Annotated in this window: 54 protein-coding genes and 1 tRNA gene (2 of these 55 only partly in view); 26 read left to right on the top strand and 29 right to left on the bottom strand. The window is 68.3% G+C overall.

The features are described 5' to 3' along the window. Nucleotides 1-740, top strand: the end of a protein-coding gene (locus AC1DCJ_RS12790) for a S8 family serine peptidase (protein WP_478071116.1). 2119 nt of this gene lie to the left of the window's left edge; the window shows 740 of its 2859 coding nt (coding positions 2120-2859); the start codon falls outside the window, past its left edge; it ends in the stop codon at nt 738-740. 94 nt (nt 741-834) lie between these two features. Here AC1DCJ_RS12790 and AC1DCJ_RS12785 read toward each other — a convergent pair whose 3' ends face one another. Beyond that, nucleotides 835-1932: a Glu/Leu/Phe/Val dehydrogenase dimerization domain-containing protein gene (locus AC1DCJ_RS12785; protein WP_137191566.1), complete on the bottom strand. Its 1098-nt coding sequence runs from the start codon at nt 1930-1932 to the stop codon at nt 835-837. 321 nt (nt 1933-2253) lie between these two features. Between AC1DCJ_RS12785 and AC1DCJ_RS12780 the strand changes: the two genes are divergently transcribed. Then, a complete protein-coding gene (locus tag AC1DCJ_RS12780; protein WP_478071115.1) occupies nt 2254-3357 on the top strand; it encodes an HDOD domain-containing protein in 1104 nt (367 codons plus the stop codon). A gap of 105 nt (nt 3358-3462) precedes the next feature. On the opposite strand, the gene AC1DCJ_RS12775 is transcribed toward AC1DCJ_RS12780, so the two are convergent. The 3 genes from AC1DCJ_RS12775 to AC1DCJ_RS12765 all read right to left on the bottom strand — a co-directional run bounded on the left by AC1DCJ_RS12775 (nt 3463) and on the right by AC1DCJ_RS12765 (nt 7195). Further along, on the bottom strand, nt 3463-5040 hold the full coding sequence (locus tag AC1DCJ_RS12775; protein ID WP_137191564.1) for a phospholipase D family protein: 1578 nt from the start codon (nt 5038-5040) through the stop codon (nt 3463-3465). 57 nt (nt 5041-5097) lie between these two features. Then, nucleotides 5098-5808, bottom strand: a complete 711-nt coding sequence (locus AC1DCJ_RS12770; RefSeq protein WP_137191563.1) for an rRNA pseudouridine synthase — start codon at nt 5806-5808, stop codon at nt 5098-5100. A gap of 889 nt (nt 5809-6697) precedes the next feature. Further along, on the bottom strand, nt 6698-7195 hold the full coding sequence (locus AC1DCJ_RS12765; protein ID WP_038687037.1) for a M48 family metallopeptidase: 498 nt from the start codon (nt 7193-7195) through the stop codon (nt 6698-6700). 73 nt (nt 7196-7268) lie between these two features. Here AC1DCJ_RS12765 and AC1DCJ_RS12760 point away from each other — a divergent pair, with 73 nt between their 5' ends. The 3 genes from AC1DCJ_RS12760 to AC1DCJ_RS12750 all read left to right on the top strand — a co-directional run bounded on the left by AC1DCJ_RS12760 (nt 7269) and on the right by AC1DCJ_RS12750 (nt 8772). Continuing rightward, on the top strand, nt 7269-7820 hold the full coding sequence (locus AC1DCJ_RS12760; protein WP_478071114.1) for a DUF2058 domain-containing protein: 552 nt from the start codon (nt 7269-7271) through the stop codon (nt 7818-7820). Nucleotides 7821-7929: 109 nt separating this feature from the next. Then, entirely contained in the window at nt 7930-8196 is a 267-nt protein-coding gene (locus tag AC1DCJ_RS12755; RefSeq protein WP_313246676.1) for a DksA/TraR family C4-type zinc finger protein, read from the top strand. Between the two features lie 147 nt (nt 8197-8343). Then, nucleotides 8344-8772 (top strand): hypothetical protein, encoded by a 429-nt coding sequence (locus AC1DCJ_RS12750; RefSeq protein WP_478071113.1) that lies wholly within the window; start codon nt 8344-8346, stop codon nt 8770-8772. Nucleotides 8773-8872: 100 nt separating this feature from the next. Here AC1DCJ_RS12750 and AC1DCJ_RS12745 read toward each other — a convergent pair whose 3' ends face one another. Both AC1DCJ_RS12745 and AC1DCJ_RS12740 read right to left on the bottom strand, forming a co-directional pair. Then, entirely contained in the window at nt 8873-9454 is a 582-nt protein-coding gene (locus tag AC1DCJ_RS12745; protein ID WP_038687045.1) for a mechanosensitive ion channel family protein, read from the bottom strand. A gap of 80 nt (nt 9455-9534) precedes the next feature. Then, nucleotides 9535-9717, bottom strand: a complete 183-nt coding sequence (locus tag AC1DCJ_RS12740; RefSeq protein WP_038687047.1) for a hypothetical protein — start codon at nt 9715-9717, stop codon at nt 9535-9537. Between the two features lie 135 nt (nt 9718-9852). Between AC1DCJ_RS12740 and AC1DCJ_RS12735 the strand changes: the two genes are divergently transcribed. The 3 genes from AC1DCJ_RS12735 to AC1DCJ_RS12725 are packed head-to-tail and all read left to right on the top strand — an operon-like array spanning nt 9853 to nt 11859. Continuing rightward, the gene (locus tag AC1DCJ_RS12735) at nt 9853-10437 is read left to right on the top strand and encodes an RNA polymerase sigma factor (protein WP_137191557.1); all 585 of its coding nucleotides are present in this window, start codon (nt 9853-9855) and stop codon (nt 10435-10437) included. Then, nucleotides 10434-10961: a hypothetical protein gene (locus AC1DCJ_RS12730; RefSeq protein ID WP_478071112.1), complete on the top strand. Its 528-nt coding sequence runs from the start codon at nt 10434-10436 to the stop codon at nt 10959-10961. Before AC1DCJ_RS12735 ends, AC1DCJ_RS12730 begins: the two co-directional genes overlap by 4 nt. A 13-nt stretch (nt 10962-10974) precedes the next feature. Next, nucleotides 10975-11859 (top strand): DUF4097 family beta strand repeat-containing protein, encoded by an 885-nt coding sequence (locus tag AC1DCJ_RS12725; RefSeq protein ID WP_137191555.1) that lies wholly within the window; start codon nt 10975-10977, stop codon nt 11857-11859. Nucleotides 11860-11904: 45 nt separating this feature from the next. On the opposite strand, the gene AC1DCJ_RS12720 is transcribed toward AC1DCJ_RS12725, so the two are convergent. The 3 genes from AC1DCJ_RS12720 to AC1DCJ_RS12710 all read right to left on the bottom strand — a co-directional run bounded on the left by AC1DCJ_RS12720 (nt 11905) and on the right by AC1DCJ_RS12710 (nt 14866). Then, entirely contained in the window at nt 11905-12084 is a 180-nt protein-coding gene (locus AC1DCJ_RS12720; RefSeq protein ID WP_038687055.1) for a hypothetical protein, read from the bottom strand. A gap of 11 nt (nt 12085-12095) precedes the next feature. Beyond that, nucleotides 12096-12395, bottom strand: coding sequence for a YkgJ family cysteine cluster protein (locus tag AC1DCJ_RS12715; protein WP_081797314.1), 300 nt, complete (start codon nt 12393-12395; stop codon nt 12096-12098). Nucleotides 12396-13510: 1115 nt separating this feature from the next. Next, nucleotides 13511-14866, bottom strand: a complete 1356-nt coding sequence (locus AC1DCJ_RS12710; protein WP_141058985.1) for an Hsp70 family protein — start codon at nt 14864-14866, stop codon at nt 13511-13513. 115 nt (nt 14867-14981) lie between these two features. On the opposite strand from AC1DCJ_RS12710, the gene AC1DCJ_RS12705 reads away from it, so the two are divergent. Next, nucleotides 14982-15317 (top strand): zinc ribbon domain-containing protein YjdM, encoded by a 336-nt coding sequence (locus tag AC1DCJ_RS12705; protein ID WP_128095696.1) that lies wholly within the window; start codon nt 14982-14984, stop codon nt 15315-15317. 7 nt (nt 15318-15324) lie between these two features. Here the strand turns inward: AC1DCJ_RS12705 and AC1DCJ_RS12700 are convergent, their stop codons facing one another. Then, nucleotides 15325-16464 carry a tetratricopeptide repeat protein gene (locus AC1DCJ_RS12700; protein WP_478071111.1) on the bottom strand — a complete coding sequence of 380 codons (1140 nt, stop codon included), beginning with the start codon at nt 16462-16464 and terminating at the stop codon, nt 15325-15327. A gap of 232 nt (nt 16465-16696) precedes the next feature. Here AC1DCJ_RS12700 and AC1DCJ_RS12695 point away from each other — a divergent pair, with 232 nt between their 5' ends. The 4 genes from AC1DCJ_RS12695 to AC1DCJ_RS12680 all read left to right on the top strand — a co-directional run bounded on the left by AC1DCJ_RS12695 (nt 16697) and on the right by AC1DCJ_RS12680 (nt 19626). Next, nucleotides 16697-17296 (top strand): HD domain-containing protein, encoded by a 600-nt coding sequence (locus AC1DCJ_RS12695; RefSeq protein WP_141058983.1) that lies wholly within the window; start codon nt 16697-16699, stop codon nt 17294-17296. 57 nt (nt 17297-17353) lie between these two features. Further along, nucleotides 17354-17539, top strand: coding sequence for an oxidoreductase-like domain-containing protein (locus AC1DCJ_RS12690; RefSeq protein WP_478071110.1), 186 nt, complete (start codon nt 17354-17356; stop codon nt 17537-17539). Nucleotides 17540-17559: 20 nt separating this feature from the next. After that, entirely contained in the window at nt 17560-18195 is a 636-nt protein-coding gene (locus tag AC1DCJ_RS12685) for a DUF998 domain-containing protein (protein ID WP_478071109.1), read from the top strand. A gap of 87 nt (nt 18196-18282) precedes the next feature. Next, nucleotides 18283-19626, top strand: a complete 1344-nt coding sequence (locus AC1DCJ_RS12680) for a virulence factor family protein (protein ID WP_478071108.1) — start codon at nt 18283-18285, stop codon at nt 19624-19626. Between the two features lie 224 nt (nt 19627-19850). Here the strand turns inward: AC1DCJ_RS12680 and AC1DCJ_RS12675 are convergent, their stop codons facing one another. Both AC1DCJ_RS12675 and mprF read right to left on the bottom strand, forming a co-directional pair. Beyond that, entirely contained in the window at nt 19851-19976 is a 126-nt protein-coding gene (locus AC1DCJ_RS12675) for a hypothetical protein (RefSeq protein ID WP_478071107.1), read from the bottom strand. A 208-nt stretch (nt 19977-20184) separates the two neighbouring features. Next, nucleotides 20185-22743, bottom strand: a complete 2559-nt coding sequence (mprF, locus tag AC1DCJ_RS12670) for a bifunctional lysylphosphatidylglycerol flippase/synthetase MprF (RefSeq protein WP_314405297.1) — start codon at nt 22741-22743, stop codon at nt 20185-20187. Between the two features lie 193 nt (nt 22744-22936). On the opposite strand from mprF, the gene AC1DCJ_RS12665 reads away from it, so the two are divergent. After that, entirely contained in the window at nt 22937-23284 is a 348-nt protein-coding gene (locus tag AC1DCJ_RS12665; protein WP_137191547.1) for a RidA family protein, read from the top strand. A 206-nt stretch (nt 23285-23490) separates the two neighbouring features. Here the strand turns inward: AC1DCJ_RS12665 and rnfB are convergent, their stop codons facing one another. The 9 genes from rnfB to AC1DCJ_RS12620 form a co-directional block, all read right to left on the bottom strand. Continuing rightward, complete coding sequence (gene rnfB / locus AC1DCJ_RS12660; RefSeq protein ID WP_478071106.1) at nt 23491-23916, bottom strand: Rnf electron transport complex subunit RnfB; 426 nt, start codon at nt 23914-23916, stop codon at nt 23491-23493. Nucleotides 23917-23940: 24 nt separating this feature from the next. Next, on the bottom strand, nt 23941-24531 hold the full coding sequence (locus tag AC1DCJ_RS12655; RefSeq protein WP_137191545.1) for an HAD family hydrolase: 591 nt from the start codon (nt 24529-24531) through the stop codon (nt 23941-23943). Between the two features lie 63 nt (nt 24532-24594). After that, nucleotides 24595-26667, bottom strand: coding sequence for a methionine--tRNA ligase (gene metG, locus AC1DCJ_RS12650; protein ID WP_478071105.1), 2073 nt, complete (start codon nt 26665-26667; stop codon nt 24595-24597). A gap of 742 nt (nt 26668-27409) precedes the next feature. After that, nucleotides 27410-27853 carry a DUF2147 domain-containing protein gene (locus AC1DCJ_RS12645; protein ID WP_038687075.1) on the bottom strand — a complete coding sequence of 148 codons (444 nt, stop codon included), beginning with the start codon at nt 27851-27853 and terminating at the stop codon, nt 27410-27412. Nucleotides 27854-27941: 88 nt separating this feature from the next. After that, the gene (gene gloA2, locus AC1DCJ_RS12640) at nt 27942-28349 is read right to left on the bottom strand and encodes an SMU1112c/YaeR family gloxylase I-like metalloprotein (protein ID WP_137191783.1); all 408 of its coding nucleotides are present in this window, start codon (nt 28347-28349) and stop codon (nt 27942-27944) included. Further along, a complete protein-coding gene (locus AC1DCJ_RS12635; RefSeq protein ID WP_478071133.1) occupies nt 28346-29407 on the bottom strand; it encodes a serine hydrolase domain-containing protein in 1062 nt (353 codons plus the stop codon). The genes gloA2 and AC1DCJ_RS12635 overlap by 4 nt, the downstream gene beginning before the upstream one ends. Before the next feature lie 58 nt (nt 29408-29465). Beyond that, nucleotides 29466-31391, bottom strand: coding sequence for a DUF885 domain-containing protein (locus tag AC1DCJ_RS12630; protein WP_448136272.1), 1926 nt, complete (start codon nt 31389-31391; stop codon nt 29466-29468). Nucleotides 31392-31487: 96 nt separating this feature from the next. Continuing rightward, nucleotides 31488-32261 carry a queuosine precursor transporter gene (locus AC1DCJ_RS12625; RefSeq protein ID WP_141058975.1) on the bottom strand — a complete coding sequence of 258 codons (774 nt, stop codon included), beginning with the start codon at nt 32259-32261 and terminating at the stop codon, nt 31488-31490. Nucleotide 32262: 1 nt separating this feature from the next. Further along, complete coding sequence (locus tag AC1DCJ_RS12620; RefSeq protein ID WP_478071104.1) at nt 32263-32940, bottom strand: DUF502 domain-containing protein; 678 nt, start codon at nt 32938-32940, stop codon at nt 32263-32265. A gap of 74 nt (nt 32941-33014) precedes the next feature. On the opposite strand from AC1DCJ_RS12620, the gene AC1DCJ_RS12615 reads away from it, so the two are divergent. After that, on the top strand, nt 33015-34331 hold the full coding sequence (locus AC1DCJ_RS12615) for a hypothetical protein (protein WP_478071103.1): 1317 nt from the start codon (nt 33015-33017) through the stop codon (nt 34329-34331). 9 nt (nt 34332-34340) lie between these two features. Here the strand turns inward: AC1DCJ_RS12615 and AC1DCJ_RS12610 are convergent, their stop codons facing one another. The 5 genes from AC1DCJ_RS12610 to trxA all read right to left on the bottom strand — a co-directional run bounded on the left by AC1DCJ_RS12610 (nt 34341) and on the right by trxA (nt 39994). Beyond that, on the bottom strand, nt 34341-35057 hold the full coding sequence (locus AC1DCJ_RS12610) for a hypothetical protein (RefSeq protein WP_478071102.1): 717 nt from the start codon (nt 35055-35057) through the stop codon (nt 34341-34343). Nucleotides 35058-35108: 51 nt separating this feature from the next. Beyond that, entirely contained in the window at nt 35109-35582 is a 474-nt protein-coding gene (locus AC1DCJ_RS12605) for a DUF4442 domain-containing protein (protein WP_137191778.1), read from the bottom strand. Nucleotides 35583-35645: 63 nt separating this feature from the next. Then, nucleotides 35646-37271: a CHASE2 domain-containing protein gene (locus AC1DCJ_RS12600; RefSeq protein WP_478071101.1), complete on the bottom strand. Its 1626-nt coding sequence runs from the start codon at nt 37269-37271 to the stop codon at nt 35646-35648. Then, complete coding sequence (locus AC1DCJ_RS12595) at nt 37268-38932, bottom strand: FecR family protein (protein ID WP_478071100.1); 1665 nt, start codon at nt 38930-38932, stop codon at nt 37268-37270. Before AC1DCJ_RS12595 ends, AC1DCJ_RS12600 begins: the two co-directional genes overlap by 4 nt. Nucleotides 38933-39136: 204 nt before the next feature. Beyond that, the gene (gene trxA / locus AC1DCJ_RS12590; RefSeq protein WP_313426412.1) at nt 39137-39994 is read right to left on the bottom strand and encodes a thioredoxin; all 858 of its coding nucleotides are present in this window, start codon (nt 39992-39994) and stop codon (nt 39137-39139) included. A gap of 130 nt (nt 39995-40124) precedes the next feature. Between trxA and AC1DCJ_RS12585 the strand changes: the two genes are divergently transcribed. The 8 genes from AC1DCJ_RS12585 to AC1DCJ_RS12550 all read left to right on the top strand — a co-directional run bounded on the left by AC1DCJ_RS12585 (nt 40125) and on the right by AC1DCJ_RS12550 (nt 47229). Further along, nucleotides 40125-40730, top strand: coding sequence for a DUF998 domain-containing protein (locus tag AC1DCJ_RS12585; protein ID WP_137191774.1), 606 nt, complete (start codon nt 40125-40127; stop codon nt 40728-40730). Between the two features lie 138 nt (nt 40731-40868). After that, on the top strand, nt 40869-43508 hold the full coding sequence (leuS, locus tag AC1DCJ_RS12580; RefSeq protein ID WP_478071099.1) for a leucine--tRNA ligase: 2640 nt from the start codon (nt 40869-40871) through the stop codon (nt 43506-43508). Nucleotides 43509-43692: 184 nt separating this feature from the next. Continuing rightward, nucleotides 43693-44292 carry an LPS-assembly lipoprotein LptE gene (locus AC1DCJ_RS12575; protein WP_137191772.1) on the top strand — a complete coding sequence of 200 codons (600 nt, stop codon included), beginning with the start codon at nt 43693-43695 and terminating at the stop codon, nt 44290-44292. Between the two features lie 25 nt (nt 44293-44317). Next, nucleotides 44318-45355, top strand: coding sequence for a DNA polymerase III subunit delta (gene holA / locus AC1DCJ_RS12570; RefSeq protein WP_478071098.1), 1038 nt, complete (start codon nt 44318-44320; stop codon nt 45353-45355). Nucleotides 45356-45360: 5 nt separating this feature from the next. Then, nucleotides 45361-46026 carry a nicotinate-nucleotide adenylyltransferase gene (gene nadD, locus AC1DCJ_RS12565; protein ID WP_141058968.1) on the top strand — a complete coding sequence of 222 codons (666 nt, stop codon included), beginning with the start codon at nt 45361-45363 and terminating at the stop codon, nt 46024-46026. 97 nt (nt 46027-46123) lie between these two features. Beyond that, the gene (rsfS, locus tag AC1DCJ_RS12560; protein WP_478071132.1) at nt 46124-46528 is read left to right on the top strand and encodes a ribosome silencing factor; all 405 of its coding nucleotides are present in this window, start codon (nt 46124-46126) and stop codon (nt 46526-46528) included. A gap of 84 nt (nt 46529-46612) precedes the next feature. Continuing rightward, nucleotides 46613-47083 (top strand): 23S rRNA (pseudouridine(1915)-N(3))-methyltransferase RlmH, encoded by a 471-nt coding sequence (gene rlmH, locus AC1DCJ_RS12555; RefSeq protein ID WP_038687106.1) that lies wholly within the window; start codon nt 46613-46615, stop codon nt 47081-47083. Nucleotides 47084-47152: 69 nt separating this feature from the next. After that, nucleotides 47153-47229: transfer RNA gene (locus AC1DCJ_RS12550), tRNA-Asn, on the top strand. 384 nt (nt 47230-47613) lie between these two features. Here AC1DCJ_RS12550 and AC1DCJ_RS12545 read toward each other — a convergent pair. The 3 genes from AC1DCJ_RS12545 to AC1DCJ_RS12535 form a co-directional block, all read right to left on the bottom strand. Continuing rightward, nucleotides 47614-50403 (bottom strand): TonB-dependent receptor, encoded by a 2790-nt coding sequence (locus AC1DCJ_RS12545; RefSeq protein WP_478071097.1) that lies wholly within the window; start codon nt 50401-50403, stop codon nt 47614-47616. Nucleotides 50404-50597: 194 nt separating this feature from the next. Next, on the bottom strand, nt 50598-51257 hold the full coding sequence (locus AC1DCJ_RS12540; protein WP_478071096.1) for an energy transducer TonB: 660 nt from the start codon (nt 51255-51257) through the stop codon (nt 50598-50600). Nucleotides 51258-51477: 220 nt separating this feature from the next. After that, nucleotides 51478-52212 (bottom strand): SIMPL domain-containing protein, encoded by a 735-nt coding sequence (locus AC1DCJ_RS12535; protein WP_137191766.1) that lies wholly within the window; start codon nt 52210-52212, stop codon nt 51478-51480. A 131-nt stretch (nt 52213-52343) separates the two neighbouring features. Between AC1DCJ_RS12535 and AC1DCJ_RS12530 the strand changes: the two genes are divergently transcribed. The 3 genes in view from AC1DCJ_RS12530 to AC1DCJ_RS12520 are tightly spaced (at most 45 nt apart) and all read left to right on the top strand, a layout consistent with a single transcriptional unit that may run on beyond the window. Beyond that, on the top strand, nt 52344-52952 hold the full coding sequence (locus tag AC1DCJ_RS12530; RefSeq protein WP_137191765.1) for a Maf-like protein: 609 nt from the start codon (nt 52344-52346) through the stop codon (nt 52950-52952). Continuing rightward, nucleotides 52945-54432, top strand: coding sequence for a ribonuclease G (gene rng / locus AC1DCJ_RS12525; protein ID WP_478071095.1), 1488 nt, complete (start codon nt 52945-52947; stop codon nt 54430-54432). The genes AC1DCJ_RS12530 and rng overlap by 8 nt, the downstream gene beginning before the upstream one ends. A gap of 45 nt (nt 54433-54477) precedes the next feature. Continuing rightward, nucleotides 54478-55567, top strand: the 5' portion of a protein-coding gene (locus AC1DCJ_RS12520; RefSeq protein ID WP_478071094.1) for a YhdP family protein. The gene runs 2789 nt beyond the window's last position; the window shows 1090 of its 3879 coding nt (coding positions 1-1090); the start codon lies at nt 54478-54480; its stop codon lies off the right edge, out of view.

The raw sequence follows: 55567 nt of genomic DNA, 5'->3' as shown, positions 1-55567 counted from the left end.
CCGACACCCGTGGCTGGATGATGGGCCAGGACATGGCCGTCGGCAGCAACGGCGTGCTGGGCGTTGCCTTCGGCGAAACCCGCACGCACAACAGCCGCGACTGGGGCAGTGACCGTGGCCGCGACCGCCAGTCGCAGGCGCAGATGTATGCCGGCTGGGGCACGGGGCGGGCCTACGCGCTGGGCCAGCTGGGCGCCGGCCAGTTCACCCGGGAAATCGATCGCCAGCTGCTGCTCGGTGCCGGCCAGTACGGGGTCAACGCCCGCTACGGCGGTCAGTTCACGGCGGCCAGCGTGGAAACCGGCTACCGCCTTGGCGATGGCCGGGCCTCGTTGACCCCGTACCTGGGGGCCGACTACGCCCGCGTGGACAGCGACAGTTTCAGCGAACAGGGCGGGCTGGGCTTCGGCCTGCGCACCCAGGGCGGGGTGAGCACGCGCAGCCAGGCACTGGCCGGCGTGCGTGCCGAACGCCAGTGGGGCAGCTGGGCGCTGCGCGGCTATGCCGAATGGCAGCAGCTGCTGTCCAGTGATGGGCTGGTACAGGACGCCAGTTTCGTCGGCGTGGATGCCTGGGCGCCGATGGCGGGGCTGCAGCCGGCGCGATCGGGTGGGCTGTTCGGGCTGTCGGTGGAATCGTGGCTGACCCGCAACACGCGGGTGGCGTTCGGTTACGACCAGCGGTTCGGGCCGCGCGGCGACCTGAGCCAGGTTGCGCTGCGCTATTCGGCCGCGTTCTAGGCAGCCGGCCGGTCGAGGCCACCAACGTAACGGTCTGAAACGCAGAAGGGCGCGATGCAATCGCGCCCTTCTGCGTGTGGTGCGGCCGAGCGGCTCAGTTCCCGCGCAGCGTGCCCAGTCGCGGCGTGGCGCGGCCCAGCGGCATCTTCAGCTTGCCGATGGAATGGATGCGCGTTTCGGCGATCTGGTCGGCCGCCCGCTGGGGCGCGATGCCCTCGCTCTGGGACAGGGCGAAGATCCGGCCGAGGTTGTGGTAAATGCTGCGGATCAGGCGCATCGCGCGTTCGCGGTTGTAGCCGTCGATTTCCAGCGAGACGTTCATCACCCCGCCCGCGTTGACCGCGTAGTCCGGGGCGTACAGGATGCCGCGCGCATGCAGTTCATCGCCGACCTCCAGGCTGGAGAGCTGGTTGTTGGCGGTGCCGCAGACGATCTTGCACTTCAAGCGGGCCAGGGTCTGCGGGTTGATCGCCCCTTCCAGCGCGCACGGGGCGAACACATCGGCGTTGACGTCGTAGATGTCGTCCGGCTTCACGGCCTCGGCGCCGTATTCGGTGACCGCACGTTCGACCCGCGCGCTGTCCAGGTCGGTGACGAACAGCTTGGCGCCCCGGTCGCGCAGCAGCTTCACCAGCTCCATGCCGATATGGCCCAGGCCTTGTACCGCGATGCTGGTCTTGCCCACTTCTTCATGGCCCAGCTTGTGCTGCATCGAGGCCATCAGCGCCTGCAGCGCGCCATAGGCGGTGAACGGGGCCGGGTCGCCGGAGCCGCCATGGACCTGGTGCACGCCGGTGACGTACTCGCTTTCCAGGTAGATGTTCTCCATGTCGTTGACATCGGTGCCCACATCCTCGGCGGTGATGTAGCGCCCGCCCAGCGAGTCGACGTAGCGGCCGAACGCGCGGAACAGCACCTCGCTCTTGTCCTTGCGCGGGTCGCCGATGATCACCGCCTTGCCGCCACCCACGTTCAGCCCGGCCAGGGCGTTCTTGTAGGTCATGGTGCGGCTCAGGCGCAGCGCGTCGGCCAGGGCATCGTCGGTGCTGGCGTACGGGCGCATGCGCACGCCACCCAGGGCAGGGCCCAGGGTGGTGTTGTGGATGGCGATGATCGCCCTCAGGCCGGCATCGCGGTTGTGGCAGAACACCACTTGTTCGTGACCGGAAGTTTCGAGGGTTTCAAATAACATGGTGGCTCCGATGGGGCGAACGGCTGGCAACAGCGTCGAACGCACCAGCAAAAGGTGGGGTGTAAAACAAAAAAAGCGACTTCGTCGGATCGGGGGACGGGTCGCGCGGCGCCATTCTAGTGCATTCCGCCGGAGGGTGTTGTCAGGGTTTGCCCCGACCCCATGACAGGCCGTGGCCCCGGTTGCAGCCGCACGGGCCATTAAAGTTGCTGAAGATGGCGCCGATGCCGTGGCAACGGTGCGCAGTACCAGCAATGCCAGGACGGACGACGTGGGTGCAGTGACAACACAGATGCGGTGCCGCCCAAGGCGGCCGCGCTGATGGATATGAACGTGATCGTGGCGGCGGGGCTGGCGGGAGCGGTCGCGTTGGGGCTGGCGGTGACGCGGCGTCGCAGGGTGCGTGCCTCCGCGTCGGCGGGGCCCGCGCGTCCGCGTGCGCCCGTGACGGCACCGGCTGCGCAGGCTGGCAGTGCCGTCGATGCCGCCCACGCCGAGGCGCTGCAGACCGGCTTCCACGCCTTGGCCCTGGTGCGGCGCAGTGGCTGCGCGGCCGCCGACGACCCGCGTAGCGATGACACGCTGCACGCGGCGGTCGTGGCGGCGCTGGAGCAACGCGACTGGTCGGCCCGGCAGCTGCCCCGGCGCCCGCAACTGCTGCCGCAGTTGATCCAGACGGTCAACGACAGCGACGCCTCGGCCCGTGCGATGGCCGCCATCATCGGCCAGGACCCGGTGCTGACCGGCAACCTGCTGCGCATCGCCAACAGCCCGGTGTACCGCCTGCAGGCCAAGCCGGTGGACAGCCTGCAGCGGGCGGTGACACTGGTGGGTACCGAGGGCATCCGCCAGATCATCAGCGCGGTGCTGGTGCAGCCGGTGATGCAGGTGCACTGCGAGGCCTTCCCGCAGTTCGGCACGGTGATCTGGGAGCATGCGCTGCTGGCCTCGCGCGCGGCGGCCGATCATGCGCGGCTGGTCACGCACGAAGACGCGTTCGCTGCGCAGTGGCTGGGGCTGACCCAGGGCCTGGGCGCGGCGTTGGTGATGCGACAGCTGCTGGACGCCTGCGCCGCGCAGGACGGTGCGCTGCCATCGCGCGCGCTGGCCATGCAGCTGCTGGATGCCTGGACCTTGCCGGTGGCCGGGCGCATCGCGGCGGCCTGGGAATTGCCGGGTGCGGTGCACGACGCGCTGCTGCGCGATGCCGGCACGGCCCCGGGCGGATTGCCGGCCAGCCTGCGCTTCGCGCGGGCGGCCGCTGCCGCCAGCCTGTTGTGCCGGCACGGCCGGATCGGTCAGGCCCAGGCGCTGGCCATCCTGGAGCAGCAGCACGGCACGCCGCCGCACGCACTGCAATGGATCTGGCGGCGCCTGCATGGGCGTGGGGTGGAAACGCTGGACACCGACGAGGCGGAGGCCTGAGGGCAGGGTGCTTTGTAGACGGCGTCCGCCACGCAGGGCGTGCCAGCCCGGAACGCGGCTATCGAAGGTCGGGCCACGCCCTGCGTGGCTGCCTCCAGCGACCGGTTACAGCTGCGATTCCAGCGGCAGCCAGCTGATGGCGCGTGCGCTGGCCCGCAGCCAGAACGAGGTGTCCGGCTCCCGATCGAGCAGCACCGGCGGCTGGGCGGCCCGATCCAGCCAGCGCACCCGGTCCTGCGCATCCAGCGTCACCCAGTAGCTCTGCGCCGGATCGGCCAGGCGCAGGTACTCGGCACGCAGTTGCGCGCCCAGCACCGCATCGTCGAACAGCACGCCCATTTCGGTATTGAGGTACGCCGAGCGTGGGTCGAGGTTGAACGAGCCGACGAAACCGCGCCGGTCATCCAGCAGGAAGGCCTTGGTGTGCAGGCTGGCACCGCTGCTGCCGAACAGGCCGCCGCGGTCGCCATGGCCGTGCGCCTTCAGTTCGTAAAGATGCACGCCGCTGCGCAGCAGGGGCGCCCGGTAGTGCATGTAGCCCCCGTGCACGGCGGCGACGTCGTTGGCCGCCAGCGAGTTGGTGACCACGCCGACCAACGCGCCGCGCTTGACCATGGCCGCCATGCCATCGGTGCCTTCCTCGCCGGGCACGAAGTACGGCGAGATCAGCAGCGCCTTGTGGCGGGTGGCCTGCATGTCGCTGACCAGCCGGGTGACCAGCCAGTTGGACGGGTCATCGCGGCGGTGCTTCATGGCGGGATCGGAGACGATCTCCACGTTCGGTGACCAGTGCAGGTCCACCGCGTCGCGGTAGTACGAGCGCGCCGACTGCGACTGCTGCACGCGGCGCAGGTACGGTTGGGCGGCATCCAGTTTGGCTTCGTGCTCGGATTCGCGCACCAGCAGGCGCAGCTGGGCCGGGGTATGGAAGGCGAGCGCGGCGATCGGAACGGCGGTTTCGCTGTTCCAGTATTCGTCGAAAATGCGGTTGGCCTGGTCCACTGCATGGCCGGCAACCAGCAGGTCGAGGTCGCGGAAATTCACGTCCGACCGCGCGCTGAAGTACTCTTCGCCGATGTTGCGTCCGCCGACGATGGCCACGCGCCCATCGGCGATCCAGGCCTTGTTGTGCATGCGATGGTTGACGCTGAAAAAGCGCTGCACCATCTCCACCAGCCGCCACAGCCCGGCGCGGTTGCGGAAGGGGTTGTAGAGGCGGATCTCGATGTTGGGATGCTCATCGAGCGCCATCAACAAGGCATCCTTGTCCTGGGCGTTCATGTCATCGAGCAGCAGGCGCACCCGCACGCCGCGTTCGGCGGCCTGGTGCAGGGCCCGCACCATCAGGTGGCCGATCAGGTCGTCGTGCCAGATGTAGTACTGCAGGTCCAGGCTGCGGCCGGCATGGGCGGTGATGACCGCGCGCGCGGCGTAGGCATCCAGTCCGTCGGCCAGGAAGGCGACGCCGCTCTGGTCGGGATGGTCGGCCTGCAGGCGGGCCAGTTCGCGGTCGATCACGGTCTGCGCCGGCTGGACCGGCAGCACGTGGCTGGGGGCGCCCATGGCCTTGGGGGTCAGGTGGTCGGCCAGCAGCAGGCCGCTGAGCACCAACAGCACCAGCACCGCGAGCACGATTCCCAGCCAGCGCAGCATCCGGCGCCAGAGCGGCTTTGGTTCAGTCATGTGCCGATGCTAAGCCGCGCATGCGTGTACGGCGAGTGCCGGGCGCGCACGGCTGCATCAGAAGCGTTCGTCGGGCGCGAGGTAGCGCCACTGGCCGGGCACCAGCTTGCCCATGGCGACGCGGCCGATGCGCAGGCGGCGGACGCTGACGACGTCGAGCCCGACCTGGCGGCACATGTCGCGGAGCTGGCCGGGCTGCACGGGTTTGATGGCAAAGCGCAGGCGGGTTTCGTTCTGCCAGCTGACCTTGCACGGGGGCAGGGGCCAGTTGCGGAAGCTGAGGCCATGGGCGAGGCGCTTCATGCCATAGGGCGCCAGTTCGCCACTGACTTCGACGAGGTATTCCTGTTCGAGGGTGGCGCCGCGATCCTTGAGGTGGGACACGACGCGGCCGTCCTGGCTGACGACGACCAGGCCGCTGTCTTCGTCGGCCAGGGGCATGACCAGTTGCAGGGCGTGGAAATGGCGCTGGAGGAGGGTGACGCCGGTGGCATCCAGTTCGCTGCGGCTGTCGGGGGTGACCAGGGCGCACAGTTCGTCGGCGCGCATGCCGGCGGGTTTGTGCAGGAGCATGCTGACGGTTTCGGTGCGGGTGGCTTCGGCGTTGTCGCGCAGGACGATGGTTTCGTCGGTGACCAGGGTCTGCGGTTGTTCGACGACCGTGCCGTTCACGGTGACCCAGCCGCCTTCGATGTAGCGCTGGGCGTCGCCACGGGAGCAGCCGATGAGGCTGGTCAGGCGTTTGTCGAGTCGGATCGGGTCGGTCATGGGGCTGGCAACGAAAAGCGGGATGCGGGCGGGGAGTGTACTGGGTGTGGGGGGTGGGTGTGGGTGGGTGGGCCCGGCTGGGCCTGAGCCGAAGCCGGAGCTAACAGCCACGGCCACGGCCACAGCCGAAGCCGAAGCCACAGCCGGTTGGCCGGGCGGCTTGGGTTGGCCGGGGGTGGGTGGGTTGGCGGGACACGCCGTGAATCCATCCCTGGAGGCTCGTGGGCGCCATCCATGGCGCCCAACGGTCCCGCCAACCCACCCACCCCCAGCCCCGACAGTTGGCTGGTGGCCTTTTGGGGAGGCAACGGCGAACTGCGAGCGGAGGGCTTTTGGGCCGGCGGGTGACTTGGTGGCTGGGTGCTCGGCCGGAAGGTCGAAGCTGATGTCTGGTCTGAATCTGATTTTTCGGATTTGATTTCTAATATGAATTCAATTTGAAATTGAATTTTAAATTGAAATATAAATTTGAATAGAAATTAAAATTCAATTTCAGATTGAAATCGAATTCTGAGCTTTGGCTTTGGCTTTGGCTTTGGCTTTGGCCTTGGCTTGGCCTTTTCCTGCTTTCGCCCCCGCTTCTATCTCTTCATAGGCCACCGGCAGTCTGTCTGGGGTGGGGGTGTGTGGGTTCGCGGGACCCTGAGCCGCATGGATGCGGCGACGGAGCTTACAGGGACGTACTTGCAGCGTGTCCCGCGAACCCACACACCCCCGCCCAATCCAGTGATCGTTGCGCCAGAAGCCGTTGCGGTTGCTGTTGCAGTTGCAGTTGCTTTGGCTTCGCTCTGGCTTTACGAGGAGCCGGCCAGCGGCCGGCACTACCCACAGCCGCCGGCGGGCGGCCGACACCGCCACGCGGCCAGCGGCCCGCACCCGTGCGAAGGGGTCAGCGGGTGGGGCGTTCCAGGTGGGTCAGGTACAGGCGGAGATCGAATTCCAGCTGGTGGTAATCCGCTTCCATGTGCGTGCACAGCTGGTAGAACGCCTTGTTGTGGTCCGATTCCTTCAGGTGGGCCAGCTCGTGCACCACGATCATCTTCAGGAAGGGGGCTGGCGCCTCGCGGAAAACCGTCGCGATCCGGATCTCGCGGCTCGCCTTCAACCGGCTCCCCTGAACCCGCGACACCGTCGTGTGCGTGCCCAGCGCATGCTTCAGCACCTGCAGCCGGCTGTCGTAGACCACCTTGGACAACGGCGCCGACTGCCGCAGATAGCGCTCCTTCAGGCCCTGCGTGTAGTCGTACAGCTGCCGATCGTTGCGCACCGTGTGCAGGTCCGCGTAGCGCTTTTCCAGCCACGGCCCCAGGCGGTCGCCCGCGATCAGCTCGCGCACCTGCTGCTGCAGGGCCTCGGGGTAACCGGCTAGGTACTTCAGGGCGGTCATGGACGACGGTTGGGGCTGGGCGGGCAGACCAGTATGATGGCCTCCGGAATCCCGCAACAACAGATGCAAGCGTATGGCGAAGGCAAATCCCCTGCAGGAGCAGCTGCTCAAGGCCGGGCTGGTCAAGAAATCCCAGGTCTCCCAGGCCGCCCGTGAACAGGTGAAAGCCCGTCACGGCAAGGCCCCGGTCGCGCCCAGCGAAAGCCAGCGCGAGGCCGAGCGCCTGCGTGCGGAAAAAGCCGAGCGTGATCGCGCGCTGGAAGCCGAGCGCAAGGCCAAGGCCCACGCGCAGGAGCTGCAGGCCCAGGTCCGCCAGATCATCGAGGCGCACAAGGTCAAGCGTGAGGGCGAGAGCGAATACCGCTTCAACGACGGCACCGTGATCCGCACCCTGCTGGTGAACAACGTGCTGCGCCGGCAGCTGGCCTCGGGCAGCCTGGTGATTGCCCGCCACGGCGAGGGCTTCGAACTGCTGCCGCGTGCGGCGGCCGAGAAGGTCCGCGAGCGCGACGCGAGCGTGATCGTGCTCGACAACAGCCAGCCCCGCAGCGAGCCGAGCACCGGCAACGCCGAGGATGATGCGTACTACGCCCAATTCCAGGTGCCCGACGACCTGGTCTGGTAAGCGCTGCCTGAAGCATTCACCCGGCGCCGTGCGCGTTCAGCCCCACGTCGGTTGGCCGCGTCGGGCCGGGTCTATGCTGGTGCTCTGACACCGGCATGGGAGACACATCATGGCGACAGGTTGGGCAGGCGACGGCGCGGTGCAGGACCAGATCGACGCCACCGTTGACGACGCCATCCAGCGCGCCCGCGCGCAGCTCAAACAGGGCCCCGGGCTGACCCACTGCGAACACTGTGACGCGCCCATTCCCGAGGCGCGGCGCAAGGCCGTGCCCGGCGTGCGGTTGTGTGTGCGCTGCCAGGAAGAAGAGGACGCGGCGCAGCAGGAGGGCAGCGGCTACAACCGCCGCGGCAGCAAGGACAGCCAGCTGCGCTGACGCGCGCGAGTCGTTCTCCTGTCGTGCGTCGCGGCAGGCGTGAACGGTACTGCGCCGACCTCGATGGACGGCAGCCCTATGCGTGGTTGTGATCACCGCGACGCGCCATACTGATGCGGGATAGCACCCTCTACCAGGCGCAGGCGGATGACCACCGGGCATGAAGACGAGCCTCTCCATCGATTGTCGTCATGGATTGGAACCGAGGACTCGAACTGGACCCACTACAGCAGCGAACTTGTCGCGAAGACAGTGCTGGTGGATTTCAGGGACCGGCAATGGGACCAGTTGCAGAGTGAGATATTGAATCAGCCTGAGTACTGGCAGCACCGTTGCGCAGTAGCGCTGGGGCAAGACAGGACGGAGCGCGCCATCGCCATCATGAAGCTGCTGCTCGTTCATTCGCAGCATCGAAACGTGAGGATAGAGGCGGTATACGAACTGGACTGGGCCGAAGTACCCATGGAAAGCGACTATGGGCCTTTGATTCGGTCTCTGATCGCATCCATCCCGGTGGATGAGATCGAGCCTGAGTTCTACAGCCTGCTGGCAAAAGCCGATGCAGCAAAGCACTGAGTGACGCCGCACGGCGCTGGCAGCCCGACCCGGCGCAGGCCGCCATCACCTACGGACGCCTCGGGCGGCCGTGTTGGATGCCAGCGACATTACGACGTCCTCAACCATCGCCTTGGATGCCGCCCGGGGCCTGCGACGGATCACGCCAGCGGCGCACGGTGCGCTGGAAGAACATGTTGTTGGGAATCTGCAGCACGGTCCCTTCGTGGTGGCCGTCGGTTTCCTGCAGCGTGGTGTAGATCAGGTTCACGTCGATCACGCGGCCCTTCAACCCCGGCTTCTCGCCGTTCTCCAGCAGCTCGATGTAGTCGTGCAGCCGGAACGGGCGCGTGGTGAAGATCAGCAGCGTGCAGAAGATGTTGGACAACACGCTCCATGCGGCGAAGAACGCCACCGCACCCACGGCGGCAAAGCCGGTGAAGGCGGTCCACAGCACGCTCGCCTTGACCCCGACAATGCTCAGGATCACCAGCAGGGCGGTGGTATAGACCACGAAACTGAAGGCACGGCGCACGCCCATGATCATTTCCGGAGGCAGCGTGTAGTGCTCGCCGACGCGGCGCATCAGCCGCCGCGCGACCAGGCGCAGCAGCCAGGCGGCCAGCAGGGTCAGCAGGATCTGCAGGGCAGGAACCCCGTAATGCAGCCATTCGTGGGTCCAGGTAGGCAGATGGTCTTTCATGTGCAGCGTGGATCCTTGCAGCGATAGTGCGTCGAGCCCCTATCTTAATGCGGCTGCGCGCCGAGGGCCGCCCCCGTCGTTCAAACCACGGGCTGCGATGCCAGCCGTGCGATCAGGACCGAGGCGCAGACCGGGTCATGCGCGGCATATTGCACGCACAGGTCCGGTTGCGGCGACACCGACAGGCGGACAGTCACCGGGCTCCAGGGAAGGGTGCAGCTGCTGGCCAGCGACAACAGCAGGACGAGGCAACTGGTGGACATGATCGGTTCCTTGGCGATGGCCCGTGGGGTACGCAGGCTTGGATGCGGGCGGCGGCGAAAAGGTTTAGAACCGGCACCGGCGACTATCGCGGCACCCGGTTTAAACCTTTTCGGTGGACCCCGCATCCAACGGATATGCTCAACGCCACCATGCCCGCATCCCGTGCCCCGACCGAGGCCGATCCCGCCGACGACCACGCCCTGGTCCGCGCCGCGGTCGCGGGCAACATGGCGGCCTACGAACAGATCTACCGACGCCATTCGCCGCGCATCTACGCCGTGCTGTGGCGGTTGTGTGGCGGCCACGCCGCACGCGCCGAGGATGCCCTGCAGGACGCGTTCCTGCAGGCATGGAAGGCGTTGCCGGGCTTCCGTTTCGACAGCAGCCTGGCCACTTGGCTGCACCGGCTGGGGGTGAACGCGGCGCTGATGGAACTGCGCGCCAGTGCGCACTGGCAGCTGACCGATGCCGGCGAGGAAGGGCAGGACAGCCTGGCCACGCTGGTGGCGGTGGACCGGTGTGCGGGCACCACGCTGGACCTGGAGCGCGCGCTGGAAACCCTGCCGCCGCGCGCCCGTGCGGTGCTGGTGCTGCATGACATAGAAGGCTGGAAACACCACGAGATCGCCGAGCAGCTGCAGATGGCTGTGGGCAGTTCGAAGGCGCAGTTGCACCGTGCACGCGGACTGTTGCGCGCACGCCTGGGAGAAACCGCATGAACGACATGAACCACCCCGACAACTCCGATGACCTGCAGGCGCGGTTGCGCGCGCTGCCGGCCGAGCGGCTGCCGCCGGCACGGGTATGGCAGGGCATTGCCGCGCAGCTGCCGGCCATGCCGATGCCCGCACCAGCACCAGCACCGGCACCGGCCGCCGTGACCGTGTTGGCCCGGCGCCGACGCTGGCCGCTGCGGGTTGGCCTGGGCATGGCCGCCGCACTGGGCCTGCTGATGGTGGTGCCAACGCCGGTACCGCAGACCCCGCCGCCGACGCTGGTTCAGCGCCAGGCCGAGGCGATGGTGGCCGAGTACCAGCAGGCGATGGCGACCCTGCCCACCGCCCAGGTGGGGGGCGAATGGCAGCCGGCACTGCGCGAGCTGGACAGCAGTGTCGACCATATCCGCGCCGCCCTCACTGAAAACCCCCGCTCGCGCGTTCTGCTCGGGCAACTGCAGCGCACCTACGCGCTGCGCCTTGAACTTACCCAGCAGGCCGTGATGGCCGCTGGCCTGCCATCCTGAAGGAGACACCACCATGCACCATTCATTGCGTCTGATCGCAGCCCTGGCCCTGCTGCTGCCGTTGGCAGCGCAGGCGGCCACCCGTGTCGATGAGCGCGCCCCGCTGGGAGCGGGCGGGCGCGTGGAAGTGAGCAACATCGCCGGCAAGGTCAGTGTGCGCGGCTGGGACCGCAACGAGGTCGCGTTGACCGGTTCGATGGCCGATGGGCTGACGCTCAAGCAGGACCGCAGCGCCAATCGGGTGCGGTGGGAGGTGGTCTATCCGCGCGGCCGGAGCAACGGAGGCGCAACGCTGGAACTGCGCGTGCCGCGTGCGGTGGAGGTGCAACTGGGGACGGTCAGCGCAGACATCGATGTGGCCGACGTGGATCTGCGGCGGCTGCAGGCCAATGCGGTGAGCGGCGGCATTTCGGCGGCAGGGCGCAGCGGCGAGACGGCGTTGACCACGGTCAGCGGCGGGATCCGTTCGCAGGTGCAGACGCCGCGATTGGACCTGCGGGCGGTCAGTGGCGGCATCCAGGCTGGCGGCGGTGCGTCGGGCGAGGTGGCGCTGGAGACGGTGTCGGGCAGCATCAAGGTGGACGCGGGCCGGGTGCAGCGGCTGTCGGCTGAAGCGGTGTCGGGCAGCCTGACGGTGGCGGCGGCCGGGTTGGCGCCGGGCGGCAAGGTGACGTTGCAGACGGTAAGCGGGTCGATCGGGCTGCAGTTGCCGCGGTCGGTGTCGGCGCAGCTGAGCGTGAAGACGTTCAGTGGCGACATCCAGTCCGATTCGGGCACGGTGGAGCGGCCGCGGTACGGGCCGGGCCGGAGTCTGGATGCAAAACTGGGGGGCGGCGACGGCGACATCGCGATCAATGCCCATTCGGGCAGCGTGCGGGTGGGGCTGGGCGGGCGTTGAATGCGGCCCCCGCACCGGCACGGGGCCGGTGCGGACGGCTGCAGGTCAGCCGGTTTTCTTCAGTGCCAAGGTGTTGCCAAGCACTTCGATCTTGCCACCGCCCTTGCGGAACGCGGCCAGGTCGGCTGCGATGCTGGTGCTGTTGACGGCCGTGCTGGAACCCTGCTTACGGTCGACGCGAACGGTGTTGCCTGCCTTGGGGGAGGTCTTTGGCGTACGAGCCATGGATGCTCCTGTCATGGTTGGAACGAGGGAAAAAGCGTCGACAGATCGTGCTGTTGTCGACGGTAGTCCTGCCGCACAAGGCGGCAGTCATCGCCGCCCATGTCAAACTGGCGGCAGATGGCGGGACGCTGCGAGTAGATGGTGCAGCGCAGGTGATAGGGGTCGATGGCGGCGCACCAGCCTTCGTCGTTGCGCGCCATGACGGTGCGTCCGGCTTCATCGGTATCCAGCAGGTAGCTGGGTACGTTGTCGTCGGGCATGACGGTCACCGACATCCGGCAACAGACCGCGTCACAACGGCGGCAGTCGATGGGGTCGGGTTCGGCAGCGGTAACTGGGGCTGGTACAACCAGGCGTTCGCCCAATCGGATATCTCTTGGCGGCTCAGGGCGCTACATGCTGGGAACGAGCCGGATCACAGCGTAAAAGCGATCCCGGCGCCCGGGACATGTCCAAGGCGGCAGCATCGAGAAGGACGGTGGCCTGTACCAGGCCCGAGACGACGTGCGCATTGCGCATTGACGCCGAAAGATGATAGCGCTTTTGGCGTAACGTTTTGTTAATGCTCGCGGGTGCTTTCGCGAAACCCTTGCGGGGCTTGGCTTTCAGCCTTCCTTGCCTTCCCTTTGATGGGGGTGGGAGGGGTGGAATTCAAGAGCGAAGGGCAACGTCCGGAGCCAAGTCCTAGTCCAGGTCCAAAGCCAGAGCCGAAGCCGAAGCCGAAGCCGAAGCGAAGGGCCTTGGGCTGCGTGTTCCTTGGTGGGGCGCGTCGTGTGTGGGTTGGCAGGGCACGCTGCAAGTACGTCCATGTAAGCTCCGCCACCGCATCCATGCGGTGGAGGGCCCTGCCAACCCACACACGACGCACCTGCACACAGGGTCGGGGCGCAAGGGAATAGCCGGAGCAACGGCAGATAAGCCGGTTTGGCTGGCGGGCCGGGCACGCCGATTGATCGGCAGCACTGTCTGAGGCTGCGGCTGCGGCTGCGGCTGCGGCTTAAGTTTGGATATGTGGATGGGTGTGGCAGTGGGCAAAGGCCGCGAGAGCGGCAGCACCTGTAGCTGCTGCTTTGGCTGTTGCTTTCGCCGTTGCTTTCGCCGTTGCTTTCGCCGTTGCTTTCGCCGTTGCTTCGGCCTTTGCAGTGGCCTTTGCTGTTGCTGTTGCTGTTGCAGTGGCAGTTGCAGTTGCAGTTGCTTCGAAAGTGCCGAGCTACGCTCGGCATCCTCCCCCCCAAAAAAAAGCTGCGGTGCTTTTTGCATGCGCACCGGCCAACTGTCGGGGGGCGGGGTGGGTGAGGTTGCGGGGCCCTCCACCGCATGGATGCGGTGGCGGAGCTTACAAGGACGTACTTGCAGCGTGCCCCGCAACCTCACCCACCCCGACCCAAACCAGAAGACCGTGAGACCCGCTCTAGATTCACCGCAGTTACGAAGCAGCAGCCCACGCCAACCCGTGGACTACGCCGAAGGAGGGGTTGCCGCGGATCAGGGTTGCGCCCGGGAATGCTGCCGCCACAGCGTCCTGCAGGTACCCCGCGCGCGACATCCCGCCGGTCAGGAACACCGCGGCCGGGTCGTGGCCGATGTCCGCGCGCACCTGCTCCAGCAGCGTCGTCAGCTCGGCCAGGTAGTTGCCCGCCGCCGCTTCCAGCCGCGCGCGTTCCACCTGCACCGCCATCCCGCGCTCGATGAAATCCAGCGCACTCTCATGCGCCACCGCGCTGCTCAGCGCGATTTTGCACTGCTCCACCTCACGGTACAGCCGCGCCGTGTTGCCCGTGTCCTGCAGCGCCTGCAACCGCTTGCCCCACGGCGCTTCCGCATCGCGATAGCTGTGCTGGCGGAAATCGCGCTGACGCGTCATGTCCTGCACCATCGCCGCTTCCACATAGTGGTGCGCCGGCACCCGGCTCACGCCGCGGCCGAACAACGGCATGTACGCGCCCAGGCTCAACGCCAGATCGATATCCGTACCGCCGCGCGCGATACCCCATGCGCGGTGGATCTTCGGGGCGTGCTGCCCACCCACCCGCGCATGCGCGACATCGGTCGTACCGCCGCCGATGTCCACCACGATCGCCTCGTGCTCCTCCGCGCTTTCAGCGTGGTAATGCATCGCCGCCGCGGCCGGCTCCTCAAGGAAGTCCACATCGTCAAAGCCCGCCGCGATCGCCGCGCTGTGCAGGATCTCCAGCGCCTGATCGTTGCCGGCCGCGCCGATCGAACTGCGGAACTGCACCGGGCGCCCCAGCGTGGCCGTGCGCACCGGGCGGTCCAGCTGCCGCGAAGCAGTCAGGCGGATGTGTTCCAGGATGTGGGTGGCAATGCCGGTAATGGTCTGGCGCGCACGCGGATGCAGGTTGTAGCCCAGCATCGACTTCGGGCTCTGCACCAGGTTGCCCTCGTTCTCTTCGAAATAGGCTTCCAGCGCCTCATCGCCATACACCGCGTTCTGCAGCAGCTTGGTCGAGGTCAGCGGCGCGCGCATCTGCTCTTCCATCCACTGCCGGCGCACCACGCGCAGCGCTTCGCGGCGCAGGGCGTCGTGGGCGCGTTCCTGCCCGGCCGCACGTGCATCGCGCGCGGCGGCGTCGATCAGCCGGGCCAGCTCGTGTTCCAGCGCCGGGGTCAGCTCGAAGTCGTTCGGGTCGCGCATCACTTCCGGGAAATACACCGTCGTGCGGAACTGCTCGGCCTGGCCGAACTGGATCGGCACGACCCTTCCGTCCACCACCGCGGCGGCGGCGGAGTTGCTGGTACCAAAGTCGATGCCGATTTTCATGCGGGGCCGGGCCGGAGGTCAGGGGGCGCGCACTGTGCGGCAAGCGGGCCAGCGGTGCAAGGGCCGGAAGGCGGGCGGTTACAATAGCCGTTGTTCAGTTTACGAAGGCGTCACCATGTCTACCGCTCCTGCCTGCCCGCAATGCACCCTGGAAAACACCTACGCCGATGGCGCGCTGTGGATCTGCGCCGACTGCGGGCATGAGTGGACCGCCGCCGAAGCCAGTACCGGGGGCGTGGTGGTGCGCGACAGCAACGGCAACGTGCTGGCCGGGGGCGACACCGTCACCGTGATCAAGGACCTGAAGGTGAAAGGCTCCTCCATCCCGCTCAAGCAGGGCACGGTGATCCGCAACATCCGCCTGGTCGAGGACGACGCCGAGCACATCGAAGGCAACTCGGACAAGATCAAGGGCCTGGTGTTGAAGACCTGCTTCCTCAAGAAGGCCTGAGCCGGGCTCAATTGACCGCCGCGGTGCCTTGCCGCATGCGGTGCAGGGTGTCCAGTTTGGCCTGGTACTGCGCCTTGAGAAAATCGGCGTTGGTGCCGGCCAGGTCACGCGCCTTGGACATTTCCACCGAGGCGCGACGGTTGTCGCCGGCCAGGAAGTAGGCGCGGGCCAGCCCGAAATGGAACTGGTGCGCGGTGCTGTACAGGCTGATCGCGCGCCGGTAGGCACGGATCGCGTCGGTGTAGTCGTGGCGCTGCTCGGCCTCGTTGCCCAGGCGGAACTGCACGAACGGATCGCTGTGCTGCACCTGCTGCAGGCGTCGGGCCAGCAGGCCGGCCTGGCGGGTGTCGCCCAGCCGGCGGTACAGCGCGCTGGCGTTGGTCAGGCTGGCGGCATTGCGCGGCTTGATCCGCAGCGCGGTGCGGTAGTCACGTTCGGCATCGGCCAGGTTGCCGCTGCGGGCATCCAGCACACCGAGGTTGTTCCAGCTGGCCACGAAGTCCGGCTCCTGCGCCAGCGCCGCCTGGAAGTAGGCGCGCGCCTGCACCAGGTTGCCCTCGCTCATGTGCATGGCGCCGCGGTTGTTGTAGAAGTGCGCCAGCGCACGCGGCGGGTCGATCTGCTGCGGGCCGTAGCGGTCGTAGAGCACGTTGCGGTCCAGGTCCACCACGGCGATGCGCCCGTCCAGGTTCACCCCGGCGTTGACGTGGCCTATGTTGTAGATGGCGCCCTGGTCTTCATGCCAGGTGACCACCTGGGCCACCTCCTGCACGCGCGCATCGATGCCGGCGGCGCGCGCCAGCGTGACAAACAGCAGGGTGAAGGACAGGCAGTTGGCACGCCGGTTCTGCCAGGTTTCGGTCAGGGTCTGGGTCGCGTAGGGGTCGTAGGACAGGTGCATGGCGTCTTCATCGAAGATCATGTGCACCAGCCGCTGCACGCGCTGCTCGCGCGAATAGACCGGGGCGATCACCCGCTGTTTCAGCAGTGCCTGCAGCTCCGGCGGTATCGCCAGGATCTGTTCGGGCGTGGGCGGGACGTCGGCGATCGAGGGGGCCGGCGCGGGGACCGGGTCAGCGGCGGTCGCCGGCGGCACTGACAGCGCCAACAGCAGGGCCGGCACGTACAGCATTTTCCAGGCGGACATGTCGCTCACCTCGCAGGGACGGTCGTTGCCGACCCCAGTCTAGGCCTGCGTCGGGCGTTCGGGGTGCCGTCTGTCGGCGCGATCACCATCCACAGCCGGTGTGGACCAGCCATGGGCAAACCTGTGGATAAGCCGGTGCACGCGCCGTGCGGCGGGCCTTGGCGATGGCTGATCAAAAAACCGCCAGCAGCGCCTGCTTGCCAGCCGCTGGCGGGACCGCCACTGTTGGCGGATGCGCTTTGAACCGATGCCCTTGCCGGCGGCCATGCAGGCCGACCTTGAAGCCGCCTACGCCATGCCGGCGCGGGCGTATCACAATTTCTCGCACGTGCAGGCGGTGCTGCAGCACTGCCGCACGGTGGCCGACGGGCCGGGCTGGGAGCACCCGCGCGAAGTGCAGCTGGCCGCGCTGTACCACGACGCGATCTACGACGCCGGGCGCAGTGACAACGAGGCGCGCTCGGCCGTGCTGGCGCGCGAGGCTATCCAGCGCTGGCTGCCCGATGCCGGCATCGACGTGGCCCGGGTGGTGCAGCTGATCGAACTGACCGCCCGCCACGGCGCGTTGGGCGCGGCCGACATCGATGCCGAGGCGGCCCTGTTCCTGGACTGCGACATGGCCATCCTGGGCGCGCCGGCCGCCGTGTTCGACGCCTATGACAAGGGCATCGCCGAGGAGTACGCCGGCCACGTGCCGGGATTCCTGTTCCGGCTCAACCGGCGCCGCTTCCTCAAGCAGCTGCTGCTCAAGCCGCGCATTTTCCTGAGTGCGTTCTTCCATGCGCGGTTGGATGCCGCCGCGCGCGCCAACCTGCGTCGCCGCATCGGATAATGGCGGCGGGCGCCGGTCCGGCGCTCTCGTTCTCCGACCACCACGTCCCGCCTGCCCATGTCCCTGCCTGCCGTTTTCCCCGATCCCGACCCGCGTCCGCAGCCGCCGGAAGAACCCGGCCCCAACGAGTGCTGTGGCAGTGGCTGCCCGCTGTGCGTGCTGGATTTGTACAGCGACGAGCTGCAGCGCTACCGGGCCGCGCTGGCGGCGTGGCGGGCGCGCCACCCCGACGCTAGCGACTGAGCGGGGTCGCCGGGATGACCATGGCACCTGCTGCACACGGTGTATCGCCCCGGCACGGCCATGCCGCGCTGCTGGCGGTGGCGGCGCTGATGGTGTTTGCCGCCACCGCGCTGTGGCTCCAATGGGCACGCCAGGACCTGGACTGGGTGCAGGCCACGCTCAGCCTTTACCTGCACGGCCCGGGCGGGCTGGCGTTGCGCAGCGCGTACTGCGCGCTGGCGGTGGCGATCATGCTGCTGGCTTGGTCGCTGTATGCCGGCAGCCGTTCGCCCCGGCGCAGCAGCGCCGCACCGCTGCTGTTCTGCGTGGCTGGTCTGGGCCTGATGGGCGTGGCGATCGGCGACAGCTGGTTGCCGGCGCTCGCGCCGTTGGTGGCGCCGCTGGTGCACGGGTTGGCGGCCAATACCGCGTTCCTGTGCGTGAGCGCGGCCATGCTGCTGCAGAGCTGGTACCTGCGCGCCGACCCGCAATGGTCGCGCTGGGCGGCCCCGGCCTGGTGGTGGGCCTGGGGGTGTTTCGTGCTGCTGTGGCTGCACGTGTTGTGGCGCGGTCCGCCGCGCGGGGCAGGGCAGAAGCTGGTGATTGCCGCCGTGGTGGTGTGGCTGCTGGGGGTGGCGCTGTGCCAGTGGCGGCACGCGCGCCGCCGGGCCGGTTGAGCGGCGCGAGGTTGCAGCCAGTCTGTGTACATGCCGTTGCCGGGGGACCGGCGTATCGTGGCGTGGACTCTTTTGGGATGCGTAACGATGCGGCGAGCCGGGTGGGGGAAGGTTCTGGGTCTGGTGATCGGGGGCTGGGTGTCGGTGGCGGCTGCCGCGACCCCGCAACAGGTCAGCCATGGGCGGTTCCAGCAGGTGCCGGTGTACCTGCCCGACGGCCACCCGCAGCGGGTGGTGGTGTGGTTCGACGGCGGCCACGAGCGTGAGCGCAGTCGCGGGCGCATCGACGCCCTGCGCGCACAGGGCGCGCTGGTGGCCCAGGTGGACGTGGCCCGGCTGCGCCAGGTACTGGCCAAGGAAGGCAGTGGGACCTGCGCATTCGGCGCCGGTGACGTGGAGAATTTCTCGCGCTGGTTCCAGGCCTACCTGCACGTACCCGGCTACCACCTGCCGCTGATCGGCGGTGATGGCGAAGGGGCCGAGTTGGCCTACGCGGTGGCCGCGCAGGCCGATACGCAGGTGTTCGCCGGTCTGCTGACCACCGGGTTCTGCCCCGACCACGCGCGTGAGCGCAAGGTCTGCGGTGCGGGCAGCAGCCATGGTCGGCTGCAACCGGCCGAGCTGAATTTTCCGTGGTTGAACGCGGCGGGCGAGCGCCATTGCACCGCCGGCAACGCGGCTGCATTCGTGCGCAAGGTGGCGATGGGGCGCGATTTCCAGCGCACCGCCGACGGTGACGACCTGCCGGGACTGTTGGCGGCCGCGCAGGTGGTCGGGGCACAGAAGGGCGTGAGCCTGGCACCGCCGCCGGATGCGCTCAAGGGCCTGCCCGTGGTCGAGGTGCCTGCCAGCACGCCTGGCGACACGTTCGCCATCTTCGTGTCCGGCGACGGTGGCTGGGCGGGGCTGGACAAGGAAGTGGCGGCGGCACTGGGCGAGGCGGGGGTGCCGGTGGTCGGCGTGGATTCGCTGCGCTACTTCTGGACGGCACGCACCCCGGACGGGTTCGCCCGCGATCTGGAGCGCATTGCCAGCCATTACAGCCAGCAATGGCAGCGCAAGCGGGTGGTGCTGGTCGGGTTCTCGCAGGGCGCCGACGTGCTGCCGGCGGCGATCAACCAACTGTCCCCGGCCACACGCGCCAACGTGGCGATGATCGGCTTGATGTCGGTCGGCAAGAACGCCGACTACGAGTTCCACGTCAGCAACTGGCTGGGCGGTGGCGGCGGTGGCATCCCGATTGCGCCGGAGATCGCCAAGCTGCCGGCGGGCAAGACGCTGTGCCTGTATGGCGAAGATGACGACGACGCACTGTGCCCGTCGCTGCCCCCGGGCAACGCGCAGGTGATCAAGCTGCCGGGCGACCACCATTTCAAGGGCGACTACGACCGCCTGGCGCAGACGCTGCTGGACCATCTCCCCGCCCGGTAGAGCCGACCGTTGGTCGGCTGCCGTAACACCGTGCGGGGTAGAGCCGACCGTTGGTCGGCTGCCATAACGCCATGCGGGGTAGAGCCGACCGTTGGTCGGCTGCTGTAACACCGTGTGGGGTAGAGCCGACCGTTGGTCGGCTGCCGTAACACCCTGCGGGTAGAGCCGACCGTTGGTCGGCTGCTGTAACGCCGCGCATCAGAGCAGCCGACCAACGGTCGGCTCTACCGGGCAGGGTCCAGCGCCATCTGCCGGGTGTAGGGCGCCGACGTGCTGCAGGCGGCCATCAACCCGCTGACGCCGACCACGCGCGCCAAGGTGGCGATGATCGGCTTGATGTCGGTCGGCAAGAGCCCGACTACCAATTCCACGCCGCCAGGGGCAGACGCTGCTGGAACATCTCCCCGCGCGGTAGAGCCGACCGTTGGTCGGCTGCTCTACCCGCGCGGCGCTACCGCAGCCGACCAACGGTCGGCTCTACCTGTGCGGTGAAACGGCAGCCGACCAACGGTCGGCTCTACCCTGTGCGGTGAAACGGCAGCCGACCAACGGTCGGCTCTACCGGCGCGGATCCAGCGAGATCAGCCGGGTGGCATCGAGCAGCGCCGCAGGCAGATGCACGCCGCCCGGTGCGGCCAGGTAACGCGCGCGCCATTGCGGGGCGAACTTGGACTTGAAGCGGCGCAGCCCGCTGAACCCGTAGAAGCGTTCCCCGTGGCGGGCCACGATGTTGGCAAAGCGGTTCCAGCGCCCCGCCAGCCGGTGCTGGGCCAGTCCGGACAGCGGCGCCATGCCCAGCGAGAAGCGGTGGAAGCCGTTGTCGCGGCCCCACAGGAACAACTCGATGAACAGAAAATCCATGGTGCCCTTGGGCGCGTCGTCGACGTGCCGCATCAGGTCCACCGACAGTTCATGCCCGGCCGGCGCCTGCCACAGGTTGGCGAACGCCACGATGCGGCCTTCGGCCTCCACCAGCGCGACCGGGAAGCGCACCAGGTAGTCCGGATCGAAGCTGCCCAGCGAGAAGCCCTTTTCGTCGCCGGCCTTGTCGTCCAGCCACTGTTGCGAAATGGCGGCCAGTGCCGGCAGCAGCGCCGGCACCTCGGTCGGTGCGGCCACGCGGAAGCTAAGGCCACCGCGCTTGCCGCGGTTCCAGGCCTGGCGCAGGTCGGCGCGCTCGCGTCCTTCCAGGCCGAAATCCTGCAGCGGCACCATCGCCTCCTCGCCCAGTTTGACCAGGGTCAGTCCCAGGTCGAGGTAGGTCTGCCAGTAGGCTTCGCCGACCTGATAGAACACCGGGCGCAGGCCGAGCCGGTCGGCTTCCTCGCGGAAGCGCCAGATCAGGCCACGCGCCACGTCCGGCGGTCCCACCGGGTCGCCCATGGCAATCAGCGAACCACCATAGCGCTGCATCATCACAAAGCCGCGCTGGTCGGCATCACGCAGCACCGCCTTGTCGGCGGTCAGCACCAGGCAGGCCTGGGTGTCTTCGGCGGCCAGCAGGATCGGCGCAAGCGCATCCAGCGTGGGCGTATCGGCGGGCGGCAGCGGGCTGCGGGTGCTGTGCAGCAGCCGCGCCAGGCCGAAGATGGTCAGCGCGATGGCCACCACCAGCAGCGCACGCAGGGCACGCGGCGCATTGCCCTGCAGGGCGAACTGCCACCACAGCTCGTTCTGGTATTCCACGTGGCTGTAGACGAAGAACAACAGCCAGATCACCGCCACCAGCACCAGGCCCAGGTTGCGGATCCAGGGCCACGACCAGGCTTCGTCCAGCAGCGCGCCCTGGCGGTAGAACTCGCGGCGCGAGGCCCACAGCGCCATCGCCACCAGCAACGCCGAGAGGGCGATCAGCACCTGGCCGCCGCGCAGCCAGATCGGCAGCGGCGCGATCACGCAGATGCCCAGCGCCAGCATCCACGCGGCGTGGCTGCGCCGCTGCAGGCCCTGGCCGATCAGCAACAGCGCGACACCGGCCAGGCTGCCGAGCAGGTGCGAGGTTTCCAGGATCGGCAGCGAGGCGTTGAGCAGGTGCCGGCGCGGCGTGGGCAGCGTGCCGTCGATCACCAGCGCCGCGCCCACGCTGAACACCGCCAGCGCGATGATCTGCGGCAGCCACGGGCGCAACGCGGTCCAGCCGGCGCGGGTTGCCCCGGCGCCGACCCGCAGCGGCTTGCGCAGGGCCGGGCCCAGCGCCAGCAGCGTGGCCAGCAGCAGCGGCAGCACGTAGTAGGTGACCCGGTAGATCAGCGCCGCGGCCAGCACGGCGGCCGGTGCCACCTGCGGCAACAACTTGAGCAGGCTCCACTCGAACACGCCCAGACCGGCCGGCACGCTGGAGATCAGCCCGGCCAGCACCGCCACCAGGTACAGGCCGACAAAACCGGGCAGGCCGGTCGGGGTGTCCATCGGCAGCAGCACGTAGAACGCGGCGCTGGCCAGGACCAGTTCGACCACGCTCAGCGCGGTGACCCAGAGCATGGTGCGGCGGTCGGGCAGCCACAGGGCGTGGCCGCGGATGCTGAAACTGCGGCCATCGCGGCCGACCAGCAGCAGCGTGGCGGCATAGCCGAGCAGGCCGACGATGCCGGCCACACGCACCGCCTGCACCGATACCGGCAACGCCAGCGCCGCCGCGCCGGGCTCCAGCACGAAGGCCAGGGCGAGCAGCAGCCAGGCACCGAACACGAAGCCGAGCGTGCTCATCAGCACCACCTGGCCAATTTCGCCCAGGCTCAGCCCGGCGCCGCCGTAGCCGCGCAGCCGTACCGCACCGCCGGTGAGCGCGGCAAAGCCCAGGGTCTGGCCCAGTGTGTGCGCCAGGAAGGCGGTGATGCCCACGCGTGCCGGATGCAGGCGCTTGCCACTGCGGCGCAGGCCGATGGCATCAAAGCCGATCAGGCAGGCGTAGCTGGCCAGGCCCAGCACCACGGTCAGTGCAATCTGCCCCGCGCCGAGATGGCGGAAGGCCTCGCGGATGGCACGGTAGCCGTGTTCGTCGAATTCGCTGGCCAGCCCGCGCAGGGCCAGCGCCAGGATCGCCAGGCTGAAGATGACGGTGGCGGCACGGCGCCAGGCGAGGCGGGCCGGTGCGGGAGCAGGGGTTGTTTCGGTCATCGGTGAAGCGTGCTCCGGGGCGGGCGATGAAAGAGTCAAGACAGGCGGTGCGGTGGTGCGCGCGCATCGTGCGCCTGATGCGCACGCTTGCCAAGGGTGTGCGCTGTGCCTGCCGTGGCGGCAATGATCCGGGGCAAGGACAGGCTCACACCGCATCGGTGACAATGGCCCATCACCCAGAGGAGCCATCGCCATGTTGGAACGTTTCGACGTCGGTCCGCGCATGTCTGAAATGACCGTGCACAACAAGGTTGCCTATCTGTCCGGGCAGATCCCGGAAGACACCAGTCAGGACATCACCGGCCAGACCCGGCAGGTGCTGGCAGAGATCGACAAGCTGCTGGCCCTGGTGGCCAGCGATAAGCAGCACGTGCTGCGCGCGGAAGTATTCCTGGCCGACATCAACGACTTCGCCGGCATGAACGCCGCGTGGGATGAGTGGGTGGTGGCGGGCATGACGCCGGCGCGCGCGACGGTGGAAGCCAAGCTGGCCGACCCGAGCTGGAAAGTGGAGATCGTGATTACCGCTGCGTTGCCGTAAACAGCAGCATGTAGAGCCGGGCTCTGCCGCGCCACGGGAACCGATGGGCGCCGTGATGCTCGACGCATCGCTATGCGCCCATGCGTCACCGCTCTCGCGGTGCATGTAGAGCCGGGCTCTGCCCGGCTGTTCGCCGGCCATGCAAATTCAACAGCAGCCGGGCAGAGCCCGGCGCTACGGGCGTGTGCCGCGATCAACGTCCGGCGTTACCGGGCGGGTGCTGCGATCAATTCGATGCAATCCACCGGACACGGGGGAATGCACAGCTCGCAACCGGTGCACAGGTCGGGCAGGACGGTGTGCATGTACTTGGCACCGCCCACGATGGCGTCCACCGGGCAGGCCTGGATGCATTTGGTGCAGCCGATGCAGTCGGCTTCGACGATCAGCGCGACCTGCGCGGGTTTGTGTGCGCCGCGGCTGCGGTCGAACGGCAGCGCGGGCACGCCCAGCACATGGGCCAGCGCACGGGCGCCGTCGTCACCGCCCGGTGGGCAGTGGTCGACGCCGGCCTCGCCACGGGCCATGGCCTGCGCATACGGGTAGCAGCCGTCATAGCCGCACTGGCCGCATTGGGTTTGCGGCAACAGGCGGTCGAGGCGTTCGATCAAACTGGCGGTGGTGCTGGGCATGCGTGGCGTCGGCTGCGCGGGGCGTTATTTGAGGGGTTTACCGCGATACCAGCGGTCATGGGCGAGCGCCAGCATCGGCCGGTCTTCGCGGCTGTCGCCGTAGGCGTGGATGCGCTGGAAGCGTGACAGGTCGTAGCGTTGGCGGATGTGTTCAACCTTGCGCGGGCCACAGTCGCCGTCGGCATAGCGCCCGGTCAGGCGGCCGTCGTGGCTTTCCAGCCGGTTGCAGATCAGGCCCAGCCCCAGCGATTCGCACCACGGCCGCAGGTACAGGTCCAGCGAGCCGGACACGATCACCACGGTGTGCCGTTGCTGCAGGTGCCAGCGGATCTGTTCGAGCATCTGCGGGCGCACCACGCCGGGCAGCACGTCGCGGGCATAGCCGGCGGCCTGGGTGGCGATATCCTCGCTGTGGCGGTTGCTGAAGGTCAGCCGGGTAACGCGGGCGCGGATGCGTGCGGCCGAGATCAGCTTGAGCCGGTAGGCCAGCAACCACGGACCCACTTTCCACCAGGCCTGGGCCAGTTGTTCAGGGGTGGCCACGCGGCGCAGGAAACGGCCGTAGGTGTCGCAGGTGGTGACCGTGTGGTCGAAATCGAACAACGCCAGTTCCAAACCGCACCTCCGTCCGTGCAGGCCAGCAAGCGGGGACGGCGGCAGCGCCGCCCCCGGATGCGATCAGCGTACCGGCATGCCGGGCTGGGCGCTGCTGTCGGCGTCGAGCAGGGCCAGGTCGCCGCCGTCGAAGCCGGCCGACAGGATCATGCCTTCGCTCAGGCCGAAGCGCATCTTGCGCGGGGCCAGGTTGGCAATGAAGACCACGCTGCGGCCGACCAGCTTCTCCGGCTCGCCGTAGCTGGCGCGGATGCCGGAGAAGATCTGGCGCTTGCCCAGGTCACCGGCGTCCAGTTCGAAGCGCAGCAGCTTGTCCGAGCCGTCCACGAATTCGCAGACCAGGACCTTGCCGATGCGCAGGTCGAGCTTGGCGAAGTCGTCGATGCCGATGTAGGCCGGGCCGTCGGCAGGTGCGGCGGGCACCGCCGGTGCCGGTGCGGCAGCCGGCTTGGCGGGCTTGGCCGGGGCAGCCGGGGCGGCAGCGGCGAGGGTGTCCTTGGAGGCGTCGGTCATGGCGTCGATCATTTTCGGGTCAATCCGGGTGAACAGCGGGGCATACACGGCAATGGTGTGCGCGGTGAGCGGGCGGGCGATGTCGGTCCAGTCCTGCACGGGGGCGGCCAGGAACGCGTCGGCCTGGGCGGCGGTGGCCGGCAGGATCGGCTTGAGCGCGGTGACCAGCACGCGGAACAGGTTCAGGCCCTGGGTGCAGACGGCCTGCAGCTGCGCCTCGGCGCCCTCCTGCTTGGCGATCACCCACGGCTTCTGGTCGTCGATGTAGCGGTTGGCTTCGTCGGCCAGGGTCATGGTCAGGCGCACGGCGGCGGCCGGGTCGTTGCGCTCGTACGCCTCGCGGATGGGGGCGAGGGCGGCGACGAAGCGGTCGTACTGGGCGGCATCGGGCAGGCTGTCGGCCAGGCGGCCGTCGAAGCGCTTGCTGATGAAGCCGGCGCAGCGGCTGGCCAGGTTGACGAACTTGCCCACCAGGTCGGCGTTGACGCGTGCGGTGAAGTCGCTCAGGTTCAGATCGAGGTCTTCGACGCCGCCGCCGGACTTGGCGGCGAAGTAGTAGCGCAGGGCCTCGGCTTCCAGGCCGACGTCGAGGTAGGTGCGGGCCATGACGAAGGTGCCACGCGACTTGGACATCTTGGCGCCGTCGACCATCAGGTAGCCGTTGACGTGCAGGCGGGTGGGCGCGCGGTGGCCGGTGCCGTGCAGGACGGCCGGCCAGAACAGGCCGTGGAAGTTGACGATGTCCTTGCCGATGAAATGGTGCAGTTCGGTGCTGGTGCCGGCGCGCAGGTGGGCGTCGAAGTCTTCGCCGTTCTTGTCGCACAGGGTCTTGAAGCTGGACAGGTAGCCGATCGGGGCATCCAGCCAGACGTAGAAATACTTGCCGGGTTGGCCGGGGATTTCAAAGCCGAAGTAGGGGGCATCGCGGGAGATGTCCCAGGCGCGCAGGCCGCCGTCGGCATTGAGCCATTCGCCGAGCTTGGCCTTGACGCCGGGCAGGGCGACGTCGCCGGCGAGCCACTCGCGCAGGAAGGCGTCGAAGTGGCCGACTTCGAAGAAGAAGTGTTCGGAGTCGCGCATTTCCGGGGTGGCCCCGGAGATGACCGAGCGCGGGTCTTTCAGTTCGGTGGGGGCGTAGGTGGCGCCGCACACTTCGCAGTTGTCGCCGTACTGGTCCGGGCTGCTGCAGACCGGGCAGATGCCCTTGATGTAGCGGTCGGGCAGGAACATGCCTTTGGCAGGATCGTAGAACTGGGCCACGGAGCGGCGCGCGATGTGGCCTTCGGCCTCAAGCTTGAGGTAGAAGGCTTCGGTGAGCGCTTTGTTGGCGGCGGAGTTGGTGGAATCGTAGTGGTCAAACTGGACGCCGAAGGCGGCAAAGTCGCGCTCGTGGCTGGCCTGGATGTTGGCGATGAAGGCTTCCGGGGTGACGCCGGCCTTTTCGGCGGCGAGCATGATCGGGGTGCCGTGGGTGTCATCGGCGCAGACGAACCAGGTTTTGCCGCCGCTCATTCGACGCGCACGCACCCAGATGTCCGCCTGGATGTAGCCGACCAGGTGGCCCAGGTGCAGGGGGCCGTTGGCGTAGGGCAGTGCGGTGGTGACTAGAGCGGTGCGGGTCATGGTCTGCGTTGTTGCCTTGGGGACCGGGGATTATCGCATGGAGGGGGTGGGCGCCTGCGGCGGGCTTTTTTTTCGAAGCCGGAGCCAGGGCCAGAGCCAGAGCCAGGGCCACAGCCAGAGCCACAGCAACAGCAACAGCAACAGCCGAAGCCTATTGACCGGTCTGCTGGGGGAGGTCTGGGGTGGGTGAGGCCGCGGGGCACGCTGCAAGTACGTCCGTGTAAGCTCCGCCACCGCATCCATGCGGTGGAGGGCCCCGCAACCTCACCCACCCCAGCCCTTCCACAGTTGGCTGGTGTGCAGGGGAAAGGCGGGTGGGGCGGGAGGCGAAGCGGACCGGACCAGGCCAGACCGAGCCATGACGGACCGAATCGAAATGGGCTGCGCTTCTGCTTGCCGAAGCCCGAGCCAGAGCGGTTTGGTTCGGGGTGTGGGGGAGAGTAGAAATGCAAAAGGCCGAAGCGGCGCAGCCGCTTCGGCCTTCTTCCTCTTCCCAACCGGCGATGCACATGCCTGGAGGGCGAGGCGGGTTAACCCCCACCGGGACCGTCCACGGCATGGATGCCGTGGACGAGCCCCCAGGGGTGAGGGCGGATTGCTTGCGAGGCATTGCCTCGCATTCGCCCGAACGCCCAGCCGCCAGCGGCTGGGCCGGCCCGCGGAGCGGGGTTCACGGCGTGTCCCGGTGGGGGTTAACCCGCCTCGACCACACCATTGAAATGACTAGACAAACAGCGCCAAATTACTCACGAACCCATGTCTGGGAGCGGCAGATGAAGGCGATGCAGCCGGAGACGTCGAGCTTGGCGCCGCCGGTCTGCAGCTTGACCTTGGACTTGTAGGTCTTGCCGTTGGCCGGGTCCAGGATGGTGCCGCCGGACCAGGCGTTGGCGCCGTCGGCCTTCAGGTTCCACAGGATGGTCATGCCCTTGACCGGCTTGTTCTTGTTGGCGCCTTCGCAGCCGTCGCAGACCGGGTTGGGGCCCTTGTCCGAATGCAGGATGTCCACGACCTTGCCGGTCAGCGCGCCGTTGGCGGCCTGGGTGATCTCCACGATCGACTTCACCTTGCCGGTCTTGTCGTCGATGGTCTTCCAGCGGCCAACCGCACCGTCGGCGGCGCTGGCCGACATCGCGGCCAGCATCAGCGGCAGCGCCAGCAACAGGGTCTTGAAAGTCTTGCGCATGTTCCCCTCCCAGGGATGTCGGTGAAAGCCGGCGCAGTGCCGGTACAGGCCGACTGTATACCCATTCGCCGGGGTATGGGCAACGGGCTCAGCCGATTTCGTACAGCTCCAGCGGCAGCTCGTCCGGATCGGCGAAGAAGGTGAAGCGGCGGCCGGTGTACTCGTCGGTGCGGATCGGTTCGCACACCACGCCGGCGGCCGCCAGGCGCGCGATCATCGGTTCCAGGGCCGCTACCCGGAAGGCCAGGTGGCGCAGGCCCTGGGCCTCGGGGCGGCTGGGCCGGGGCGGGGCGCCGGGGAAGGAGAACAGTTCCAGCTGGCTGCCGTCGGGCAGGGCCAGGTCCAGCTTCCAGGAATCGCGTTCGGCGCGGTAGTTCTCGTCCAGTATCCGCAAGCCCAGTACCTGGGTGTAGAAGGCCTTGGAACGGGCGTAGTCGGCGCCGATCACGGCCACGTGGTGGATGCCGAGCAGCGGGGTGTCGGTGGGAGGCGTCAATGCAGGGTGTCCAGCCAGCGCTGGGCGATCTGCAGCGCCAGCGGATAGGGTTCGGGGCCGTCGCGGTTGGTCAGGATGATCACCGTCAGATGCTGGCGGGGATAGCGCAGGATCACGTTGCGGAAGCCGATGCTCTCCCCGCTGTGCCATTGCGCGTCTCCGTTGAGCCGCCAGCCGAAGCCGTAGAACGGAACGTCCGGCTCGTTTGTGCGCGTGGCCGGGGCGAAGGCCTGGCGCAGGGAGGCGGTCGTGAGCAGGCGCTGGTCGTACAGCGCCGCGTCCCACCGGGCCAGGTCGTCGAGCGAGGAATAGATGCCGCCGTCGCCCAGCACCGCGCTGGTCGGGCTCTGGTCGGTGCGCTGCCAGCGCCCGTCGAGCGGGCTGTAGCCATACGCGCGCCGGGCCACGTCGTCCACGCCGTCCTGGTGGGCCACGGTGTCGCGCATGCCCAGCGGCTGGAAGATCCGTGTGCGCAGGAACGTGGCGAAATCCTGGCCCGATGCCTTGGCCACCACCAGCGCCAGCAGCGCATAGCCGCTGTTGCTGTACCGGTACTGGCTGCCCGGGGCGAACAGGGTGCGGTCCTGGGCCTCCAGCAGGTGCAGCACGTCGATGTCGTGCACCTGCGCGGTGGCCGTGGCGGGCATCAGGTCCTCGTAGTCGAGCAGGCCACCGGTATGGCTGAGCAGGTGGCGCAGGGTGATCCCGTCGGCGGCGGCCGGCAGCGAGGGCAGCCAGCGTTTGAGCGGGTCGTCCAGGCGCAGCGCGCCGTCTTCGGCCAGCAGCAGGATCGCCGCGGCGGTGAACTGCTTGCTGACCGAGGCCAGGCGGAAGTTGGTCCGGGCGGTCACGGCCGTGTGGTCTTCGACCACCGCCAGCCCGTAGCCGCGCTGGAACACCGGCTGGCCATCGTGCAGGACCAGCACCGCCGCGCCCGGCACCTGGCCGTCGTAGCGCTGCAGCAGCGCGTCGATACCGGGGTCGGGCGGCGACAGCGCCGGCGCTGCCGTCGCGCCGCCTGCCGCCAGAAGGCCCAGCCAGACCAGGCTGCCGGCCATCAGCCTGCTGCGGTAACGCCGGCGATCAGGCGGTTGCATGGCCGGCTCCGTGCATGGGTCAGGGGGTCGCCGCGGGCGCCGGGGTGCCGGCCGTCTCGGCCGCGATCCAGCGGGTCATCTTGGCGTCCAGGATATCCAGCGGCATCGAGCCGTCGCGCAGGATTTCCTCGTGGAAACGGCGCAGGTCGAAGCGCGGGCCCAGTGCGGCCTTGGCGCGCTCGCGCAGCTCCACCATCTTCAATTCGCCCAGGCCATTGGGCAGGGTCTGCCCGGGCAGGGCCATGAAGCGCTCGACTTCCGCGGTGGCATCTTCGGTGGGCATGTCGGCGGTCTTGACCAGGTAGTCCACCGCCTGGCGCTTGCTCCAGCCCTGCGCATGCACGCCGGTGTCGGCGGCCATGCGGGCGGCGCGGGTCAGCGCGGCCTGCAGGTAGCCGATGCGCTCATACGGGTCCTGGTACACGCCCAGCTGCTCGCCCAGCGATTCGGCATACAGGCCCCAGCCCTCGATGAAGGCGATATCACCGCCGAGGCGACGGAAGCGCGGCAGCTTGTCCAGCTCCTGTTGCAGGCCCAGCTGCACGTGGTGGCCAGGAATGCCTTCGTGCAGGAACTGCATCGGTGCCGACCAGCGGCGGCGGGTGGGCAGGTTGGCGGTGTTGACGTACAGGATGCCCGGGCGCATGCCATCGGGCAGGGGCGGCTGGTAGGCCACCGCCGACGCGCTGGCCGCACGTTCGGGTTCCACCGCACGCACCTCCAGCGGCGCCTTCGGCAGGGTGCCCAACAGGGCCGGCAGGCGGCTGCCCACCTGGGCCTGCAACTGCTTGTAGCGGGTCAGCAAGGCCTCGCTGTTGGCGTACTGGAAGCTGCGGTCGGTGCGCATGTTGCGCAGCACTTTCTGCTGCGACCCGCGGATCTTGTTGTCCTTGAGAGTCGCGGTGATCTGCGCCTGCAGGCTGGCCACGCGCTGTTCGGCCACGGCGTGGATCTGTTTGGCGTCCAGGGTGGCGGCGGTGCTCTGCACGATGTTCTGGGTGTACCAGGCCTGGCCGTTGGGCAGCGCGCCCAGGCCATCGCTGGTGCGCGTGGCGGGCAGGTATTCGGTGGCGATGAAGCCGCGCAGGGCGCGGTAGGCCGGCATGATGCGGTACTCGATCATGCGCTTGTATTCGGCGGTGATGCGCGCCTTGTCCGCCTCGGGGAAATCCTCGGGCATGTTGCGTACCGGGGCCCAGAAGATGCTCTCCTCGGCGGTCGGCTTGATCACGGCATCCAGCTGCGGCAGCACCTTTTCCATCAGGTCGCGCGGCTGCACCACGCCGGCCTTCATGCCGTCGCGCATGTTGGCCACGGCCTGGTCGAACAGCGGCGCGATGCCCAGCGAGCGCTTGGACCAGCTGTCATAGTCGGCCACGGTATTGAAGGGCTGCGCGCCCGAGCCGGAGCCTAGGATGGCCATGATGCTGCCCAGGTTGTAGTACTGGCTGACCGGCAGCATCCAATTGGGGTACTTCTCGGCGGCCAGCGACATGCGCGCATCGCGCACGAAGATTTCGTAGCTGAGCAGGTCCTGCCCGGTCAGGCCATCGGTGCCGATCTTTTCGACTTTGCCCAGCCATTCCACGGTGAAATCATGCGACTGCTGGCGGTAGGCCGCCGACAGGATGTTGGGCAGCTGGTCGTTGTGGCGGGCATCGCCCTGGAAGGTGGCCTGCAGCGGGTTGAGCCGCATCGAGGCATCCCAGTATTCATCGTAGATGCGGTTGAGCTGGGCGGCCTTGCTCTGCTGGCGGACCAGCGGCTGGCGCGTGGGCGCGGCGGCCGGACGTGCGCGCGGCTTGGCCTTGGGCTTGGCGGCAGAGCGGGTCTGCGCGGCAGCCGGCCGGTTGGCCTTCTTCTTGGCAGCTTCAGCCGGTGCGGCGCTGCCGAACAGCAGCAGGGCGGCGATGGCGAGCGCCAGGGCGCGGGCGGGATGGGGCATCGGCGGTATCCGTAAAACACACAGACCCGGGAGCTTGCCCGATCCGTGCGCATACGGCCAGCGCCGGCCCCTGGTCAGTTTCGTGCGGTACGGGCCTCAGTCAGCTGCGGCATCGGCCCGCAGCTGCGCGGCGCGCTCGGCGCCCAGGTAGCGGGTGATGGCGCGCCGCATCAGGTACAGCAAGGGAATCAGGGCGATGGCAAAGCCCATCTTGTAGACATAGTTGACACTGCTGACCGCCAGGAACAGCGCGGTGGGCCACTGCTGCGGGCCCAGCACGAACGCGATCCAGATCACCACGAAGCTGTCCACCAGCTGCGACACCGCCGTGGAGCCGGTGGCGCGCAACCAGACGTGGCGTTCGCCGGTGGCCCGGCGGATGCGATGGAAGATGGACACATCGATCAGCTGCCCGACCAGGAACGCCACCAGCGACCCGGCGATGGTCCACATGCCCTGGCCGAATACCGCCGCGAACGCGGCCTGGTAGTCGGGCACGCCATGGGCGCTCATCGAGGTGACCCACCAACTGGCCGGCACCAGCGAAATCGCGGCGAAGGCGAACAGGAAGCCGTAGCTGATCAACACCGCCGCCAGCCACGAGATGAACTTCACCCCGCGGCGGCCAAAGAATTCGTTGATGGTGTCGGTCATGATGAACACCACCGGCCACAGCAACGTGCCGGCGGTGAAACTGAGCGAGCCGGTCTGGCCGAACAGGTTCCAGTTGAACGGTGCCACCCCGAGGGTGTCTTCGAGCGCGAAGATCTTCACCCCGATCAATTCGGCCAGCACCGCGTTGGCGCAGAAGAACGCCGACAGCGCGATGAACAACAGCACCGCGCGGTCCTGCAGCGGCCGCGCGCTCACCTCAGCGGTCGCCGGCGCGGGTGAATGGCACGCTTTCCGGCGCGACAGCACCGCCGGAGATGATGAAGCTCATCGCCTGGTCAACGGTCCAGTCGGTAGGGGTCAGCAGTTCCACCGGCACGATTTCCAGGTAGCCGGAGGTGGGGTTGGGCGTGGTCGGCACGTACACCGCGGCCAGCTCGCGGTCGGTGCCCTGTTCGCGGATCACCCGCGTGACCAGGCCCACCGACTTCATGTCACGGTGCGGGAAGTCGATCAGCACCACGCGCTGGGTGCTGCCCGGTTCGGTCTGCAGCATGTCCAGCAGCTTCTTGGCGCTGTCGTAGATGATGCTGGCCAGCGGGATGCGCTTGATCACCGCGCCGAACCAGCGCAGCAGGCGCTGGCCGATCACCCGGCGGCTGAGCACGCCCACGCTGAGGATCACCAGCAGGGTGGCGGCCAGGCCGAACACGTTCTGCATCCATTCCACTTTGACCCAGCCCAGGTAGTGCGGGAACGAGGCGGCGATCTGCTCGGACAGGGGCACCACCACCGGGCTGGAAATGCCCGACAACAGCACGAACACGAATTTGACCACCACCCAGGTCAGCCAGATCGGCAGCAGGGTCAGCAGGCCGGTCAGGAACAGGCGCTGCAGGGAGGGACGCGGAACGAGTTGGGGGGCTTCGGGCGACATGACGCATTGTAGCGGTGCGGCCGCCCGGATTACCCTGCCTGCCGCTGCAGGGAGCGGCGCATGGAGGGAATGCTGTGTTGAAGGGATTGAAGTGGGTGGGTGTGACCGTGGTGGGTGTGGGTGGGCTGCTCGGCCTGGTGCTGCTGGTGTCGTGGTTGCTGCCGGTGCCGGCCGAGGAACGCCGGGCGCTGCAGGCCATGGAGGCGGGGTTGCCCGCGATGGCACCCGAGCGCAATGCGTTCCCGGCGATCTGGCTGCTGGACCATGACGGCATGACGCCGGCGCAGGTGCAGGCACAGACCGCTGAGGATGCGCGCCGTTGGGCGCCGGGCCCGGCCCGCGGCGCAGCGCCGGCCGACGATGCCGTGGCGGTCGAAACGCATGTTGCGAAGGTCACGCCGGCCACCGGCTGGTGCAGGCGCGATGTCAGCGCCTGTCTGGCCGCGGTACGTGCCGACGCCGATGCGGTCGCGCAGGCCCATGCCGGGCATGACGGGCTGCACGCACGGATTGCGGCGCTGGGCGAGGACGATCACTACCGTTCGCTGTTCGTACCCGACACGGCGATGCCGTTCCCGGCGTTCCAGGTGCTGATGGAGCGCACCTCGTGGCATGCGCTCGCGCACGTGCGCGGCAACAGCACCCAGGCGCTGCAGGGCACCTGCGAGGACATCCGCACCGGGCGCATGCTGATGGCCCGTAGCGACAGCCTGCTGGTGGCGATGGTGGGGTCGGCGATGGCCGAGCGCAACGCGGGCCTGTTCACCGAGATCCTGGCCGAGCTGCCTGCGGGGGCCGCCGTCCCGGCGCCGTGCCGACAGGCGCTTGTCGCCCCCACGGTGGCCGAGCTGGACCTGTGCCTGCCGATGCGCGGCGAGTTTGCGTTCGTGCGGGCGGCGATGGCCAACCAGCCGGCGCTGGAGCAGGCGCAAGGCTGGTTGCACGACGAAGGCAAGACCCAGGCCCGCAATGCCTGGCAGATGTCGCGTACCTGCAGCACTGAGGTGCAGGCGCAGATCCGCGACGATCGCCCCGTGCAGCTGCCCGCGCCGCCGTCGGTCTGGTCATTGGCCTGCGTGGCCAACGCGGCCGGCTGCGTGGTGATGAACATCAGTGCGCCGGTCTACGCCGGCTACCCGCCTCGCATGCAGGATGCCGGCGCCCAGCTGCGGCTGGCGGGGGCGATGCTGTGGCTGCATGGGCAGCCGCGTGGGCAGACCGACGCGCTGACCCATTTGGCCGCGATGCCGCAGGCGCTGCGCAGCACGCAGCGCCCGCCGCAGCTGAGCGCCGATGGGCAGCGGGTGCAGGTGCCGCGGTACGGCCGCGCGGGCGATGGCGGGCCGCCGTGGGTCAGCGCAGCGCTGCCGCAGGCGTGGCGCGCGCACTGAGCGGCGTGGTCATGGCAGTGGGTTGAACGCCGCGCCGTCGCCGATGCTGTCCAGCGTCCAGCGCTGCGTCGAGGCCAGTTTCTCCCAGCCCACCTGCTCGCCATCCGTCTCGATGCTGCCGCTTGCGCGGCGTATTTTCGCGGTGGAGTAGTTGATGCTCACCGATTCGGTCTGGCCCGAATTGCGCATCATCGTGTCACTGTCGTAGCCAATCAACGCGAACGCGTCGTGCTGCCAGCGGAAGGTGAAGCGGGTGGACCCGGTGGCCCAGCTGCCGGCGTTGGAGAAGGCGTACAGGCCCACCTGCAGCGTGCCGCGCACGATCGACACGCCGCCGGCACCGTCTTCGAACACGTCCGACAGGTTCGGGTACTCGTGGCGCGGAATCAGCTGGTGGTTCTGCGCGGCCAGCGCATAGCTGCCATCCGGCCGTGCCCAGGCGATGGCGAGCAGGCGCGGGTTGCTGTCCAGCGGGCTGATGCCCATGCCGTCGTGTTCAAGCACGTTGCGGGGATCCTGCTGGCGCAGCACCAGCACCAGGTCGGCACGCCGGTCGGTGTTGAGGTCGCCGTCCAGCCGCTGTTCAATGCGCCAGCCGCGCGGCACGAAGCCGTTCGCATCGGCGGCGGTGGCCGGTAGCGTCGGATAATCCACCGGCGGTATGTCCAGTGCGTGCGCAAGCGCCGGCAGGCACAGCAGGGGCAGGGCGATAAGCAGGGTGCGCATGATGCAGGGGCCGACGTTGGGGGCGCCGAGCATAGCAAGCACGCCGCGTGCTCAGCCCTTGCGGGCGCCGCCGTTGCGCGCGTCCGGCTTCAGCCGCAGGTACACCTGCTTGCGTACCCGCGCGACCACCTCGCCCTGTGCGTTGAGAATGTCGTTGCTGAACCAGTGCAGGTATTTTTCGCCACCGGCCGTGGCGGCACGCAGCTGGTCCAGCAGCGCGTCGTCCAGATGGAATTCCGCACGCACCGTGCCGCGGCCCGGTTTGAGGAACTCGATCTCGCCGGCCCGGTCCCACACGTAGTAGTCGCGGCCCAGGTTGTGCATCACGGTGAGCATCCAGAACGGATCGGTCATCGCAAACAGGCTGCCGCCGAAGTGGGTGCCCACGTAGTTGCGGTTCCAGGGGCGCATGCGCAGCTCGACGCGCACGTGGCGGTAGTCGGGGCTGACCTCGGTGACGTGGATACCGGTGAACAGGAACGGCGGCCACAGGTTCATGCCGTGGCGGAACACGCTGGCTTTCATCGGGTCGACCCAGGTTGCGAACGAGGGGCGCAGCTTACCATTCGCAAGCGTATGGTGGCGTGGTCAGTCGCCGTCGTCGGCGATGTAGCCGTCGCGCCCGGCGGCCTTGGCCTTGTACAGCGCCGCGTCGGCGCCTTCGAAGAAGTGCCGCGGTTCGCTGCGGGCGGCAGGCACCCGCGTGTACACGCCCACGGTCAGGGTGATGTGGACGCGTTGCCCGTGTGCACCCGGCACCTCCAGCAGGCGTACCCGTGCCAGCAGGTCTTCGATCACCTGCACCGCACCGTCGGACGCGGTATCGGGCAGGATCAGCGCGAACTCGTCGCCGCCGAAACGCGCGGCCATGTCGCGCGGTCGCCGCGCGTGCGCGCCGATCTCGGTGGCGATCAGGCGCAGGACGTTGTCGCCGGCCTGGTGGCCATGCATATCGTTGTGGTGCTTGAAGTGGTCCACGTCGATCAGCACCAGGCTCAGCGGGCGGCCACTGCGACGCCCGGCGTCGTGCTCCTGCTGCAGGGTCTGCTCGAAACGCAGGCGGTTGCCCAGCCCGGTCAGTGCATCGCTGTTGGCCTGGCGGCGCCACGCGCTGATCCGCCACAACACCCACGCGCAGATGACGGCCAGCATGCCGGTCAGCGCCGCAGCGGGGGCAAACCAGAGGTTGCCGGCGCGCAGCAATACGAAGCTGAGCAGAAGGGTGGACGGCAAGGCCAGCAGCGCGCTGGCCGATGCCCGGGGCAGCGACAGGCCCAGGCAGCACAGCGCCACCAACAGGCCGCTGAGCAGGTCCCGCCACAGCGTGGGTGGCAGGGTGATGACCTTGTCGGTGAGCAGCATGGAGGCGACGTTGGCCTGGTACTCGCTGCCACTCATCCAGCGCTCGCGCGTGGTCGGGGTGAGCAGGCGCGGGGCGATGCCGCTGGCGGTCATGCCCACCAGCACCAGCCGCCCGCGCAGCAGCGCCGGGTCGACGTCGCCGTTGAGCAGGTCCACGTAGGACACCTGCGGAAACCGTTCGGGTGGGCCGGCGTAGCGCACCCGCACGTAGTGATCGCGTCGCCACTGATACGGCGAGGACTGTCCCGGGTCCGGATCGCGCAGGCCGGGCAGCGGGCCGCGCGCGTCGGCCAGCGCCAGCCCGAGGGCGGGCCAGTGCGGTGAGCCGATCCCGGCGGTGAGATACAGGCCGCGTGCCACCCCGTCGGCGTCCACTTCGACATCGCTGTGCCCGAGCGTGGCCGCGTTGGCGGCGATCAGCGGGATGGGCAGCAGTTCCTCGGCCATGTTCGGGCCACTGGCCGGTGCGGCCAGCACCGGCAGCACCACGCGGCCGTTGCGGCGGATCGCCGCCGCCAGGTCCGCATCCTGCGCCGCATCCTGGCGGTCCGGTTCGGACAGCATCAGGTCCAGCACGACCCGCGCGCTGCCGGCCTCGGTGAGGCGGTCAAGCAGGCGTGCGTGGGTCGAGCGCGGCCAGGGCCACTGCCCGATCTGCTGCAGGCTGTTGTCGTCGATCGCCACGATCAGCAGGCGCGGGTCGGGCGGGTAGTCCCACGCCCCGACATACGCATCGTAAACCGCCTCGTCCTGCTGCCAGAACCACTGCCAGTGGCTGGCGACGGCGGCCAGGCCGCCCACCAGCGCCGACAGCGCCAGCCGCTGCGGCCACGACAGTGCCAGTGGTTTCACAGCAGCAGCCACAGCAGCAGGGCGCCGCCGCCAGCGCCGTAGCAGGTGCGGCAGGGCAGCGTGACCTGCTGTGCCGGCGAGAACGGGCCGGCATAGCCGTCGTCGTCGATGTACTGCACGCGCACATGCAGGGTGCCGTGCCAGGGACGCTTGAGCGACACCTCGGGCTGGTCGACCTCGCGGTCCAGTAGTGGGGTGGCGAAATCGCCTTTGCGGTCGATCTGCACGCGGTAGCGTTGACCGGCTTCACCGGCCTGCCAGCGCAGCGTCAATTGGCCCTTGGCAGCCTGCGGGGGCTGCAGGGCGGGATCGACCGGGGCATCGGTGAGGGTGAGCGCCACCGGGTGGCCGAAGCGCCCGCGGTGGCCATTGCCATCGCGCGAGGCAACCCGCCAGAAGTACGCGCCCGGGGCCAGGTCGGTGGACGCGCGCGCATGCGGGCTGGTGCTCTGCTGCTCCAACACGGGGTCAAGGAACTGGGCATCACGCGCGATCTGCAGCACGCTGGCCGCGGCGCCGTCGACCTGGCTCCACTGGAAGCGCGGCCGCGCGCTGTTGACGGTTTCCTGGTTGACCGGGCGCACCGTCAACGGCGGCGGCGGTTGATCGCGCACCTCGAAATCTTGTTCGGCGTCGAGACCTTCCACATCGTCGGCGCTGACCGCGCGGACCAGTACGCGCAGCGTGCCGGGCGCAAGGTCGGGCACGGTCAGGGTGGTGGCCGTGGTGTCCTGCGCGAACAGCAGGATCTCGGGTTGGTCGGCACGTACCACCTCCACCCGGTAATGCGCGGCACCGTCCACCGCCGTCCACGCCACGGGCGCGGGCAACGGGTCCAGGCGCAGCTGCGCCGGATCCAGCCGCGGCGCCGGCAGCAACGGCTCCAGTGCGCCCGGTCGGGTGTCCTGCGATGTGCTGCGGGTGGCCTGGCCGCGGGTGACCAGGCGTTGGCCGCGTGGGTTGCCGACCTGCACCTTGCCCTGCAGCACTTCGGTGGCCGCGCTGCGCCCGTCACCGCCGGCGCTGACCCGGAACACGGTGCCGCGCACGCTGCTGGTCGCCGTGGGCGCATCGATGATGTAGCGCGACGCCGGACCGGTGGCCGGGGTCACCCGGTTGCTGGTGCGGCCCTGTTGCAGGCGCACGCGGGTGTCGACCATGCCGGTGTGGCCGTAGCGGCTGAGCTGGTCCAGGCGCAGCCGCGAGTTCTCGCGCAGCTGCAGCCGCGAATCATCGGCAAAGACGAGGGTGACACTGGCATCGGCGCCGGTGACCAGATGCTGGCCGATCGTGAGCAGCTCGCCTTCGATTACATCGCGCAGGCCACCGCGCGCCGCGTCGCCAACCTGCACCGGCCCACGCAGGGCCAGCACCCGGGCCGGGACAGGCTGCACCGCCAGCCACGCCACCGGGAAACGCAGCTGGCTGCCCGGCGGCAACCGGTAGGGATCGCTTACGCGGTTGTGGGATTGCAGGTGTTGCCACGGTACCGACGGTTTCAGGTAGCGCGAGCCCAGATCCCACAGGGTGTCGCCGGGGCGGACCCGATAGGTCCAGTCCTGGGCCAGCAGGGGAAATGCGGAAAACAGCAGGGCTGCCACCATCAACAGGCGTGCGGGCAGCGAACAAGGGTGAAGCAAGCGGGTCGAACTCACGGTCATCTGGGCCCTGCTGGGCGGGCTCAGCCGTGCGGCCCCCATGGCCCAGACCTCATCCCCCCGAATGGATCGCGGCGTCGTGGACGCAGCGGTCGCATTATTGCCCGGGACCCGTGCAGAGTTTCTGAACGTGACTTCCGTCACATTCCATGTGGGCGAGGCGCATCCGTCCGTAGTAACTGAACACGTGGTGCCTCCTGCGCCGGATCAGAACAGCAGCGATGCCATCCGGCGGCGATAGCGGCCCACCAGGTCCTCGTCGGCAATGACCTTGAAGGCATCGATCAGCAGCTTGCGGGGCAGCCCTTCGGCGAAGGTGCGGTCGCTGCGCAGCATGGCCAGGAACTGCTCCAGCGCGGCCTCATCCTCGCCGCCCAGCAGCAACTGCACGCCGCGCAGGTGGCGGGCCTGCAGGTCATCGCCATTGGCCGCGATGCGGGCGTCCAGCGTTTCGGCCGCCGGTGCGTCCTGCAGTGCGTTGGCGAAATCCAGGCGCGCACGGGCGCGCACCGCACGGTCGTCGGTGGCGAGGTTGGCCGGCAGCGCATCGATCAACGTGCTGGCCTCGGCGGTGCCGCCGGTCTGCAGCAGGGCCAGTGCCAGGTCCAGCTTCAGCTCGTCCTTGTCCGGCTCGGCGGCGATCGCCGCGCGCAGCACGTCGACCTGGGCCTGCGGGTCCAGCGGTTCGGGCTCGGCCACCGCGTCGGCGGCCGGTTCGGCCGGGGTGACGCCGTGCTGGGCCAGGAACTCGCGCAGCTGGCCTTCCGGGATCGCACCGGGGAAGCCGTCCACCAGCTGGCCACCCTTGACCAGGAACACGGTGGGCACCGAGCGGATCTGGAACGCCGCCGCGATCTGCTGTTCGGCATCCACGTCGACCTTGGCCAGCTCGAAGGCGCCGTGGTACTCAGCGGCCAGCTTTTCCAGCATGGGCCCCAGGGTTTTGCAGGGCTCGCACCAGCTGGCCCAGAAATCGACCAGCACCGGCGTCTGCAGGGACTTCTGCAGGACCTCGGTTTCAAAGGTGGCGGTGGTGGCGTCGAAGACGTGCGGCAATTCGCTCATGGTCGGCAATCAACGATTAAAGATGTACGCAGTGTATGGGTGCGCAGGTTGCGGGACGCAACCCCGGCTCCCGGGATCGGCGCAAACCAGTGACAATGCGCGGCGTTCCCTTTGGCCCAGGCAGACCTTCATGCACATTTCGCCCCGTATCGATCGCGGCATCGGCGCGCTTGCCGCGCTTGTATTCGTCGTGGCGGTTGTCGGCTTCGGTGCGGCGCTGCCCGGGTACCGCGCGCTGTCGCACCCGGTGGCGCTGCTGGGCGCCACCGGCGTGCCGCATGCACAGGCGTTCAGTTGGCTGGGGCTGGTGCTGCCGGGTGTCCTGGCCTGCGCGGTGGCGCTGCGCCTGCTGGTGCGGGTGCCGCGCACGGCGCCCTGGACGCTGCGCGTGGGCGTGCAGCTGCTGGTGCTGGCGGGAGCCGGGTTCGCCGCGATGGGGCTGCTGCCGCTGGACGCCAGCGATATTGAAAGCCCGGCCAGCCAGTTCCATGCCAGTGCATGGATGGTGTGGGTGCTGGCATTCGTGCCGGGCACGCTGCTGTACGGACTGGGCGCGCTGCGCGTGCCGGGCTGGCGCCCACAGGCGCTGCTGCACCTGGGCTGCGCGGTGGGCATGGTGCTGGCCGCGTTCGTGCTGCAGGCCTGGATGCCGGCGCCGCTGGCGCAGCGGCTGGCCTTTGCCGTCTGGGCGGTGTGGCTGGTCGCGGCGCTGCCATTGGCGCATCGCCTGCGCTGAGCGGAATCGGTCGCCCGGGGAAAACCCTTGGCGATTCAACGGGATGAGGGCTTTGCGGGACAGGGTAGCTGCGCTCGATTGGAGCCCCATGCCGCACTGCGGTACCCTGTCCCGCTTTGCCGCCGCACTAGCGTTTCCATGACCAGCGTCGAACCCAACGTTTACGATCCGCAGCAGGTTGAATCCGCCGCCCAGAAGTTCTGGGATGCCACCCGTGCCTTCGAGGTGAGCGAGACTTCGGACAAGCCGAAGTACTACTGCCTCTCGATGCTGCCGTACCCGTCCGGGGCGCTGCACATGGGCCACGTGCGCAACTACACGATCGGTGACGTGATCAGCCGCTACAAGCGGATGACCGGGCACAACGTGTTGCAGCCGATGGGCTGGGATGCCTTCGGCCTGCCGGCCGAGAATGCGGCGATCAAGAACAAGACCGCGCCGGCCAAGTGGACCTACGCCAACATCGAGCACATGCGGGGCCAGTTCAAGGCCATGGGCTACGCGGTGGACTGGTCGCGCGAGTTCGCCACCTGCACGCCGGAGTACTACGTGCACGAGCAGCGCATGTTCACCCGGCTGATGCGCAAGGGCCTGGCCTACCGCCGCAACGCGGTGGTGAACTGGGACCCGATCGACCAGACCGTGCTGGCCAACGAGCAGGTCATCGATGGCCGCGGCTGGCGATCCGGCGCGCTGGTGGAAAAGCGCGAGATCCCGCAGTGGTTCCTGCGCATCACCGATTACGCCCAGGAACTGCTGGACGGCCTGGATGAACTGCCGGGCTGGCCCGATTCGGTCAAGACCATGCAGCGCAACTGGATCGGCCGCTCCGAAGGGCTGGAAATCCAGTTCGACGTGCGCGACGCTGACGGCAGCGCGCTGGATTCGCTGCGCGTGTTCACCACCCGTCCGGACACCGTGATGGGCGTGACCTTCGTGTCGATCGCCGGCGAACACCCGCTGGCCCAGCACGCGGCCAAGTCCAACCCGGCCCTGGCCGCGCTGCTGGCCGAGATGAAGCAGGGCGGCGTGTCTGAAGCCGAACTGGAAACCCAGGAAAAGCGCGGCATGGATACCGGCCTGCGCGCCGTGCATCCGGTCACCGGCGCCCAGGTGCCGGTGTGGGTGGCCAACTTCGTGCTGATGGGCTACGGCACCGGCGCGGTGATGGCCGTGCCGGGCCACGACCAGCGCGACTTCGAGTTCGCCACCAAGTACGGCCTGCCGATCCGCCAGGTCATCGCGCTGAAGGCGTTGCGCAAGGAAGAAAGCGCCTACGACGCCACCCGTTGGCAGGACTGGTACGGCGACAAGACTCGTGACACCGAACTGGTCAACTCCGACGAGTTCGACGGCCTGGACTTCCAGGGCGCTTTCGAGGCGCTGGCCGAACGCTTCGAGCGCAAGGCCCAGGGCCAGCGCCGCGTGAACTACCGCCTGCGCGACTGGGGCGTGAGCCGCCAGCGCTATTGGGGCTGCCCGATCCCGGTGATTTACTGCCCCAAGTGCGGCGCGTTGCCGGTGCCGGAAGAACAGCTGCCGGTGGTACTGCCCGAGAACGTCAACTTCGTCGGCACCGGGTCGCCGATCAAGGCCGACCCGGAATGGCGCAAGACCACCTGCCCGGACTGCGGCGGCGCGGCCGAGCGCGAAACCGACACCTTCGATACCTTCATGGAATCGAGCTGGTACTACGCGCGTTACACCTCGCCGGGTGCCCGTGATGCGGTCGACAAGCGCGGCAACTACTGGCTGCCGGTGGATCAGTACATCGGCGGTATCGAGCACGCGATCCTGCACCTGATGTACTTCCGTTTCTTCCACAAGCTGCTGCGTGATGCGCGCATGGTGGACAGCAACGAGCCGGCGCAGAACCTGCTGTGCCAGGGCATGGTGATCGCCGAGACCTACTACCGCCCGAATCCGGACGGCTCCAAGGACTGGATCAATCCGGCCGACGTGGACGTGCAGCGCGACGAGCGCGGCCGCATCACCGGCGCCACCCTGATCGCCGACGGCCAGCCGGTGGTGATCGGCGGCACCGAGAAGATGTCCAAGTCCAAGAACAATGGCGTGGACCCGCAGGTGATGGTGAGCAAGTACGGCGCCGACACGGTGCGCCTGTTCTCGATGTTCGCCGCCCCGCCGGAGCAGTCGCTGGAGTGGAACGAGGCCGGCGTCGATGGCATGGCGCGGTTCCTGCGCCGCTTGTGGACGCAGGTGCAGAAGCACGCCGACGAAGGCCCGGCACCGGCGCTGGACGTGGCCGCGCTGAGCGCCGAGCAGAAGGTGCTGCGCCGCAAGACCCACGAAACCATCGGCAAGGTCGGCGACGACTATGGCCGCCGCCACAGCTTCAACACCGCCATTGCCGCGGTGATGGAACTGATGAACGCGCTGGCCAAGTTCGACGATGCGAGCGGGCAGGGCCGTGCGGTCCGCCAGGAAGCGTTGCAGGCCACCGTGCTGCTGCTCAACCCGATCACCCCGCATGCCAGCCATGCGCTGTGGCAGCTGCTGGGCCACGGCGAGACGCTGCTGGAAGACCAGGCGTTCCCGCAGGTCGACAGCAGTGCGCTGGTGCGCGATGCGGTCACCCTGGCGGTGCAGGTCAACGGCAAGCTGCGGGGCACCATCGAGGTGGCCGCCGATGCACCGCGCGACCAGATCGAAGCACTGGGCCTGGCCGAACCGAACGCGGCCAAGTTCCTGGACGGGCTGACGGTGCGCAAGATCATCATCGTGCCCGGCAAGATCGTGAACATCGTGGCTGCCTGATCCGTAGAGCCGGGTTCTACCCGGCTGCCGTAAAGCCGGGTTCCACCCGGCTGCAGCACCCCCGTAGAGCCGGGTTCTACCCGGCGCCCCCCGGAGCGGGGCAGAGCCCCGCTCTACGTTCACGCGGCATCGGGCATCTTCAGTGCCTGTTGCCGCGCCCGCCCGGCTCCCCCAGACTGTGCCCATGACCCGATTCCTGCTTGCCCTTGTCCTGACCGCGTCCCTTGCCGGCTGCGGCTTCCACCTGCGCAACAAGTTGATGCTGCCGGCCGATACCGCCGCGGTGAAGGTGGTGTCCACCGCGCCGTACAGCGAGCTGGCCAAGCTGCTGCGCCGCGGGCTGCAGTCGTCGGGTGCGCAGATCGCCGAGTCGGACGACACCGCCAAGGCGGCCCAGCTGCAGGTGCTGTCCGAGCGCTGGGGTGATCTGCCGATTGCCATCGATGCCCAGGGCCGCGCCCAGGAATACAGCCTGCGCTACGCGGTGATCTTCAAGTTCCTGCGTGAGGATGGCAGCGAGCTGGTGCCGCAGCAGGTGATCGAGCTGTCGCGCGACTACGTGTCCCCGCCGACCGACGCCACCGGTACCACCACCGAGCGCGAGATCCTCGCCGACGAACTGCGTCGTGAGATGTCGGCCTCGATCATGCGCCGCATCGACAGCGTGGTGCGCGCCGAGATGGAAGGCCGCATTCCCGCCAAGCCGGCCACCCCGGACAGCCTGCCGGTTGAACCGGCGGTGCAGCCGCCGGCAGCCCCTGCTACGCCCATCCCGGGGCACTGACCGGTCCCTCCGGACCGGCGCCAGGATGGAACTGCGACCCGAACAATTCGCCAGCCAGCCGGCCGGCCAGGCATTGGCCCCGGTCTATCTGATCGCCGGCCCGGAAACCCTTCGCGTGCTGGAAGCGGCCGACGTGGTGCGCGGCCGCGCCCGCGCCGACGGCATCGACGAGCGTGAGGTCTTCGACGCCGACGGCCGTGATTTCGATTGGCATCAGGTCGAGGCCAGCTTCAACGCGCCCAGCCTGTTCAGTCCGCGGCGGTTGATGGAACTGCGCCTGCCCAGCGGCAAGCCGGGCAAGGAAGGCGCCGAGGTGATCAGCCAGTTCTGCGCGAATCCTGCGCCGGACGTGATCCTGCTGATCACCTGCAACGAATGGAGCAAGGCCCACCAGGGCAAGTGGGCCGAGGCGGTCAACCGCGTCGGCGTGCTGTCGGTGGCCTGGGCGATCAAACCGCACGAGTTGCCGGACTGGATCGAACGCCGCCTGCGCAGCAAGGGCCTGCGCGCCGAACCGGCCGCCGTGCAGCGTCTGGCCGAGCGCGTGGAAGGCAACCTGCTGGCCGCCGCGCAGGAGATCGACAAGCTGGCCCTGCTGGCCGCCGGGCAGACCCTGGACGTGGACACCATGGAGTCGCTGGTGGCCGACGCCGCCCGCTATGACGTGTTCCGCCTGCTCGAGGCGACGTTCTCGGGGCAGCCGGTGGCCGTGCTGCGCATGCTGGCCGGGCTGCGGGGCGAGGGCGAAGCGGTGGCGGCGCTGACCCCGATGGTCATCCGCGAGCTGCTGTCCACCGCCGGGCTGGCCCGCGTGCAGGCCCGGGGCGGCAACCTGGCCGCCGAGATGAAGAGCCGGGGAATCTGGGAATCGCGGCAGGCGCCGTTCAAGCGCGCCCTGCAGCGGCATCCCGAACCCAAGCGCTGGGAGCGTTTCGTGGCCGAGGCCGGGCTGGTCGACCGCATGGCCAAGGGCCGTGCCGACGGCGACCCGTGGCTCGGGCTGGAACGCCTGCTGCTGGCCGTGGCCGAGGCCCGCGCCGTGCGCCTGCTGGCCCGCGCCTGAGCGGCATGGGTCTGCGCATTCATTACGGCGGTACCTTCGATCCTGTGCACCTGGGCCACCTGGCCATCGCGCGCGCGGCGCGCGACCAGTTGCAGGTGGCCGTGCGCCTGTTGCCCGCGGCCGACCCGCCGCACCGGGCCGCGCCGGGCGCCGATGCCGGGCAGCGGGCACACATGCTGGCGTTGGCGATCGGCGACGAGCCGGGCCTGCTGCTCGACCTGCGCGAGCTGGAACGGTCGACGCGCCAGCCCGGGGTGCCGTCCTACACGGTCGACACTCTGCGCGAGCTGCGCACCGAGCTAGGGCCGCATCAGCCGCTGGCGTGGCTGGTGGGCGCCGACAGCCTGCTGGGCCTGACCGGCTGGCATGACTGGGAGGCCCTGTTCGGGCTGGCGCACTTCATCGTGGCCGACCGCCCGGGGAGCCCGTTGGAGCAGGCCCTGCCACCGGCGCTGGAGGCCGCCCTGGCCGGGCGCTGGGCCGACCACGAGCGCGCGCTGCTGGGCGCCCCGGCCGGGCGCGTGCTGCGCCTCCAGACCCCCCTGCGCGAGGAATCGGCCAGTGCCGTCCGCGCCCGGATCGCCGCCGGCGAAGACTGGCGCAGCCTGCTGCCACCGGCCGTGGCCGACTACATCGCCGACCGTGGCCTGTACGGCGCCCGGCGGGTGTGAATACGCGCGGGGCCTCGGGCCCGTATAATCGGCCCCACATTTATCGAGTTCACCCGCTTTGAGCAACCAAGCCCAGCCCCAGACCATCAAGGTCCAGATGCCGAACCCGGCACCCTCCAACGCGCAGCTGCTGGAGTGCGTGCGCAAGGCCACCGAAGAACTCAAGGCCAAGGATCTTGTCGAAATCGATGTGATCGGCAAGTCCAGCGTCGCCGATTACATGGTGATCGCCTCGGGCACCTCCAGCCGCCACGTGAAGTCGATTGCCAATGAGGTGGTCAAGTTCGCCAAGGCCCTGGGCGTGATGCCGCTGGGTGTGGAAGGCGAGCAAGAAGCCGAGTGGGTGCTGGTCGACCTGGGCGACGTGGTGGTGCACGTGATGCTGCCGCGCGTGCGCGAGTTCTACGCGCTGGAGCGCCTGTGGACCGTCGGCGACCAGCCGCCGAGCCTGCTGGACGACGACGCCGATGAAGGCGACGAGTACGGCCACGGCGCACGCTGAAGCGTTGCGTCGCGGACACGATGACGGCGCCGATGGCGCCGTTGTCATTTCAACGGTATCGCCGCAGATGCCGGGAGACTGCAGATGAAAGCCAGGCTGATCGCCACCGGCGAACGTGCGCCCGCCTGGGTGGCGCAGGGCTTTGCCGAGTACCAGAAGCGTCTGTCGCACTGGTTGCCCTTCGAACTGGTGGAGATCGAACCGGGCCTGCGTGGCAAGGGCCGCGACGCGCGCCGGGCCACCGACGATGAAGGCAAGCGGGTGATTGCCGCGCTGCCGAAGAATGCCTACGTGGTCGCGCTGGATGTGCCGGGCCGCCAGCTCAGTTCGGAACAGCTGGCCCAGCGGCTGGAGCATTGGCGCGGGCAGGGCCGGGACATGGCCTTCCTGATCGGTGGTCCTGAAGGACATTCGGCCGAAGTGTCCGCGTTGGCCGATGAAAAATGGTCGATCGGTCCGCTGACGTTGCCGCACATGCTGGTGCGCCTGGTGGTGGCCGAGCAGCTGTATCGCGCGGCGGCGATGCTGGCCAACCACCCGTACCATCGCGCCTGACAACGGGCTTGAAGAAAACCTGCGAAAACGGGTTACATCCTGTGAAAAACGGGCTACAATGCGCACCCCGCCCGAATAGCTCAGCCGGTTAGAGCACTTGACTGTTAATCAGGGGGTCGTTGGTTCGAGTCCAACTTCGGGCGCCAAGTTTTGAGAAGCCTCGCAGCGATGCGAGGTTTTTTTTTGCCCGCCATCCGGGGTGGCATCGCGCGCAATGCGGCAATGATCCAAACCAACGCCAACCGGCAACAACCACATGGCGCAAGGCGGGGTAGAGCCGACCGTTGGTCGGCTGGCCGCGCGAAGCGCGGCAATGATCGAAACCAACGCCAGGTGGTACCGACCACATAGCGCAAAGGGGCCGAGCCGACCGTTGGTCGGCTGGCCGCGCGAAGCACGGCAATGATCAAAACCGCCCCCCAAACGGGTAGAGCCGACCGTTGGTCGGCTGATCGAAACCAACGCCAATACCGCCCCAAACAAAAAGCCCGGGCAATGCCCGGGCTTTTCGTTCCCCACATACGGTTACATCAGTTGAAGGTGTACTTGGCCCCCACGGTGAAGTAACGGCCGATGGCACCGCTGAAGTGCAGCGGGTTGTAGTTCACGCTGCCGTAGGTGGTCGGATCCAGCGGCGCGATACGATCGAACACGTTCTGCACCGAGGCGTTCAGCTCGAACATGTCGGTCACGTTCCAACGACCGGACAGATCGAACGTGGTGAACGAGGAGATCTTCGTCACCGGCGTACCGTCGGCGTAGAAGGCCTGGTAGTCACCACCGCGCTTGTCGGTGTTGTCCATCTTGGCGATGTAGTTGGCGACGCCGCTGACACTCCAGGCGCCCTGCTTCCAGGTGGTGCCGAAGTTGACGCGGTCCTTCGGGGTGCCGATGCAGTTGGTCACGTCGCAGTTGCCGTGGGTGCCGGCGTAGTCGACGGTTTCGTCGCCTTCGGTGCGCTCGAACTTGAGCACGTGGCTCCACTGCAGGTCCATCTCCAGCTGACCCGGGCCGATGTCGAACGTCTGGCGGATATCGGTATCGATACCGCGCACACGCGACGAGTTGGCATTCACATACGCGGTGTTGACGGCCAGGATCGTGCCGCTGTTGGCCACGCCACCGATGTTGTTGGCATCACGCAGGACGTTGCCGGCCGCGATCGCCGCGGCGGTGCTGCCCTGGGCGATTTCGTTGGTGCGCTTGATCTGCCACGCATCGACGGTCAACGAGGTCGACGAGGTCGGCTGCATCACGATGCCGACCGAGTAGCTCTTGGACTCTTCCGGCTTCAGGTCCTTGTTGGGACGGGTGATGATGGCCACCGAACGCGCGGTGCACTCGTTGGCCGGATCGATCGCGCAACGCACCGGGTCGCGTGCATTGGAGAACGCAGCCAGGCCGCCGTCACCGTTTTCGGCCGGGTTCGGCGCGCGGAAACCTTCGGCATAGCTGGCACGCAGCGCCAGCCAATCGGTCGGGGTCCACTTCACGCCCAGCTTCGGCGTGGCCTTGCCTTCACCGCTTTCGTACTTGTCGTAACGCACCGCGCCGCTCAGTTCCAACTGTTCCAGCACCGGCGCGGACAACTCGGCGTAGCCGGCGTACACGTTCTGGGTACCGTCATAGGCCGAGTAGCCCAGGCCGATGATGTCACCCTGGTCGGTGTAGGTCTGCGGGGTCAGGCTGTTGCTGGTCTTGCGCCATTCGGTACCCATGGCCAGACCGAGCGGGCCGCCCTTGAGGTCCATCAGGCTGCGCGAAACGGTGAAGTTGAACATGTCCAGGCTGGACTTGGCGCTGGCACTGATGGTCGGCGAGATGTAGTCATACAGCGCCTGCGAGTTCGCCCCGGCATTGTCGCCGATGCGCCACACGCCGCCCGGGCAGGCCGGATTGCCCAGCGCACAGCGCACCGCGCTGTAGCGCAGGAAGCCGGTGCGCTTGTTGGTCAGGTCGGTACCCGAATGCAGGTAGGCGGTGTCGTAGCTCCACTCGCCCCAGTTGCCCTTTACGCCGACCAGGATGCGGTTGAACTCATTGGTGTTGTTGGTCACGCGACCGCCCACGTCCCATGCCGAGTAGCGCAGGCGCGAGGCCTGGCCCGGAATCGGATTGTCGGGGTGGGTCGGCCCCAGCACGGTGGCGCCAGCGCCGCTGTTGGCGTTGACCGGGCCGCCCGGGTAACCCCAGCCGCCGGACACGCCGGACGGGGTGTTGGAGAAGGTGGTTTCCTTCTTGGAGTAGCCGATTTCGGTGTACACCTCACCACCTTCACCGAAGGCGAAGCTGGCGCGGCCGAACACGTTGACGTACTTCTCTTCCGGGCTCAGGTCACGGAACTGCTGTGCCGGGTCCCAGAGGCAACCCTGGGCCTGCGCGGTGGCATCGGACTGACCGGGAATGGTGGTCAGGCCGGCGCAGCCGGGCAGGGCGACCAGCTGGCCGGCGCTGTTGAACACCGAACCGTTCGGGCCGGTGCCGCCGGCGGTGCCGCCGGACAGGTACGCGCCACCCAGGAACTGCGCATCGGCCGCATCGTAGCCCCACTGGCGGATATCGCCGGTGCCGATCCACTTGCGGTTCTTGCGGTCGCTGATCTTGATCGCGTCGGTCTTGCCCACGTCCAGGCTGAAGAACGCATTCCAGCCGTCGCTGTTGAGGTCGCCGGTACCGGCGGTCAGCGTGGCCTTCTTGGCATTGCCGTCGCCGTCGCCGGAGGTGCCGTAGGAGGCGCGCAGCACGGCGCCCTGGAAGTCGTTGCGCAGGATGATGTTGACCACGCCGGCGATCGCGTCGGACCCGTAGATGGCCGAGGCGCCGTCCTTGAGGATATCGATGCGCTCAACCGCATCCAGCGGAATGGTGCTCAGGTCGGTGAAGACCTTCTGGCCGTCATCGGCCAGGCCATAGGTGGCCATGCGGCGGCCGTTCAACAGCACCAGCGTCGAGCCGGCGCCCAGGCCGCGCAGCGAGATGCCGGCGCCGCCGCCGGCAAAGCCGTTGCCGAAGGTCTTGGGAATGGAGCCGGCGCCGTCGGCGGTCAGGGTCTGCAGGTATTCGGCGACCGTGGTCTTGCCGGTACGGTCGATCTCCTGGCGGGTGACCACCTGGACGGGCGAGGGGGTTTCGGTGTTCGTACGCGGGATGTTGGACCCGGTGACGGTGATCCGGTCAAGGTTGGTGGCCTGTTCCTGCGCGAACGCAGAAGAGGATGCCAGCGCTCCGACCAGCAACAGGGTGCTGCTGGCGAGTACGGTGGAAATGGATTGGGCGAGGCTATTGCGGCTGCTGTTGAGCCGTTGGACCGGGTGTTTCACAGCTTCTCTCCTGACTGGGAAAACCAACAATGACGATGGATCGGCACTGAAAATGAGTGACGACGGCGACAATCTAGGTTTCCGGAGGGTGACGAAGCTGTGAAAAATTGCTTAATTCGGGTCGCCGTCCGTCGGCGACGAAGGGTACGGGGGAACCGTGGCCGGTCCCCCGTGCCCATTACGTCCCTACCGTCTTAGTCCGGCAGGCTGAAGCTCACCGGCACCAGGCCATCGGCCGGCACCTGCTGGCCGTCCACCATGGCCGGCACGAACCGCCACTGGCGGAGCACCTGCTGGCGGGCGGCGTTGTCCAGCGCCCGCGAGCCACTGCTGCGCTCGATCACCACGCTGGAGGCCCGGCCATCGGCCTCCACCCGCACCCGCAGCAGCACCGTGCCCTGTTCATGATTACGGATGGCGGCGATCGGGTAGGCCGGCGGCGGCGCGCTGCGGTACTGCAGCTGCGCCCCGGCGCCACCGGCGGCCGGGCCCGGCACGCTGGGGGCCAGGACGGGGGGCTGCGGTTCGCTGGCCGGCAGGGGCGCCACCGCCAAGGCATCGTCGGCGCTGGCGGTCGGCGGCGGCAGCGGGACCACCTTCGGCGTGGGCACGGTGCGCGGCTGCACCAGGGTGGGGACCTCGGGCTCGGTGGGCACCGGCACCGGCGGGGTGGGCTCGGGCGGCACCAGCATCCGTATCTGCATGCGTTCACGTGGCAGGGGCGCGGCCACATACGCTGCCGGGATCAGCAGCAGCATCAGCGCCAGCACGTGCAGGGCCAGGGCGGTGCTCCAGCCGAGCACGCGGGAAACGTCGATCTGCAGCGGCACTACGCGGGGTTGGGTACGGACCATGCTCCACTCTCCTTGCCAGATGTGCGGGAACATCAAACGTGCGGGCGCGGCCTATGGGGTTGCAGAAAGCAGAAGGCGGGGCCGCGCAATGACAGCAATACCGGAGCGGGGCGCGGCCCGGAAGTCAGGGGGCGTGTGGGTGTTTGGCTGGCGCTCAGGAACCGGGCCCGGAACGCATGACGGCGCCCGCAGGCGCCGTCATGTCATGGACCGCTGGCCGTTACCGGCCCAGGTCGAACACCACGTCCAGGTTCACCGACACCGACGACTCGCCCGGCGACACCGGGGTGGACACATCGGCGGCCATCGGTGCGGCGGCAGCGCGCATCATCACCGGGCGGAAGTTGCCGCCGCCGTTCTCGGAGATGCTCACGATACGGCGCACGCGCAGGCCCAGCGACTTGGCATAGGTCTCGGCGCGGGCCTGGGCCTTCTTCAGCGCGGCCAGGCGGGCTTCGTCATACACCGGTTCGGGCTGGTCGATCTCGAACTGCGGGCCATTGATCTGGTTGGCGCCCTGCGCGGCCAGCGCGTCCAGCACCTTGCCCAGCTTGGCGATGTCACGCACCTTCAGGCTGACCGTGTTGCTGGCCTGGTAGCCGGTGATCTTCGGCGCCTCGTTGTCCGCATAGCGGTACTGCGGGCTGAGGTTGACCCCGCTGGTCTGCACGTCACGCTCGGCAATCCCGGCGGCCTTGATCGCGGCCAGCACCTTGACCATCTGCTCGGCGTTCTGGCGCATCGCGGTGTTGCCATCGACGGCCTGGGTGACCACGCCGGCCGACAGCGTGGCCACGTCCGGCACGCGCTTGGCTTCAGCATTGGCCGAGATGTTCAGCAGGGTGCTGTCGGCGGCGACGGCAACGGCGGGCGAGGTCTGGGCGTGGGCGGTCATCGAGGTTCCCAGGGCAAGGGACAGGGCGAGCAGCAGCGGGGACAGGGAAGGGCGGCGCATGTACATCTCCTTGTGAAGGCGTTGAGGTTGGTGTCGGGGCGATGAACGCTCCGTGAGCTTTTCCGGGGTTGAAGGGCGATTGGGTGCGGTTGCTTTCGATTCAGACACGGGCCGCAGGTTATGCTTCCGCGATGCTTTATCTTGCCTCCCGTTCCCCCCGACGTACCCAACTGTTGACGCGCCTGGACCGACCGTTCCGGGCGCTGGACCTTGAGGTGCCTGAAGTCCGTGCCGCCGACGAGTCGGCGCTTGGCTATGTGCAGCGCGTGGCCGCCGACAAGGCGCAGGCCGGGCTTGCCCTGGTGGCCGCCGATGCCGAGGCGGTGGTGATCGGATCGGACACCGAAGTGGTGCTGGACGGACGGGTGTTCGGCAAGCCGGTCGATGCGCAGGACGCCGCGGCCATGCTGCGCGCCCTGTCCGGGCGCACCCACCAGGTGATGACCGCGGTGGCGGTGGTGGCCCACGGGCGCCAGGACAGCGTGCTGGTGGTGTCGGAGGTGAGTTTCATCGAGATCGACGAGGCCGCCATCGCGGCCTACGTGGCCAGCGGCGAGCCCATGGGCAAGGCCGGGGCGTACGCCATCCAGGGCGGCGCCGAACGTTACATCCGCCATCTGGCGGGAAGCTATTCGGGTGTGATGGGATTGCCCCTGCAACAGACCGAGCAGTTGCTGCAGGCGTTTGGCGTTTCGCCCGCTGCTTTCACCACGCCAACGGAGGGTGTCGCCCATGTCTGAAGAAATCCTGGTCAATGTCACCCCGCGCGAAACCCGCGTGGCCGTCATCGAGAACGGCATGCTGCAGGAACTGCACATCGAACGTGGCTGGCGCCGCGGGGTGGTGGGCAACATCTACAAGGGCAAGGTGCAGCGGGTGATGCCGGGCATGCAGGCGGCCTTCGTCGAAGTGGGCCTGGAGCGCGCCGCGTTCCTGCACGCCAACGATGTGATCCGCCCGGCCCCGGTGGCCAGCCCGGATACCGAGGGCACCACGTTGCCGCCGCCGTCGTCGGTACCGATCGTGGAACTGCTGCGCGACGGCCAGGACATCGTGGTGCAGGTGGTCAAGGACCCGATCGGGACCAAGGGCGCGCGCCTGACCACCCAGATCAGCATTCCCTCGCGCTACATGGTGCTGCTGCCGCAGTCCAAGGTGGTCGGGGTCTCGGCCCGGATCGAGGACGAGACCGAGCGTGCGCGCCTGAAGTCGCTGGTCACCGAACTGTCGGCCCAGCACGGGGGCTACGGCTACATCGTGCGCACCAACGCCGAGGGCCAGCCGGCCGAAGCCATCGCCGAGGACGTGGCCTACCTGTCGCGGGTCTGGAACGTGGTGGAGCGGCGTGGCCGCGATGCCGCCCCGCTCAGCGTGATCTACGAAGACCTCAGCCTGCCGCTGCGCTCGGTGCGCGACCTGATCCGCAAGGACGTGGACAAGGTGAAGGTGGACTCCAAGGAAACCTTCACCCAGCTGCAGGCGTTCGTGGCCAAGTACATGCCGGTGCTGGCCGAGAAGATCGAGCCGTACAGCGGCGACCGCCCCATCTTCGACATGTTCGGGGTGGAGGATGAGATCGGCCGCGCGCTGGACAAGCAGGTGCCGCTCAAGTCCGGTGGCTACCTGGTGATCGACCAGACCGAGGCGATGACCACCATCGACGTCAACACCGGATCGTTCCTGGGCCAGCGCAACCTGGAAGAGACCGTGTTCCGCACGAATCTGGAAGCGGCGCAGGCGGTGGCCCGCCAGCTGCGGCTGCGCAACCTGGGCGGCATCATCATCATCGACTTCATCGACATGGATGACGCCGAGCATCGCCGCCAGGTGCTACGCACCCTGGAAAAGGCCCTGGCGCGCGACCACGCCAAGACCACCGTCTACGATTTCTCGCCGCTGGGCCTGGTCGAAATGACCCGCAAGCGCACCGTGGAAAGCCTGGAGCGGCAGCTGTCCGAGCCGTGCCCGGAGTGCAGCGGGCGCGGGTCGATCAAGACCGCCGAAACAGTCACCTACGAGATCTTCCGCGAAATCACCCGTGCGGTGCGTCAGTTCGATGCGGCCCGCCTGCTGGTGATCGCCTCGTCCAAGGTGGTAGCGCGCATCACCGATGAGGAATCCACCGCCGTGGCCGAGCTGGAGGAGTTCCTTGGCAAGTCGATCCGCTTCCAGGCCGACGAGCAGTACCTGCAGGAGCAGTTCGATGTTGTGTTGCTCTGATTCCCGCCCACTGGCGCGCGTGCGCGCCGGTGCCTTCGCGTTGCGATGAGCACGCCGCTCCGACTGCGACTGCGAAGGATTCGCCGCCATGCCGTGTATGCATTGGCGATCGTGTTGGTGTGCGTGGCGGTGCTGGTGGGCACCGTCAGTCAAGTGTTGCCGTTCGCCGAGCGCCACCCCGACAAGGTGGCCGCCTGGCTGAGCGCGCGTGCCGGGCAGCCGGTGCGCTTCGATCATCTCAATACGACCTGGACCCGGCGCGGGCCGCTGCTGGAACTGAAGGGCCTGCGCATCGGCGAAGGGCAGGGCATCGCCATCGGCGAGGCCGAGGTGCTGGTGTCGATGTACGCCGGGCTGCTGCCGGGCCACTCGCTGACCGAGCTGCGCCTGCGCGGCCTGGCCCTGGTGCTGCAGCGGGCCGACGATGGCCGCTGGTCGGTGCGCGGGCTGCCGCAGGCCGGCAGCGGCGACCCGCTCGATGCGCTGCGTCGCCTTGGCGAGCTGCAGGTGATCGGCGGCCGGCTGCGGGTGGACGCGCCCTCGTTGAACCTGCAGGCCGAGCTGCCGCGCATCGACCTGCGCCTGCGCGTGAATGGCCAGCGCCTGCGCGTGGGCGCGCGCGCCTGGGCCGACCTGGACGGTCAGCCGCTCACGGCGGTCGTGGATTTCGAGCGCACCAAGGGCGATGGCCAGGCTTGGTTGTCGGCTGACCCGGCCGATTTCCGCGCGTGGTCGCATCTGCTGCAGTTCGCCGGGGTGCAGCTGCAGCAAGGCACCGGGGAGCTCAATGCCTGGGTCGACCTGCGCGACCACCGCCCGGTGATGGTCACCGCCGATGCCGACCTGCAGGACCTGCAGCTGCGCGGCGCGCCGCTGGCCGACGGCAAACGCCCGCAGCTAACGCTGGACACCCTGCAGCTGCGTGCGCGCTGGCGCTGGGTGGCCGGCGGCTGGCGCGTCGACGCACCGCAACTGCGCATCGGCCTGGCCGGCAGCAGCGAGGTGCAGCGCCTGGACGGCCTGCTGCTGGCCGGCGGCCAGCACATGGCCCTGGCCGGCGACAACATCGATGCCACCGCGCTGCTGCGCGGGCTGGCGCTCAGTGATCGCATCGAACCGGGTCTGCGTGAGTGGC

Source organism: Stenotrophomonas sp. 10N36 (assembly GCF_056395005.1).
This window is presented reverse-complemented; position numbering and strand designations above follow the sequence as displayed.

Coding starts and splice junctions, on each gene's coding strand:
- AC1DCJ_RS12785 (WP_137191566.1), bottom strand. CDS start 1,932: ATGTTATTTGAAACCCTCGAAACTTCCGGTCACGAACAAGTGGTGTTC.
- AC1DCJ_RS12645 (WP_038687075.1), bottom strand. CDS start 27,853: ATGCGCAAGACTTTCAAGACCCTGTTGCTGGCGCTGCCGCTGATGCTG.
- AC1DCJ_RS12665 (WP_137191547.1), top strand. CDS start 22,937: ATGTTGGAACGTTTCGACGTCGGTCCGCGCATGTCTGAAATGACCGTG.
- AC1DCJ_RS12735 (WP_137191557.1), top strand. CDS start 9,853: ATGCTCAACGCCACCATGCCCGCATCCCGTGCCCCGACCGAGGCCGAT.
- trxA (WP_313426412.1), bottom strand. CDS start 39,994: ATGAGCGAATTGCCGCACGTCTTCGACGCCACCACCGCCACCTTTGAA.
- AC1DCJ_RS12595 (WP_478071100.1), bottom strand. CDS start 38,932: ATGACCGTGAGTTCGACCCGCTTGCTTCACCCTTGTTCGCTGCCCGCA.
- AC1DCJ_RS12540 (WP_478071096.1), bottom strand. CDS start 51,257: ATGGTCCGTACCCAACCCCGCGTAGTGCCGCTGCAGATCGACGTTTCC.
- AC1DCJ_RS12710 (WP_141058985.1), bottom strand. CDS start 14,866: ATGAAAATCGGCATCGACTTTGGTACCAGCAACTCCGCCGCCGCCGCG.
- rlmH (WP_038687106.1), top strand. CDS start 46,613: ATGAAAGCCAGGCTGATCGCCACCGGCGAACGTGCGCCCGCCTGGGTG.
- AC1DCJ_RS12635 (WP_478071133.1), bottom strand. CDS start 29,407: ATGGCCGGCAGCCTGGTCTGGCTGGGCCTTCTGGCGGCAGGCGGCGCG.
- rng (WP_478071095.1), top strand. CDS start 52,945: ATGTCTGAAGAAATCCTGGTCAATGTCACCCCGCGCGAAACCCGCGTG.
- AC1DCJ_RS12765 (WP_038687037.1), bottom strand. CDS start 7,195: ATGACCGCCCTGAAGTACCTAGCCGGTTACCCCGAGGCCCTGCAGCAG.
- AC1DCJ_RS12720 (WP_038687055.1), bottom strand. CDS start 12,084: ATGGCTCGTACGCCAAAGACCTCCCCCAAGGCAGGCAACACCGTTCGC.
- AC1DCJ_RS12685 (WP_478071109.1), top strand. CDS start 17,560: ATGGCACCTGCTGCACACGGTGTATCGCCCCGGCACGGCCATGCCGCG.
- AC1DCJ_RS12755 (WP_313246676.1), top strand. CDS start 7,930: ATGGCGACAGGTTGGGCAGGCGACGGCGCGGTGCAGGACCAGATCGAC.
- AC1DCJ_RS12760 (WP_478071114.1), top strand. CDS start 7,269: ATGGCGAAGGCAAATCCCCTGCAGGAGCAGCTGCTCAAGGCCGGGCTG.
- AC1DCJ_RS12585 (WP_137191774.1), top strand. CDS start 40,125: ATGCACATTTCGCCCCGTATCGATCGCGGCATCGGCGCGCTTGCCGCG.
- AC1DCJ_RS12530 (WP_137191765.1), top strand. CDS start 52,344: ATGCTTTATCTTGCCTCCCGTTCCCCCCGACGTACCCAACTGTTGACG.
- AC1DCJ_RS12730 (WP_478071112.1), top strand. CDS start 10,434: ATGAACGACATGAACCACCCCGACAACTCCGATGACCTGCAGGCGCGG.
- holA (WP_478071098.1), top strand. CDS start 44,318: ATGGAACTGCGACCCGAACAATTCGCCAGCCAGCCGGCCGGCCAGGCA.
- AC1DCJ_RS12620 (WP_478071104.1), bottom strand. CDS start 32,940: ATGTCGCCCGAAGCCCCCCAACTCGTTCCGCGTCCCTCCCTGCAGCGC.
- AC1DCJ_RS12745 (WP_038687045.1), bottom strand. CDS start 9,454: ATGAAAGACCATCTGCCTACCTGGACCCACGAATGGCTGCATTACGGG.
- AC1DCJ_RS12630 (WP_448136272.1), bottom strand. CDS start 31,391: ATGCCCCATCCCGCCCGCGCCCTGGCGCTCGCCATCGCCGCCCTGCTG.
- leuS (WP_478071099.1), top strand. CDS start 40,869: ATGACCAGCGTCGAACCCAACGTTTACGATCCGCAGCAGGTTGAATCC.
- AC1DCJ_RS12740 (WP_038687047.1), bottom strand. CDS start 9,717: ATGTCCACCAGTTGCCTCGTCCTGCTGTTGTCGCTGGCCAGCAGCTGC.
- AC1DCJ_RS12690 (WP_478071110.1), top strand. CDS start 17,354: ATGTCCCTGCCTGCCGTTTTCCCCGATCCCGACCCGCGTCCGCAGCCG.
- nadD (WP_141058968.1), top strand. CDS start 45,361: ATGGGTCTGCGCATTCATTACGGCGGTACCTTCGATCCTGTGCACCTG.
- AC1DCJ_RS12770 (WP_137191563.1), bottom strand. CDS start 5,808: ATGACCGACCCGATCCGACTCGACAAACGCCTGACCAGCCTCATCGGC.
- AC1DCJ_RS12750 (WP_478071113.1), top strand. CDS start 8,344: ATGACCACCGGGCATGAAGACGAGCCTCTCCATCGATTGTCGTCATGG.
- metG (WP_478071105.1), bottom strand. CDS start 26,667: ATGACCCGCACCGCTCTAGTCACCACCGCACTGCCCTACGCCAACGGC.
- AC1DCJ_RS12700 (WP_478071111.1), bottom strand. CDS start 16,464: ATGTCCGCCTGGAAAATGCTGTACGTGCCGGCCCTGCTGTTGGCGCTG.
- AC1DCJ_RS12610 (WP_478071102.1), bottom strand. CDS start 35,057: ATGCGCACCCTGCTTATCGCCCTGCCCCTGCTGTGCCTGCCGGCGCTT.
- AC1DCJ_RS12575 (WP_137191772.1), top strand. CDS start 43,693: ATGACCCGATTCCTGCTTGCCCTTGTCCTGACCGCGTCCCTTGCCGGC.
- rnfB (WP_478071106.1), bottom strand. CDS start 23,916: ATGCCCAGCACCACCGCCAGTTTGATCGAACGCCTCGACCGCCTGTTG.
- AC1DCJ_RS12725 (WP_137191555.1), top strand. CDS start 10,975: ATGCACCATTCATTGCGTCTGATCGCAGCCCTGGCCCTGCTGCTGCCG.
- AC1DCJ_RS12780 (WP_478071115.1), top strand. CDS start 2,254: ATGGATATGAACGTGATCGTGGCGGCGGGGCTGGCGGGAGCGGTCGCG.
- AC1DCJ_RS12695 (WP_141058983.1), top strand. CDS start 16,697: ATGCGCTTTGAACCGATGCCCTTGCCGGCGGCCATGCAGGCCGACCTT.
- AC1DCJ_RS12605 (WP_137191778.1), bottom strand. CDS start 35,582: ATGAAAGCCAGCGTGTTCCGCCACGGCATGAACCTGTGGCCGCCGTTC.
- rsfS (WP_478071132.1), top strand. CDS start 46,124: ATGCCGAACCCGGCACCCTCCAACGCGCAGCTGCTGGAGTGCGTGCGC.
- AC1DCJ_RS12705 (WP_128095696.1), top strand. CDS start 14,982: ATGTCTACCGCTCCTGCCTGCCCGCAATGCACCCTGGAAAACACCTAC.
- AC1DCJ_RS12680 (WP_478071108.1), top strand. CDS start 18,283: ATGCGGCGAGCCGGGTGGGGGAAGGTTCTGGGTCTGGTGATCGGGGGC.
- AC1DCJ_RS12535 (WP_137191766.1), bottom strand. CDS start 52,212: ATGCGCCGCCCTTCCCTGTCCCCGCTGCTGCTCGCCCTGTCCCTTGCC.
- AC1DCJ_RS12775 (WP_137191564.1), bottom strand. CDS start 5,040: ATGACTGAACCAAAGCCGCTCTGGCGCCGGATGCTGCGCTGGCTGGGA.
- mprF (WP_314405297.1), bottom strand. CDS start 22,743: ATGACCGAAACAACCCCTGCTCCCGCACCGGCCCGCCTCGCCTGGCGC.